Origin of the sequence: Tenacibaculum sp. IB213877 (assembly GCF_034043975.1) — a bacterium.
Lineage (GTDB): Bacteria > Bacteroidota > Bacteroidia > Flavobacteriales > Flavobacteriaceae > Polaribacter.
The window spans coordinates 57672-115342 of the sequence record NZ_JAXCHH010000004.1 but is presented as its reverse complement, the minus strand read 5'-3'; the positions used below and the strand labels follow the sequence as shown (position 1 = coordinate 115342).

The following is a 57671-nucleotide window of genomic DNA, read 5'->3' as shown; positions in this document are numbered from 1 at the left end:
AACTTTAGGATGCTCAAAAAATGTGTATGATTCTGAAGTGTTAATGGGGCAATTAAAAGCCAACGGAAAAAACGTTGTACATGAAGATGAAAATGACGACGGAAATATTGTTGTGATTAATACCTGCGGGTTTATTGGTAAAGCCAAAGAAGAATCAATCGATACTATTTTACACTACGCACAAAAAAAAGAAGCAGGTGAGGTAGATAAGGTTTATGTATCTGGCTGTTTAAGTGAGCGTTATAAACCTGATTTAGAGGCTGAAATTACCAATGTAGATCAATATTTTGGTACGCACGATTTACCGAATTTATTAAAAGTTTTAGAGGCGGATTATAAGCATGAACTCATTGGTGAGCGTTTAACTACAACACCAGATCATTACGCGTATTTAAAAATCGCTGAGGGTTGCGATCGCCCGTGTTCGTTTTGTGCAATTCCGTTAATGCGTGGTAAACACAAATCAACTCCAATTGAAGATTTGGTTACTGAAGCTAAAAAGTTAGCCGAAAAAGGAATTAAAGAAATCATGCTAATTGCGCAAGATTTAACCTATTACGGATTAGATATCTATAAAAAGCGTGCGTTAGCAGATTTATTAAAAGAGTTGGTAAAAGTTGATGGAATTGAGTGGATTCGTTTGCATTATGCGTTCCCAACTGGTTTCCCTATGGATGTATTAGAGGTGATGAAAACCGAACCGAAGGTTTGTAATTATTTAGATATTCCGTTACAGCACATCAATACTGAGATTTTAAAATCGATGAAGCGTGGTACAACGCATGAAAAAACCACTGCGTTAATTCACAAGTTCCGTGAAGCAGTTCCTAATATGGCAATCAGAACTACGTTAATTGTTGGATACCCTGGAGAAACAGAAGAGCAATTTCAAGAGCTAAAAGATTGGGTAGAGGAGATGCGTTTTGAGCGTTTAGGAGCGTTTCAATATTCGCATGAAGAAAATACAGGTGCTTATGTGTTGGAAGATGATGTTCCTGAAGATGTAAAGTTCCGTAGAGTGAATGAAATTATGGAAGTTCAGAGTCAGATTTCTTGGGAATTGAATCAAGAGAAGATTGGAAAGACTTACAAATGTTTATTCGATAGAAAAGATGGAGAATTTTATTATGGAAGAACCGAATTTGATTCACCAGATGTAGATAACGATGTAATTGTTGATGCTCAAGAACATTACATAAAATTGGGTGAGTTTATTGATATTGAAATTTTTGATGCCGGAGATTTTGATTTACACGGTACTCCAGTTGTAAAACAAGAAAGACCTGTTCCGTTAAATCAAAAGAGAAAAATTAACAACTAATAATAAATATAGAATCCTGCTGAAAAAGCAGGATTTTTTTATGCAATTTTGTTTTATGAAAAAAGCCTATTTTAACTGGAGTTCAGGAAAAGATTCTGCATTAGCATTATATAAAATTTTACAAGAAAAAGAGTATAAAGTTGAAAAGTTAATAACCAATATAAACAAAGATTTTCATCGTGTTTCTATGCATGGTTTGCATGAAAGCTTGTTAGTTACTCAAGCTGAAAGTATTGGTATTCCTTTAGAAAAAATTGAATTTCCAGCTAATGTAACTATGGATTTATATAATAAAAAGATGAAAGAAAAAACTTCTGAGTTGAAGGAAAATGGACTTGTAAACGGAGTTTTTGGAGATATTTTTTTAGAAGATTTAAGAAATTATAGAGATACTAAGTTGCAAGAAGTAGGTATTAATGGAGTGTATCCACTTTGGAAACAAGATACCAAACTATTAATGCAAGAGTTTTTACGTTTAGGTTTTAAGGCAATTACGGTATGTGTAAATGCTAAAAAATTAGGAAAAGAGTTTGTTGGAAGAATTATAGATGAAGATTTTTTAAACGAACTTCCTGAAAATGTAGATATATGTGGAGAAAACGGAGAGTTTCATACGTTTTGCTATGATGGACCAATTTTTAAAAATCCTATAAACTTTAAAATTGGCGATATAGTGTTAAAATCATATACATTACATGATGAAGATTCTGATAATTGTTACTCATCTTCTTCTAAAGATAAGATTAAAAATTATGATACTAGTTTTTGGTATTGCGATTTATTAACCTAGTTTTAAATTATTCTATTTTATAAAATATTTTCACCACATAGATACCTGATTATTACACATATTTATATGTTTTTTTTAGAAAAAATAAAAAAGGCATGATATATGTAAGGATATCTATTTTTTTTAAAATAGGCATTAGCTGTTTTATAAATACGCTTTTTATATTTATACTTGTTAAGCCTTAAAAATGACATCCAAACTATTATTAAAATTACTATAATATGAAAAAAGTATTATTCTTTCTAGTTTTTGTTTTATTTACAGTTTTTATCCAAGCGCAGTCGTTAAAAGATTCTGTAAATGTGTTGTATAAAAATTATTTTGAACTTCTGAAAGATGCAAAAAAACTAGATACTATAGTTTTAAAAGTGAATAATTTTGAAGAATTAATGGCTTCTAATAATAAAAAAATTCAGGATTTAACAGATGCTGAATTGTTTGGCTTACAAAAGCAATTAGAACAAAGAAGAAAGAAAATTATAAGTACTACCGAATTTGTATTTGCTGCAAATTCTAGTTTAAATGCAATAAAGCAATTAGATGCTACTAGCGATTATTTAAATCAGATATCAAGTTTAAATAACCCAGACAATACAGATTTAGGTTTTTCATTATCAGAAGAAATAACAACTATTCTTCAGCAAAAAATTATTAAAGGAAACAAAAAAATAAACGGAGTTAAAAGCTCTAAGTTTTTATTATTTGTAGATAATATTATTAAATCACCAATAACTCAGTCAATTACAAATGCTATTCCAGTTGTTAGTTCTATTAAATCTGTAGTAGATTTGGTAATTGGAAATGCATTAAAAGGTAAAGATGTAACCATTAACGATGTAGTAGAGTTTAAAAAATCATTACAAGTGTATTTAAAACACTATGAAGCCTTAGCCAGAGCACAATTAGAATTTGAACAAAACTTAGGTAATTTAGATGTTAGAAAAGAAGGTTTAGTATTATTATTAACACAATACACTACAGAAAGAATTCATACCTTAAACCCGAGTGTAGCAAATATTTCTCAAAAACAAAGTTTAACACAGTTAATAAATTCATTTTATACTAAAGAGAATATTCAACAACAAGTAGATGCAATTATTAGTTTACAACCCAGTAATTACAATCAGCATTTGTTAAATAACAAATTAGCGTATCCTACTTATGCATTGAATCAAGCAAAATTTATTAGAGATGAGGTTGAGGCATTGAGTAAAGAATACGTATCTATTTTTACTGCTTATCAAGTTTCTTTACAAAAAGTGCTAAACGACAGCAAAAGTATTGGAGATGCTACGAAAATAGATAATAAATCACATGAGTTAGAAAGAAAATTAAACGAAGTGAAGACAGCTTTTAATGATAATTTAAACATGTATAAGCTTAACGTAACGTTTAAAAACTTAATGGCTTATTAGTATTAAAATTTTTCAAAAACACCTAAACCAAACAAGGCAAAATCATATTTAACAGGATCGTTTTTATCAAACTCTCGCAGAATTACATCTAATTCCTGAATTGCTTTCCAATCGTTTTGTTTACGTTGTAAAATTGAAAGTTTTCGAGCAACATTACCGGTATGAACATCTAACGGACAGTGCAAATGAGCTGAATAATGTGAATTCCAAATTCCGAAATCTACACCCTTTTTTCCGTTGCGAACCATCCAACGTAAAAACATGTTAATTCGTTTGGAAGCAGAGCCTTTCATAGGGTCAGAAACATGTTTTTGAATTCTTGGTAAATGTGGAATTTCAAAAAATACTTTTTTAAAATTATGAATAGAGGTTTTATAGTTGTCAGAACCGTCTTTTATTCGAAGTAATTCTTCTAATCCACCGTGATTTTGATAAATGTTTTTGAGTGATTGCACAAAGAATTTAAAATCATCAGCATTAAAGGTTCTGTGAACAAATCCGTCAAAATCAGCTAAATCTTCCTCTGTATGATTCAACACAAAATCAAATGGTGAATTTCCTAGTAAATCCATCATTCTTGTAGCGTTGTTGATAATCATTTTACGATTTCCCCAAGCAATGCTTGCGCTTAAAAATGCAGCAATTTCAATATCTTCTTTTTGGGTAAATGAATGCGGAATTTGAATTGGATCACTTTCAATAAAATCTAAATTTTCATAAAAGTCAGCTTTTTCGTCAAGAAAATCCTTCAACTCATTTTTATTCATCTTTCTTCTTGTAGTGTTAACCGTTCTTGAATATCGAAGAAATTATTCAACAATAATTCCGTCCTTCATAGTTAGCGTTCTATCTGCCATTTGCGCCAATTCCTTGTTGTGTGTTACTAACACAAAGGTTTGTCCAAATTCATCACGTAATTTAAAGAATAATTCATGTAAATTTTTAGCAGAAACAGAATCTAAATTACCTGAAGGTTCATCGGCAAAAATAACCGAAGGATTATTTATTAAAGCTCTAGCAACCGCAACTCGTTGTTGTTCACCGCCCGAAAGCTGATTGGGTTTATGATCTTCACGATGTGATAATCCTAAAAATGCTAATAATTCTTTAGCTCTTTTTTCAGTTTCTTGCTTTTTTTTTCCTCCAATAAAAGCAGGAATACATACATTTTCTAATGCTGTAAATTCTGGTAAAAGTTGATGAAATTGAAAAATAAAACCAATATGATTGTTACGAAAGGCACAAACTTCTTTATCAGAAAGGTTTTTAATTGAAATTCCGTCCAAAAGCAAATCGTAATTTTGCTCTTTTTGAGGTTTATCTAATGTTCCTAAAATTTGTAAAAGTGTAGTTTTTCCTGCTCCGGAAGGACCTACGATGGCTATAATTTCTCCTTTTTTAATATGAAGGTTTACGCCTTTTAAAACTTCAACGTCTCCGTAATATTTGTGAATATTCTTAGCAACTATCATAAATCAAATTTCGATACAGCGAATGTATAAAAAAGAAACCAGATTAATTTTCCTTAATCTGATTTCTTGGGTTGGTAGTAGCTATATTTAATTATAATACATTTTTTAATTGATTATAATCTATAAAATAAACCAAACGAACTGAAAAAGTGTGTTGCATTTCTTGTTCAAATAATTTATTTAAGTTGTCTTTAAAATTAATAGTTGCAGGGGCAAAATCAGAGTCAGGGCTAATAGAGTTTCTATAAAAAGCTATTAACTGACTACCTGGAGCAAATTGCCACACATAGTTTAAATCTAAGTTCCAACTGTTAAAGTTCTTGTTGTAATCTCCATTAAAATCAGTATTTTCTAAACTTCCATTTACAGTATTCAATTCAAAAAACTGCTTGTAAGGAACTTTACTCCAATTGTGTCTGAATGATAATGATAATGATGATTTAATGCTGAAGCTATATTTTCCTGTCAGAGAATTATTATAAGTAGTCCAGTCTCGTAAACCAAAAATAATATCATCATTTTCCTCATCTACATAACCATATTCATTGTCTGATTTACTAAAACCAAAACCATAAATAAATGAAAGTTGGTTACTAAATCGATACCTAGGTTTGAAATTAAAACCATAATTTCTTTGATCTATATCATCAACTGTTTGCTTATTAAATGTATGCCAAAAGTCATAATCTACTGCAAACTTTTTTCTGTAATCTGAAGAACCCCAATGGTTTACATTTAACCTCGTAGGTCTTTCAAAATAAACACCACTAGTACTACCTTGTCGTGGTTCAAAATAATCTTTTCTTTTAGATGAAAAATTGATGTTTCCTCCAAAACCAAATCGTTTTTTTGTAGTTCCCCAAAACGAAAGTCCTGTATTTGTACTGGTATAAATACCTGATTTATGTTGAAAATTTATATCATACCACCAATTCATACCAAATTCATTGAATATACTTATGGGTTTTAACTGACGATAACCTACAAAACCATAAATACTTTGTTCATTATTGCTGAATAAAATACCCATATCATTAGGGTTATAATCTTTGTTTTCAAAGTAATAGCCAATTTCTCCACGCCATTTGCCGGCATGCTTACCTATACTTGTATCAAAAGCATATCCAGGTGTAGGATTGTCAAGATCATCACTTATATGAGTAGTTTTGAATGAGCCGTCAATATTATAGGTGCTTTTTTTGTCTTCTACGTGCCAAAGTAATCCTGTTGCATTGGCATCTCTAAAACGACCATTACGAGTTACATTGGTATTGATAAGTGTTAAAGCAGAGTTTTGATTAAACTGCTGATCTAAAACCAGAATATTATAATTGGCAAAAGGTTCTGCTAATACTTTGTAATTGCTTTTAGTTGTAATGGTGTCATTACCTGAAATATTTTTTTCAGTTCTATGTACTATAGCTTCATTTTTATCAGTAATAGCATTAAAAAAACCAATACCCAAACCGTTTTTTGTTCTTCCAGATACTTTTATGGCGTTTAACATTTGAACTTTTTCATACTCAATTTCTTCATTCACTTTTGTACCATTAATGAAGTCTTCATCATCTTGCAAATCTCTATCATCTGAAAATTGATCAATGGGTGAAGCACCAATTCTTCTTGAATAAAATAAATTTCCTTTAGTAAATAACTCTGTACCTTCTGTAAAAAACTGACGTTGTTCTGTAAATTGTTGTTCAAACGGGCCAAGATTTAACACTACATCATCAAAACCTACTTGACTAAAATCGGGAATTAAAGTAGCATCTAATGTAAAGTTTTCTGATAAACCGTATTTTAAATCCATACCTGCACTCCAATCAAATTCGGTTTCACCATCAAAGGTTTTTGTGGTTGTAGATGCATAAGGATATAAATTTAAACGTGTAGGAGGTGAGATGTTTTTAAAATCTTCAATTAAGCCATCGTATTGAGTCCAGCTTCCTTTGGTATTATCAATGAAATTCCAAGTAAATTGAGAGTTTAGGTTTTCTATTTTACGATGAAAATTGAATCCCCAAGATTGTATTTCTCTATTTGCAAATCGTAAGGCTCTATAGGGTATTTTCATTTCAACCGTCCAACCTTTATCAATTACCTTTACATCACTTTGCCAAACAGCACTCCAGTTAAAATCTTCATTCCCGTTAGATACTTTTGAATCGGCTTGATTTCCGGTACTTTGCACTACAAATTCAAAAGGATTTTGTCCGTCATCATTAGGATTGATAGTCACCAAGAAAAAATCGGCTTGCCCGAAATTATCTCGATTAGCAAATTCCATTAAAATTTTATCTGGATTAGGATCAAAAAGCATAGCACTTATGTAAATAGCATTATCATCATAAACTACTTTAACTTCGGTTTTATAATCAGCAGGTTCAGGAGCGCCATTTTCAGGTCTTAATTGAATAAAATTGTTAATTAATGGTGCATTTTTCCATGAAATATCATTTAAGTTACCATCAATTTTAGGAGCTTGTGTGGCACGGGTTGCGAGTACTTTTTTTCTGTTTTGATTAAGCTGTGCAAAAGTGTAATTGCTTAAAAATAAAATAGTAATAAAAAGAAAACCAGTTTTCTGCATGTTTGTTAGTTATTTACGGGGCTAAGATATTTATCTGAAAGTTAGACAAATCTTAAAATCGTGTTAATTATCTTAAAGACTTTTAAAAATTTTATTTGTGACGCTCTTAACATTTTTTTAACGTGTTAGGGATAGAAACATTTGTTTGAGCTCTTTTTTGTGAAAAAAAAGCGAGTGTGAATAGCCCGACTTTCTTATATTTTTTGTGCTTGACAAAAAATATAAGAAAGAAACACCCAAATAATTTATATTTTACGAGTAAAAGCCTTATTTTTTAGTTTGAATTTGTATTTTTGTTCGACTTAAAAAAACATTCTTATCTAATGAACTTACACGAATATCAAGGTAAAGAAATTTTAAGCAGTTTTGGCGTTAGAGTACAACGCGGAATTGTTGCAGATACTCCAGAAAAAGCTGTTGAAGCAGCTAAACAATTAACAGAAGAAACAGGCACAGGTTGGCACGTAATTAAAGCACAAATTCACGCTGGTGGTCGTGGAAAAGGTGGAGGTGTTAAACTTGCTAAAAACATAGATGAGGTAAAATCAATTTCTAATGATATTTTAGGAATGATGTTAATTACACCTCAAACTCCTGCTGAAGGAAAATTAGTAAACCAAGTATTAATTGCTGAAGATGTTTACTATCCTGGTGATAGTGAGCCAAACGAATTTTATATGTCGGTTTTATTAAACCGTGGTACTGGTAGAAACATGATTATGTATTCTACAGAAGGAGGTATGGATATTGAAGCGGTTGCTGAAGAAACTCCGCATTTAATTTTTACTGAAGAAATTGATCCAGGAACAGGATTATTACCTTTTCAAGCGCGTAAAATTGCTTTTAACTTAGGTTTAAGCGGTGCAGCAATGAAAGAAATGGTAAAATTTGTTACTGCTTTATACACTGCGTATGTAAAATCAGATTCTTCATTATTTGAAATTAACCCGGTATTAAAAACATCTGATGATAAGATTTTAGCAGTTGATGCTAAAGTTAGTTTAGATGAAAATGCATTATTCCGTCATAAAGATTATGCAGCAATGCGTGATTTACGTGAGGAAAACCCAATTGAGGTTGAAGCTAAGGCTGCAGGATTAAACTATGTAGATTTAGATGGTAACGTTGGATGTATGGTAAACGGTGCTGGTTTAGCTATGGGTACTATGGATTTAATTAAGCAAGCAGGGGGTGAGCCAGCTAACTTCTTAGATGTTGGTGGTACTGCAGATGCACAACGTGTTGAAACTGCTTTTGGTATTATTTTAAAAGACCCTAATGTAAAAGCTATTTTAGTAAATATTTTTGGAGGTATTGTACGTTGTGACCGTGTGGCACAAGGTATTGTTGATGCTTACAAAAACATGGGAGATAAAATTAATGTGCCAATTATTGCACGTTTACAAGGAACAAACGCTAAAGAAGCAAAAGAATTAATTGATAACAGCGGAATGGAAATTATCTCAGCTACTGAGTTCCAAGAAGCTGCTGATAAAGTACAAGAAGTTTTACAAGCTTAATATGTACAATTAATTCTTAGTTAGATATTAAAAAAACCTCACTGAAAAGTGAGGTTTTTGGTTCATAAAAGTTTTTATTGCTTGAGAATTTTTATAGTCTTACTACCAATAAGGTTTTTAAGTGTTACAAAATACAATCCTTTTTTATTTGGTAGATTAATATTAGTATTTAATAATTTAGAATAATTCTTTTCAGTAATAATCCTTCCTAATAAATCAGAAACAATAATCTTAACATTATTAATTTCATTATTTAATTTAATATTTATTTGTCCGTTTGTTGGGTTAGGGTAAACTACCACTTCATTCTTATTAGAAAAATCTTCAATACCTAACGCATTATTTTGACTCATTTTTTTAATAAAAACATCATAATCACCAGTTGATGTTATATTGGAAGTTCCTGCTCCAGGATCAAAATCTGCAAAACCTCTAAAAGAACCAACAATATAATAGTTATTTGATGAGTCTAAAGCAATAGAATTACCATAATCCATATTACTTCCACCAAAAGAGTTAGCCCATAAAAAATTACCATTTGTATCGAGTTTTTGAACAAAAACATCAATAAAGCCATCCTGATAAGGTGTTAAGTTAAAAATATCTGCTCCAGGATCAAAATCGGCTGTATTATCAAAAAAACCAGTAGTATAAATATTTCCATAATTATCTAAAATCATATTGCTAGGGTACTCTTCACCTATGCCACCAAAAGATTTTGCCCAAATAAAATTTCCACCTGTATCTAGTTTTAAAATAAATACGTCATTCCAGCCCTCTCCAGCAGTTAAGTTATATATATCATCATTTGGATCAAAGTCTACTATGTATTGAAACTGACCAATTACATAAATGTTTCCAGTAGTATCTGTATCTATTGCGTGACCATAATTTAAATGGTTATTATTTCCAAGGGATTTTGTCCAAATGAGATTACCGCTTTCATTAAATTTTATTATAAAAACATCTGTTCCACCTGTAACTTGTGCGTACCCAGTAACAAATATATTGTTTGAATTGTCTACAGCTATTGACATACCCCGATCATACGTATCTCCTCCAAAAGATCTTGCCCAAACAAAATTACCGCTAACATCTAATTTTAAAATAAAAACATTTCCATAGCCATTATCATATAACATGTGCGATTCAGCTCCAGGATTAAAATCTGTATTACTGTAAAAATCTCCTGTGATATATACATTTTCTGTATCATCAACAGCTAAAGAATAAGCATTATTACCAAATGATTTTGCCCATAAAAAATTACCATTGGTGTCTAGTTTAAGAACAAAAGCATCATCTCCTGCTGAGTATACATTAAAAGTTTCAGGTCCTGGATCAAAATCAGCAACTCCAACAAATTGACCAGTTACATAAACGTTCCCTGAATTATCAACTTTTATTGATTTGCTATAATCTTCATTAATACCCCCAACGGATTTTGCCCAAAGAAAATTTCCATCAGAATCTGTTTTTAGTATATAGATATCCTTATTTATATAAGGTTGGGTGGAGGTTAGGTTATAAACTCCTGATCCTGGGTCAAAATCTACAGTGCCTGTATATACCCCTGTTGTGTAGATATTTCCAAAGTTATCTATAGCTATTGAGTAACCTGCATCAAAATCGCTTGCACCTATAGTTTTTACCCATTCAAATGATTGACTAAAAGTAGTTAGGTTGTATAAAAATAGAAAAGCTGTAAGTAAGAGTTTTTGCAAGTTAATTTTCATAAGCACATTTATTTTAATAAAGGGGCAAATATATAAATTAAAATAATTTTGATGATTGCTTAATTACCATATTATTTGATCTACTATTTTTTTGAAATTAACTTAGTTTCAGTGTAATAATTAGAGTCTTTTTTCTTATGGGCTAAATTGAAGATTTTGACTTCTTTTTTGGTTAAAAAATTTTTATCTCTTGAGAAAAAGCAATGTTTAAACTAAAAAGAAGTAGTAGTAATAAGAACAATTTGTTCATGTTTAAGATATATTTTTAATAATAAAAAAAAATAAACTAAATTTTATTTAGAACTGTATTTATTAAAATTATTTAACCATTTTATTTTTTCCTTCTCATAATATTTATAATTGGTAAGTTTAATTTCATCTTTTTTGTAAAGAGGATGCCAAGACATGTAAAACTGACCATCAGGATGTATAATTATTGTTTCAAAAGTAACTAACCCATCAGAAAATGACTTTTTTAATATTTGATTGTAATCTTTTAGAAAAAGAGTTTTATCAAATTTACCAAAACCTTTGTCTATATTATAAAAATAAAGAAAGTTAAAATGATTACCTTTGATATTGTAATATTTTTTTTGCTTAGAGGCAGCTTTTTTTAAACTTTTGCTTTTTACTGAATAAGTTTTATCAGGGTCATTTCGACCTAACACTAAATGTTTTAACCTTTTATTATGTTTGGTGAGTTTAATTGAGCCATTCGGATTTACCTTTGGTAAAGTATCAATATAATGTATCAACCAAACTTTAGTAGTATCTAATTTAAATTTTTGATAATATAATTTGTTTAATTGTGATTTTTTTAAACTTCCTAACTTTCCATAATAATCTAAATAACGTAGTTTAATTATTTTTTTTCCTTCTTTTTCAGCCCATGTACGTGCAAAAAAATGAGAGTTTAGTTTTTCTTTAAATTTTTTATAGGTAATCTTATCAAAATTTTCATTTAAATATATGGTACTTTCTTGTTTTTTTTGAGAAAAGGAAGTAAGGTTTAAAAAGATTAATAAAATTAAAAGTATTGTTTCTTTCATAGTTTATTTTTATTGGTTTACTGAAATTTTTTTAAGAGTGTTTTTGTATTTAGGGTCTAAAAATATATCTATCACCTTATTATCTTTTATTTTAGTTATAACACCACCATTGTTATGAGCTTGTAAGTTAAAGTTACCGTCATAAATAAAAGATTGCGGTATCAATTCACTTTTGCTTAGCTTTTTTAATAATTCTTTGTTTTTATCAAAATAAAATTGAAAAGGCCATTTTCGGTTTTTAATGAGTTTTAGAGCATCTTTTTGATATCTTTTTTCATCTACTGATATAATAATTATTTTAACTCCATAGTTGTCTTGCCATTCTCTATATTGCTTTTTATAAAGCTCAATTTTTTGTATACATGGTTTGCAGTAGGTAGCCCAAAAATCAATAATAATGGGTTTGTTAAAATTATAAAAGGTTGTTGATGACACTCTGTTGCCATTAATATCTTTTAACATCACTTTATGTGGAAAGCTTTTACGACTTTGAGAAAAAGAAACAAAGCTTAAAAAGAGTAATAAAATTAAAAGTATCGTTTTTTTCATATTTAATTTTTTTTATAAAACCTCACTAAAAAGTGAGGTTTTTTGGTCTTAAGATAATTTACTTTATTATAATCCTGATAACCTATCTTTCAGGATTACTTTTTTTAAAACATAATACCCAAAGATTGAATCTGATTCAATTATAAAGATATTCTTGGAGTTTTGTAATAATTTTCTGGCTTTTGATATTTCTAAACCTATAAAATCTTTAGGGTATACTATTAAATTTTTTACTTTTTCTTTTTTTAATATTTTGGGTGGATTATCACCTTTATCATTCTTGTAGTAGAAAACCAATTGGCTGTCTTTACCTGTAGAATCAGGGATAATTAAATTAGTAATGAGTTCACCTTTTTCATTGAAAAAAATTTTTTTTTGAATATAGTTTTTGGTTTCAGGTAAAAAAAATGTTTGATATATTAAGCTGTCATTAGAAATATTATTACCATTTATTTTATTATTAATTAAAATACTTACATCGTATTTGTCTGACTGACTCAATAGATTAATATTTATTAGGATAAAAAATAGTATACTTATTGAAATTTTAGTATTCATTTTATTAATTACAATTGTTATTTAAATTTAATATATTATTTCTAGTTTGCTGTATATATATAAATTGTTGAAAATTAGTATTGTAGCTATTTAGATAATCAGCATATTCATCTGTATTTTCTAAACCTATCCAAGAGACCGCTTTAGAAATTTCTCTTTTCCAATTATTACCAAATAAGCTTTCAGCATTATTTATAAAGGTTTGATTTTCTGCATTCCAATCATGCTCACCATAAATCATATTTTCTAATTCTTGTCTATAAACATTAACATCAAAATTTAAAGTGTTAAATAATTCATGTGTCCATTGTTGTGTTAGTGTCCCATTTTGATTCATAGCACAGATAAGAGCAACAAATCGATCTTCAATTGATAAAGAATTTAAATTAATATCATTATAATTAATCCCATTAATACAAGTGACTGATAACTTAGGGTCTCCATTAGGATAATAGGTTAAATAGCCCGAGTCTTCTAGTGTATCGTAAATATAAGCATGTATTAATTCATGAGATAATGTTACCATTTTAGCTAAGTTAGAACTGTTTTCAATATTACTGCTAATAGTAATAGAAAATTCTCTTAAATTATCTGTATCTCCTTTTGTAATACCCCAATCTCCATTTTGAGGATCACCAACTTTGAATTTTAAGATATTTGAATTTGAACCATCGAAGTTTGTAAGCATTTTCTTATAAAAATTATCATTACTCTTTAATTTATCATGAATACATTTTGTTTTTGTATTTTTATATGTCTCATCAATAATAATTCCATTCTCAAAATCCACTTCACCGTCATTCATCAAAGCTTCAATGGCTAGTTGAGCAAAGTTTTGCGCTTCTTCTGAACAATTATTAGTTTGTACATAATTGTACAATGGCAAAATATTTTCACTTTCTAAAAAATTCTCTGCTTCATTTTTTATCCATGCTTCTTGTTCTGATGTTAAATTTAAACATTTATCTATTTTATGAAATAGTTCTTTTTCAGGAGAAACAACTACAATGGTTGTTGTATCGTTAGAAGAGCTTGAAGAACTACCACTGCCAGAACCACCGCCTCCTCCTTCAGAAGGATCGTTATCATTCGAATTCCCATTGCCTCCTGTTCCTAAAGGATTTCCTCCACCTCCTGTAGAGCAAGAGATATGTTGATACCAACCAGGTGTACTACAGGTTAACAAATCAGCACCAGTACAATAGCCTGCTTCACAATATTTAACCATCATTACCATACATATACTAGTAGTTAGTGGTGTACCATCATCTAATTCATCACTTTGGTCTTTAGAAAAAACACTTAATAAATTATCGTCTTCTAGAACTTCATATATAACTTTTTCATCATTTAAAAAAATCTCTTTACTTAGATTAATATTAATAAGTTCTTCTGCAGATAATTTGTATTTGATTAAAATGGTTTTATACTCGCCATCAGGCTGAAGCGAAAATAAAATGTTTTCTAAATATCCATTATATTCTGTGCGTTCTACTAAAAATGTATATGAATGGTAACCGTCTTGAGATTCTAAATATTTGCCTTGTTCTTTATTAATGGTAAAATTATAGTTTGTTGAACTTGTTTCTTTAGAAGCAGCATTTTTATATTCATTATTAAATAGTTGCATTTTCTTTTGTAAAACAGAATTGTTCACAACTTCATTGTATGAAATAGATCTAATAAAATAAGAAGAATTGTTTACATTTTGTTCGTTATAGCTATTTATAACTTCCTCTTTTTCGCAATTCCATAAGAATAAAGAAATTGTAGATATTAATAGAAGTATTAATAATTTAGCAATTTTAGTTTGGATAATTTTTTTCATGGCAAATTTTTATAGTTTTTCGAGAGCAAACCTACCCAAAAAAATGTGTGGGTACAACTTACAAATACCCTAAATATTGCCTCAGGGTTTACCCTAATCGTCTAATGGAAAACCCTGAGAAGCTTTCTAAGGGTTAACCCTTAAATGAATTTGTTAACTATTTGTATATATGTGTCTTACAGTTTTTCTTTTAAAATTTCAATCTCATCACGTAGTTGGGCAGCAGCCATAAAATCTAAGGCTTTGGCAGCTTCTTCCATTTGTTTACGTTTGTTACGTATACGTTTTTCTATTTCTTGTTTTGGTAAGTATTCTAAATCTTGTTCAGCAGCTTTTTGTGTAGCATTATCGTAATGATAAGACGTAATAGCTGATTTAGACAACGTGTTGTCTATTTTTTTGTTAATCTGCTTTGGTACGATTCCGTGAGCGGTATTGTAATTGATTTGTTTTTCGCGTCTACGATTAGTTTCATCAATGGTCATTTGCATACTGTTAGTGATTTTATCAGCATACATAATCGCTTTTCCATTTACATTACGTGCAGCTCTACCCACAGTTTGCGTTAACGAACGATGTGAACGTAAAAAACCTTCTTTATCAGCATCTAAAATTGCAACCAAGGAAACTTCCGGTAAATCCAACCCTTCACGCAATAAGTTAACACCAATCAAAACATCGAACAAACCTTTTCGGAGGTCTTGCATAATTTCTACACGTTCTAAGGTGTCAACATCAGAATGGATATAGCGACAACGCACCTGAATTCGGGTTAAATATTTAGCCAACTCTTCTGCCATTCGTTTGGTTAAAGTAGTGACTAAAGTTCGTTCGTCTTTTTCAACACGGATTTGAATTTCTTCTATTAAATCATCAATTTGATTTAAACTAGGTCGAACTTCAATTTCTGGATCTAATAATCCTGTTGGACGAATAACTTGTTCAACAAATAAACCTTCGGTTTTTTGTAATTCGTAATCTGCAGGAGTTGCAGAAACATAAATTACTTGGTTTTGTAGTGTTTCAAATTCTTCGAATTTCAACGGACGGTTATCCATGGCGGCAGGTAATCTGAATCCGTATTCTACCAGGTTTTCTTTTCTGCTTCTATCACCACCATACATAGCATGCACTTGCGGAATGGTTACGTGACTTTCATCAATCACCATTAAATAATCATCAGGAAAATAATCTAACAAACAGAACGGTCGAGTTCCGGCTGCTCTTCCGTCTAAATAACGAGAATAGTTTTCAATTCCCGAACAATATCCCAATTCTCGAATCATTTCCAAGTCGAATTCGGTACGTTCCTTTAAGCGTTTTGCTTCTAAATGTTTGCCTATTTCTTTGAAATAGTCGTATTGCTTCATTAAATCTTCCTGAATCTGATGAATAGCATTTTGCAATACATCTGGAGAGGTAACAAATAAATTTGCAGGATAAATGGTTAAACGATCTAGTCTTTCAATTATTTGATTATTTTCAATGTCAAAGGTTTCAATTTCATCAATTTCATCACCAAAGAAATGGACACGGTATCCGCTATCACCATAAGACGGATAAATAGTAACTACATCACCTTTAACTTTAAAAGTTCCGCTTTTAATTTCTACTTCAGTTCTTGCGTATAAACTCGTTACTAATTGATGCAAGAATTTGGTACGGGAAATTTGCTGACCCGTTTCAATAGGAATTACGTTTTTCTTGAATTCTGTTGGATTTCCAATTCCGTATAAACAAGAAACGGATGCTACTACTAAAACGTCTCTTCGTCCTGAAAGTAGGGAGGAAGAGGTGCTAATTCGTAGACGTTCAATTTCATCGTTGATGGATAGATCTTTTTCAATATAGGTTCCAGTTACAGGAATATAAGCTTCAGGTTGATAATAATCATAGTACGAAACAAAATATTCTACAGCATTGTTGGGGAAAAACTGCTTAAACTCTGAGTATAACTGAGCGGCAAGCGTTTTGTTATGTGCTAAAACTAGCGTTGGACGTTGTACTTCAGCAACCACATTGGCCACGGAAAAAGTTTTTCCAGAACCTGTAACACCAAGCAATGTTTGGTATTTTTCACCGGAATTAATTCCGTTTGCAAGTTGACTTATAGCTTGAGGTTGGTCGCCAGTTGGTTTAAAGTCTGATTCTAATTGAAAATCCATAAAACAAAAATACGGATAGCTTTTTTAATTAAAGCTATCCGTATGTTTATTTATAATTTAAACGAAATTACTTCCTCAGCAGGGAGAAGTGCCCTTTTTTATTTTTGATATTTCCGTTGTTATCGATAAGTTGTATGTTAAACCAATAATCGTTAGAAGGTAGTGGTTTTCCGTTGTAGAGTCCGTTCCATCCTTCACTATCAATAGGGAAGCTAGCTAGTGTTTTACCATGTCTATCAAAAATATAAACAGTACTTTGTGGGTAAAAATCGGTATTAGCTCCTTTGATGGTCCAAGTGTCATTATATCCATCATTATTAGGGGTGAAGAACTTAGGGAATTCAATGACTGAGACTTCAATTTGGGCAAGGCCACAACCGTTTTTATCTCGTACTAAAATGGTATATATTCCTCCTTCTAAACCTTCAAAATAGGGTTCGTCTTGGAAGTTTTGTACAATAAAACCTTGTTCGTTTTGAAGTGCAAATTCATAATCTCCTACACCTAAATTATTATCTTCATTATTGATAGAGATGGAGTTGTTGTTAGAATCATCTATAATAGTAATATCCTCTTCTTCAATAGAAGCGATGATAGATTCTTCTACAATAATAGTTCTGGTACGAGTACAGCCAGTAGTTGTATTGGTAGCAGTTATATGATAGTGTCCGCCAACATCCACATTTAATTGCTCTGTTGTACCCAATACTGTAGGATCTGTATCTTTTGTCCAGATGTAATCATACGTTCCGTTAGGATTTTCTACTTGTAAAACTACCGGAGGATTGTTTAAACATACAATTTGTGGAGAGGTTACCTGAAAATCAGGAAGTGGATTGATAATAATGTCAAAAAAAGTATCATCATTTACACATCCTGTATCATTGTAAACTACTCTTATATATATGCGTTGCGGATTGCTGATATTGGTATATGCACTAGTTTCTGTATCAGGAATTACATCTGTATTATTAATAGCTCCATCTTGGGTTAAGTGATAGGTGATGGTAAAATCATCGTGTTGAGCTACGGGGTAATTTGTTAAAATTTCCGTTTCTTTAGTAGTTAAATCGATAGTTTGAATAATACCATTGGTATCATCGCTATCATCATCATTATCACATTCGGATATGTTAGAAATATCAGTAAGTAAGATGTTAGGTTCAGGTTGCACACGGATAAGCAATGAGTTAATTCCATAACGACAACCGGTTACGTTGTTTAAAATACTAATCCATAGTGTTTCTTCTCCTATATTGTCGGTTACCGTAGTGGTAAGAGGGTTGTTGTCATAACTAATTTTATTTACCGGATTCACACCGTCAATAGCATCCTGTTGTGATGTGTGATAGCTAACCTCAAACTGAGCAGGATCTCTACCGTCAAGGATTTCAGCATCTTTTACACTTAAATCGATTTGTTGTTCTAATCCATTACGTGTGTCATTATCAACAGCACCGGTATCACATACTTCAAGAGGCTGAATTGTATTGTTGATAGTAGGTAGTGGATTTATAACAATATCAAACGATAGATGATCGTTAAAACAAGCTGTTGTATTGTTTTCAATTCTTACATATATGGTTTGTGTACTAACATCTCCAACAGTAAAACCTGCAGGAGCAGTATTTCTGAAGTTGGTGTCATTAGTAATAGGGTTGTTGCCCACATTTGCATCAGTTGAAGAAGTGTAAAAAGTAATGGTATAGTCTGCAGGGTTTTGAGTTCCTAAGATACCTGAGTTTTGTGTTGTTAAATCGATACCGACATTTTCTCCATCAGTATAACTTCCACTATCAAAATCATCACAGAGGGTAATGTTGTTAACAGGATTAGCTTCGGGAACGGGTTGCGCTAAGATATAGAGTTGACCAATACCTGTACAATCATTGTTTACTGTATTTATAATTTTAATGTAAATAGGTTGTTGTGTTGTAGCAGGAACATTCGTATTTCTGTAATTTGCTAAATCGGTTATTTGATTGATAACCGCATCTCTATCGGCTATAGTTTCAAAGAAAAGTATGTCTAGATCTTGTTGGATAGTCACAGGAAAAAGTGCTTTTACTTCATTTTCAGCATCGCTGATGTCAAAATAAGAAATACCATCGGTATCGTTATTATTAGCAGTATCATTTCCGTCAGTATCTAAGAAGTCGTCACATACTTGAAAAAGCCTGTCGTAAGCTACATCACCTGCATAGGAAACAGTAATATCTAGCTGAGAAATACGATAACATCCTTGTGAAGTAATGGTTCTTATCCATACGCTATCTCCGTCAGAAACATTGTAGGAATAGGTGTTGGTAATAGCATTGGTGTCAGCAATTGCATCTGCTTGTGTTGGATAGTAGATGAAAGTTTCGTTGGTATAATCGGCTGAAATATTGATTTCTGCTTGTGTTAAATTGACGTTTGTATTTAAATCGGCATCTGTATCACACTGAGTAAGTTGTGCAGGGTCATTGGTAATAACTGGTAGCGGATTTACAATTAAATTGAATGGTTCAAAGGTAGTACCGTTTTCAGAAACAGCACTACAATTGGGATTATCTACATTCTCCACACGTACAAAAATGGTTTGCTGGTTTGCTGTGGTATTACGGTAAGGGTTGTTTTTATCAATTACATCTGTAAGAGCATCGGTTTGCGCTCCAGTAAGTGTTGTGTGGTAGGAAACAGAATATTGAGTAGGAGATAGGCTTCCTAGTACTTCAATATCTTTAGTAGACAAAATAAAATTATTGAAAAATCCATCAGTATCTCCTCCATTAGCAGTATCATCACATTCAGCATAGTCGGTTGGTTGAGAGGGTTGAGGATATCCTGTAACTACTAAATTAAACTGTGTGGTATCATAGCAAGCATCGGGAGCATCAATATTATGGATACGAGCAAAAATGGTTTGTGAGCTGAATGCTGAGGGATTTGTATATGGATTAGGTAATGCGTTAGCCGTAACGTTATTATCTGCATCTGCTTGAGTTAAGAAATACAATACTTCAAATTGAGCAGAATCTTGAGTGCCTAATACTTGAGGAGTAACATCTGCTTGTAAATCAAAAATGTTGAAGCCGTCTCCATCAGTGTCGCAAAAACTAATATCACTCGGTAAGCCAGCAGTTGCTGGCTGATAAACACCAATATTAAAAGTTCCTTCAAGTTTTGTTTGGTTACCACAATCATCCGTTAAAGTGACTGTAAGTAAATAAGCTCCATTGTTGCTTGTGTCTAAGTTATTTAGAGTTAAGTTGGAAGTATTTGAAATTGCCGTTATGGTTGATCCATTGTCAAAAGTCCACTCATAGTTAATATTACTACCAGTTACAGTTTCAGGTGAAATGTTTATAGATTCTCCGATGCAATATTGAAGGTCTTGATTGTTAATTACTTCATTAGTAGCTAAATCGACTATTTGTATAGGAAGTAATAGAGAAGATATAAACGGGGGCAACCCTTGTGTTGATAGTTTCCCTTGAAGATCAACTGCTTTTTTTGTAAAAATAACATCCGCAGCATTAGCATTTGGATTTTCAATAACATCTAAAAATTCCGAATCACCAGAAGGATCATCATACGCAAGAGGTATAGTAGCATATATTTTACTATCTGGACCTAACTGTAAAGCACCTCTAAAACCTGGGATTTGTTGATGTATTAAAAATTTGCTAGCAGTAATATTTGTTTGATTTAAATCAAATTGAAAAAGTCTGTAAGTAGTAGGAGGATCAAACATTGTTTGCCTGAATCCTTCAACAGTAGAAATATATAATTTTTTTGAATCTACAGAAAACTCAACTCCATATGGCTCTCCATCGCCAAAGCTGGTAAGATTTATTACTCTATTTCCAACTTCCCCAGTAGTTGAACTAAAATCATATAACAATGATGTGGAAGATTGATTAGCAACAGCAAGCCTTGTTCCATCAGGAGATAATTTTAAATATCCTCTTCTAGTTATAAACTCATTAACTGTGGAAATAATAGGATTTAAACTCACACCAGAGGCATCAATTTTAAAGGCATAGAATTGATTTTGTACAGCGGAAACAACCCAATAGGTATTACATTCACTACCTCTTACTGCAGCAACTTTTTCTGTCCAATCACTTTCTCTTCCATTAGATAAATTTTTAAAAAAAACACCATCTCCATCTTCATCAATTAATTCGCCTAATCCTCCGTTTAAGCTTATATCAATAGTGTATAGATTTAAACCATTACTAATACCATCTGATCCTGGGCCATCATCTACGGTAAATAAGTAATATATATTTGCTGACCCAGGTCTAGGAATAATCATCCCAGACTGAGTACTTGAAGGGTGTCCTTTTAAATCGTTGGCTAAATTCCCATTAGAATATCTCATTACTGTATGATTTCTATCCCATACAGTTATTCCATCAGAATAAAATAATAGGTTTCCATTTTCATCAGAGAAAGAAGAACACCCTTCTAAAGTGTTTAATTGGCTGTTTGATAATGAAGTAGGTGTGCCTGAGTTAAAATCTATTCCTGCATTTCTACCAAAGTACCATACATTAGCTTGCTTTTGTGAAAAAGCTAAAAAAGTTGAAAAAAGTAGTGTTAAAAGAGTAAGTTTTTTCATGAAATTTTTGATTGACGAAATCAAAATTAATGAAAACTTCCTACAAATCTCTCTTTTTTAACAAAGCATATGATGAATAGATAAATATAAATGTCCAAAAAAGTACTACAATAATATTCAATATACTAACCGAATAATCTTTCACTACAGTTTCTCCTATCTGTTTCGCTACCGATTGTACAGCTCCTAAACGAGAAAAAGGTTCTTTAATTAAATTTTGCATTGCTTCTAGAGGAAAAAATTGCATGATAGCATCAACTTTTTCACTTACAATAGATTCTGAATTTCTAAAACTCCAGTACAAATATCCTTTTATAAGACTCTCAACAACCAACCAAACTATCATTCCCGCTACAGCAAAAGCAGATCTTTTGATAAGGATTCCCAGAAATAATCCGAAAGAAAAGAAACCTACCAGTTTTATGAAAAAGGCAAATAAGTATTCTAATTCTGAAAAGATGATGCCTATTTCATTAAAATCAGAATAAATTAATCCTAAAATTAAAGAAATGACAAATACAAAAATGGTTGAAACTCCTGCAAAAACAACAACTGTATAGAATTTAGATAAAATAAACTCTTTTTTGCTTAATCCATCTATCAGATTTTGTTTTAAGGTTTTGTAACTGTATTCGTTAGCCATCATAGAAACAATAACTAGCAATAAAAAGAATTTTAGTATAGCTGCTATATATGTGTTAAAGTGCCATACATATGGAAAGTTGAAGATGCCTTGTTCGGCCAAATGAAATTTAACCGGACCAATATCAAACCTAATAGCTGCAATAAGCGCTATAGATGCTAATAATCCAAAATAGATGATGGATAAAATTTTACTAGCGCGGTTATGTTTTAATTTATGAAATTCTATATCTAAAAGACGTAACATGTTGTTGTTTTTTTTGAAAGGTTAGTTTTTGTGGTTGGTTAGCTCTAAAAATTGTTGTTCAAGACTTAACTTTCTTTGAACTAAATGAGATACAGGAACCCCATTTTCAAACAAGTAAGCGTTAATGGTAGAGGCAAGAACTTCATTTTCTAATCTAGCTATAACCAGCTCATCATCAACATTTACAGCAGCTACATCATGATGGTTTTTTAGAATATTGACTAATTTTTCTTGATCTCCATCGGTTTTAACCTCAATGACACCGTTTGAGGCAATCATATTATCTACACGACCATCATATAACTTAATACCATTTCTAATTACGACTACGTGACTACATACCTTTTCTACTTCATCTAACAAATGAGATGCTAACAAAATGGTAGTTCCGTTTTTGGCTATTTTTCTGATGATTTCTCTAATTTCATGAATTCCCTGAGGATCTAATCCGTTAGTAGGTTCGTCTAAAATTAATATTTCTGGGTCATTTAACAGGGCAGAAGCAATGGCTAAGCGTTGTTTCATACCTAAAGAATAGGTTCTGAATTTGCTGTCTTTTCGGTCAAAAAGATTTACAATCTTTAATTTTTCTTCAATTTTATCATAATCAACACCTTTAATTTTACAAATTAATTCAAGGTTTTGAACTGCTGACATATATGGATAAAAATTTGGTCGCTCTATAATGGCACCTACTTTTTTCAAGGCTTCATGAGTAGATAATGTTCCGTCAAACCAAGAAAAACTACCGGAAGTTCTGTTTACAACATTTAAAATGATGCCAAGGGTTGTAGATTTACCACTACCATTTGGACCTAAAATACCGTAAACATTTCCTTTTTTAATATCAAAAGACAGGTTATTAACCGCGTGAACTCGACCGTATTTTTTGTCGAGATTTTTAATTGAAAGTATTGTTTCCAAAGATAAACTTGTTTAGTCGATTTTCTATACGACGAACAAGATACCAAATTGTTACTTAATTTTTAAGAAGTTAATCTTAGAAGTTATCAAAATCAAAATCGTCTAAACGCTCAAAATCATCGAATTCGTCTTTAAACTCGTCGTCAAACTCATCATCAAAATCCTCAAATAAATTTTTATTTTCAAACTCTTTTTCGGGAGCTTCCTCTGGGACTTCTCCAAAAGATAAAATAGTTTTTGGTTCAGTTATTTCTTCATCTGATTGTTCAATAACTTCAACATAAAACGTCCACATATTTAAAAAATCATAGACATAAATTAACTTGTCGTTTTGGTTTGGTAACGTTTCATTCAACATGCTAGTAGCCATTGAAAGTCCTTCTCCAGCTTCCGCCATATTAAACAACGGAATCTCCTCACCTTGGTTCCATTCACTATCAGCAAGATAAAAAGAAGCCATTTCTTGTCCGTCAAAACCAAAAGCTTTGGCAATTGTATAATGTAATTGTTCTAATGATTGTTTTTCATCAACCAGAACAGTTCTAATTACATCTTCTTGAGTGTCTAAAATTACACGGACTTTGTACATTTTTATTCGTTTTATGTAAACGCAAAAATACGTATTTTTACCATTCAAACTACGTACTTCATGGACAAAGAAACCATCTTAAAAAAGTTTAACGGATACAATAAAAATACCTTAATGGAAACTCTTGAAATTGAGTTTGTTGATGTGGGGGAGGATTATTTAACTGCAAAAATGCCAGTGAATTCTAGAGTATATCAACCTTACGGAATTTTACATGGAGGCGCAACTGCTGCCTTGGCAGAAACCGTGGGTAGTTCTGCGTCCGCTTTTTTTACAGATACGTCTAAAAAAGTAATTAAAGGCATTGAATTAAGTATCAATCATATTAAAAGCAAAAAAGAAGGAGAAGTGTTTGCTACAGCAAGAGTGATTCACAAAGGGAGAACTACACATTTATGGGAGGTGAAAATTGTTGATGAGGAAGATAATTTGATTTCTATCTGTAAGTTAACCAACATTATTTTAGATAAAAAATAATGCGTCTTTTTAAAAAGATTTTCAAAATTGTATTGCTTGTTCTTTTTGTTGTAGCAATTGGATTGTATATAGTTTTTGTTCGTTTTTCTCGACCAAAATCGGATAGAATTATTTTAGATTCTTATAAAGAAAGTACTATAAAACCATCTTTAACACACGAAAAATTTAGAGGGTTTGAGTATAGAAAAATAAAAATTCAAAAGAATGATTCATTGCCAACAATCCTGTTTATTCATGGAGCTATAGGTTCGTTACATGATTTTTCTAAATACATGAAAGATAGCTTACTGCAAACCAAGGCAAATATGGTAGCTTATGACAGAATAGGGTATGGGTATAAAGATGAAAACTCGGTTCAAGAAAGTATTGCTTTTGAACGTGATATGGTGATAAACATTATGGCTGAAATTCCTTCAGATAAAGTGATTTTAGTTGGATATTCTTACGGAGGCCCCATCGCTTTAGCAGTAAATAAAAAGGTACAACAAGTTATTTTATTAGCTCCTGCTGTTTATAGTGATTTTGAATTTATACCATGGACAATCAATCTTTACAAATGGGGTTTTTCAAGAGGGTTGTTGCCAGATGTTTGGAAAGAAGCTTCAAAAGAAAAATTATCGCACAAACAAAATTTGGCTCATTTTGAGCATTCATGGCAACAGAATCCTAATAATATTATAAGTGTTCATGGTACTTCTGACTGGATTGTGCCTTTTGAAAATTCAGAAAGACTACAAAATATTTTTCCGAAAGAACAATTCAAATTAGTAGACATAGAAGATGTAGGTCACGAATTGGTTTGGACAGAATTTGATTTAATCAAACAACAAATTTTAAATTATTTAGATTGAATATATTACAACAAATAAAAACAAGTTTACACCATAACTTACCGTTTGTAGTGTATAAAAAAGCTAATGAAAATATTATTTCGGCTTTTTTACAGCATAGTGATCAATTATTTACTACTAAAGATTATGCTGAAAGCGGATTTGTCTTTGCACCTTTTAACTCAAATGAGCCTTCGGTTTTAATTCCTAGAAAAGAATCTGAATTTTTACAAGAAGAAATTGATTTTAGTGTAGCGATTGGAGAAAAGAAAAATTATTCTTTAGAGGATACTTCAAAAGAGGATACTTCGAAACAAAATCATGTTGATTTAGTAAAAAGAGGAATTAACGAAATTAATAAAGGAACCTTTAAAAAAGTGGTTTTATCAAGAAAGGAAGAGATAGTTCTTCATCAAATGGATGTAATTGAAATCTTTAAAAAACTAGTCAATGTTTATCCGAAAGCTTTTGTGTACTTATGGTTTCACCCCAAAGTAGGTTTGTGGTTAGGAGCTACCCCAGAGACATTGGTTAAAATTTCTGAAAATGAATTTGAAACGATGTCGCTAGCAGGTACTCAAGTAGACAAAGGAGAAGAAAACGTTTTATGGGGAGCAAAAGAACTGGAAGAGCAGCAAATGGTTACAGATTATTTGTTGGAAAAACTTCAGCCTATTTGTAAAACAGTAGAAGCAAATGAGGTGGAAACAGTAAAAGCAGGAAGTTTACTGCATCTAAAAACAATTGTTAAAGGTGTTTTTTCTAAAGATAAATCAGAATTAATAAAAACGTTACATCCAACTCCTGCAGTATGTGGTTATCCGAAAGAAGAAGCACAAAACTTCATTTTAAACAATGAAAATTATTCTCGAGAGTTTTATACTGGTTTTTTAGGAGAACTAAACTTTAAAAGAGAAGAAGAAGTTAAGTTTTCTAACTTATTTGTCAACTTGCGTTGCATGCAAATCCAACAAAACATTGCTCAGATTTATATTGGAGGTGGGATAACAAAAGATAGTATTCCAGAAAAAGAATGGGAGGAAACCAAGGCGAAAAGCCTAACAATGAAAAATGTATTGTAAAGGAAAATCACCTTTAATTTTAGGGTAAAATGTTTGTTTTTAAACTTTTATGTGTTTTGTATTGTTTTTATGTGTAACTTTAAACAAGCTTAAAAATTAATGCTTATAGAAAATAATTACTAATACAAAATTTATTGCTATGTTATTTAATCAAAGTAAAAGAAAGAGTATAGCTTATGATGATAAGCTAAACAGTAGAGTAGGTAGAGTTTTTTCAGCCCTAAAAACAGAGAGTTTTTTGGGAGAAAAAAAAGATAATTTGCAAATTAAAAACTGTTTAGAATAGTTTTAATAAAAAAACCACCAACATAAAATATATGATTAGTGGTTTTTGTGTGTAAATTGAATTTGAATTAAAATTTTTGGTAAAAGGAAACTAAGGTAAGTTTCTTTTACATATTTAATTAAATGTCTTCAAAAGAAACGTCTGTGAAGCTTCCTGTAGAGCTAGCTTCTAACGTTTCTTCTTTTTTGTAATCTTTTTGGTGACGTTCACTAATTACTTCACTACCTTTTTCGTTAACAATAAAGCTTGTGGCTTTATCTAACATTTCTCTAAAATCTGTAAAATCTTCTTTGTAAAGATAAATTTTATGTTTTTGGTAATGGAATGAACCATCATCATGTGTAAATTTTTTACTTTCTGTAATAGTTAAGTAGTAGTCATCTGCTTTAGTAGATCTTACATCAAAAAAGTAAGTTCTTCTTCCTGCTCTTAAAACTTGTGAAAAGATTTCTTCTTGTTCAACTCTCTCGCTCATAATTCTAATCTTAAAAACTTATTGGTTATGTTAAATTCTTTGAAACAAATCTAACAAAATATTTTACTTGGCAATGCTAATCCTTAAATTTCTTTTTCTAAAAGTTGTTGTTCATATAGCTCTTTATAATAACCTTTTTGTGTTATTAGTTGATTATGAGTTCCTTGCTGAATTATTTTTCCGTCATCTAAAACAATGATTTTATTTGCATTTTTTGCGGATGAAACTCGATGACTGATAATAAATGTGGTTTTATTTTTAGAAATACGTTCTAAGTTTGACAAGATTTTTTCTTCGGTTTCAGTATCCACAGCAGATAAACAATCATCAAAAATTAAAATTTTAGGATCTTTTATAATGGCTCTGGCTATAGAGGTTCTTTGTTTTTGACCACCAGATAAGGTTACGCCTCGTTCTCCTAAAACTGTTTGATAGCCATTTTTAAACTCAATAATATTATCATGAATTACTGCATTTTTTGCAGCTTCTATAATTTCTTCTTCGCTAGCATCTTCTTTTCCAAACTTAATGTTATTTTCAATAGTATCTGAAAATAAAAAAGGATCTTGTGGAACAAAGCCTATTTGGTTTCTAATATCGTCTAAATTGCACTCTTTAATAGGTGTGTTGTCAATTAAAATAACACCTTCAGTAGCATCATATAAACGAGATACTAAATTTACTATAGATGATTTTCCACTTCCGGTTTTCCCTAAAATAGCAATGGTTTCCCCTTTTTCAACGGAAAAGCTAATATTTTTTAAAGCAGTAATATCAGTATCATCATATATTAATGATACATTTTTAAATTCTATATTTCCTTCAATATCTGTATTTGTTGAAACATGGTTTTGTACATCGGGCACCTGTTCTAAAAACTCATTAATACGTTGCTGAGAAGCTTCTGCTTGCTGAACAATAGAGGTTACCCAACCAACAATGGCAACAGGCCATGTTAAAATGTTTACATATAAAATGAATTCAGCTATCACACCAATTCTTATTTCACCAGCTATATATTGTTTACCACCAATATATAGTACTAAAACATTACTAATACCAATAAGTAGGATCATTAATGGAAAAAATAAAGCTTGTACTTTAGATAGGTCGATGTTTTTTTCTTTTGTTTCATCTGCAAGTTCATCAAAACTATCAATAACTGTATTTTCAATTGCGTATGATTTTACCACATTAATTCCCGAGAAGAACTCTTGATTATAAGTGGTTAGTTTTGAAAGGTACTGCTGTACAATAGAAGTTCTTTTATTAATTTGTTTACTTAATAAAAAGATGGATATTGATAAAACTGGAAACGGTATTAATGTATACATAGTTAATGTTGGGTCAGCTTTATACATTTGAGTAAAACCGATAATAAAAGACACTACCATGTTTAAAGAGTACATAATTGCGGGGCCGAAATACATTCGTACCTTAGAAACATCTTCAGAAATTCTGTTCATCAAATCTCCTGTCCTGTTTTTTTTGTAGAAATTAAGAGACAACCGTTGGTATTGTTGATAAATTTCATTTTTAAGATCAAATTCAACCAATCTTGAAACTACAATAATGGTCTGTCTCATTAAAAAAGTAAAAAAGCCAGCTAAAAGAGTAACTGCAATAATTAAAAGAATATTTTGAAGTAGTTCTTGTTTTACTATAGATATATCAGTCTTATTTCCTGTTACATAATCTTCAACAACATTTAAAGAGTTTTTGATGATTTCAGGTATTTTTAAAGATAGGATTTTAGATAGTAGAGTAATAACTATACCTACCAATAGTCTCCACTTATATTTTAAATAATATTTATTAAGGTACTTTAATGCTTTCAAATTTATAAGATGAATTAATGGTTATTAACTTAGGTCTTTGAGTATTAATTTTATAACAAACAGTTTTCATTTGTTAAAAATATTACAATTCAGAAGTCTTTTTTTGTTTATCATTTGCGAATTTCATATTTTTGCGCATGAAAATTTGAGGAAAAACAAATTTATCCTTTAAAAAACAGACAATATATGACATCAGAAATTATTGATACTAAAGACCTTAAAAACGATCCTGTTTTCGGGCAACTATCTTTTGACGGTCACGAACAAATCGTTTTTTGCAATGACGAAGATACAGGTTTAAAAGCAATTATTGGTATTCATAACACAACTTTAGGTCCGGCTTTAGGAGGTACTAGAATGTGGCAATATAAAAGTGAGTGGGATGCTTTAAATGATGTGTTACGTTTATCTCGTGGAATGACTTATAAATCAGCAGTAACTGGTTTAAATTTAGGAGGAGGTAAAGCCGTAATTATTGGTGATGCTAAGACTCAAAAAAATGATGCATTAATGCGTAAATTTGGTGAGTTTGTTAATTCATTAAGTGGAAAATACATTACAGCAGAAGATGTAGGTATGGAAACTCGCGATATGGATATTATTCGAGAAGTAACTCCACATGTAACTGGTGTTTCGGAAGCTATTGGAGGATCAGGAAATCCATCTCCTGTAACTGCTTACGGTGTTTATATGGGTATGAAAGCTGCTGCTAAATACAAGTTTGGAACAGATAATTTAGCAGGTAAGAAAGTATTAGTGCAAGGTGTTGGTCATGTAGGAGAAACTTTAGTTAAACATATCACTGATGAAGGAGCACAAGTTATTTTGAATGATATAAATGAGGCGCGTTTAGAAGAATTAAGCAAAAAATACAATGCTAATGTAGTGTTAGGAAATGATATTTTTGGTTTAGACATTGATATTTATGCACCATGTGCGTTAGGAGCAACTGTAAATGATGCAACTATCAATCAATTAAAAGCGCAAGTAATTGCCGGAGCAGCAAACAACCAGTTGGCAGATGAGGTTAAGCATGGTAAAATGTTAAAAGAAAAAGGAATTGCTTATGCTCCTGATTTCTTAATTAATGCAGGAGGAATTATTAATGTTTACGCAGAGTTAGAAGGCTATAATAAAGAAGAAAGCTTACGTAAAACAGAAAATATTTACAATACAACATTAGAGATATTCGAATTATCAGAAAAAGAGAATATCACTACGCATCAAGCGGCATTCAACATTGCTCAAGCAAGAATTGATGCACGTAAAAAAGAAAAAAATAGCTAGACCAAAAACAATAAAAGTTATATTTTTGCAGAGCGTTAGAAATTAATCTATCGCTCTTTTTTTTAAAGTTCTTTAAAGATGATTAACAGAAGACATATTCGTGTTAAAGTAATGCAATCTGTATATGCTATGCAGCAATCGCATAACGATGATTTAGTAAAAGAAGAAAAATTCTTGAAGCATAGTATTCAAAAAATGTTTGATTTGTATGTGATTAATTTGCAGTTAATTACAGAAATGCAAAAATTAGCTAAGAAAAAAATCGAACTTTCCAAAAAGAAAATTCTAGCTACTAAAGAAGACTTACAACCCAATACTAAATTTATAGACAACAGACTAATTAAATTATTAGTTGAAAGTGTTAGTTTAGAGGGGTATGTAGAATTAAATAAACTAGACAATTGGTACTTAGACGACGAATATGTGAAAATTTTGTTAGAAGATTTACAGCAAAGTGATTTGTATCAATCGTATATGAATTCTAGCGAAGATAATTTTAATGCTGATAAAACTTTTGTAGTAGATTTCTTTAAAGAAATTATTGCGCCAAATGAAAAATTAGCAGACTATTATGAAGATAAAATGATTTCTTGGGTAGATGATATACCTTTTGTAAACACATGGGTGGTTAAATCATTAAACAAACAAAGCCCTAAGAAACCTTTTATTTTAGGTTCGTTATATAAAGATGAAGAGGATAAAGAGTTCGTGTCAAATCTTTTTAAGAAAACAATGCTTCACCATCATAAATATGAAGATGATATAAAAGATAAAACCCCTAACTGGGAAACTGATAGAATAGCTGATATTGACATGATCTTAATTAAAATGGCAATCACCGAATTTTTACATTTTTCATCTATTCCAAGCAAAGTGACTATTAATGAGTATATTGAGCTTGCCAAAGATTATTCAACAGAAAAAAGTGGATATTTTATTAATGGAATTTTAGATAAAATATCTAAAGATTTTTCTGAATCAAAAAAAATGGTCAAGATTGGTAGAGGATTAATATAAGTAATATTTAACATTAATTTTTTTTAAAATAATTACTTTTAACCCAAATAAATTATAATAAAAATGAAAAAAGCATTTATAGTATTATCATTGGTAATTTTAACAGGAGTGTTAGTATCTTGTGGAAATAGCAATGCATCATCAAAAGTAAAAAAAGAAAATGTTGAAAGAGCAGAAAAGAGAGATAGTGATATAAGTAAAGGAGCGCCTGCAATTACTTTTGATAAGGAAGTATTTGATTTTGGAACCGTTAATGAAGGAGATGTTGTTGAAACTACTTTTAAAGTTACTAATACAGGTAAATCCAACTTAGTAATTACCAATGCTAAAGCTACATGTGGTTGTACGGTACCTACGTGGCCTAAAGAAGCTATTGAGCCAGGAGAAACAGCTGATATACAAGTTAAGTTTAATACTAGCGGAAAATCTAACAAACAAAGCAAAACAATAACTTTAGATACTAATACAGATAAAGCAACTGTTTTCTTAAAAATTAAAGGAATTGTAATTCCTAAAAATAAAACATCACAGAAAAAATTAAAAAAAGAATTTAAAAACTTTGTAGAGAGATAATTTATGTTACAAACTATTCTATTACAAGCAGATTCAGGAGGTTTACTAAGTATGCTACCATTTGTAGCAATGTTAGGTGTGCTGTATTTTTTTATGATTCGCCCACAAATTAGTCGCCAAAAAAAAGAAAAACAATTTCAATCAGAAATTAAAAAAGGAGCTAAAATTGTAACTACTAGTGGTATTCACGGAACAATTTCTGAAATTAACGATACAAACGCTACAGTTACTATTGAAACAGGTGCAGGAAAAATCAAGTTTGAAAAATCAGCAATTTCTATGGAGCTTACTAGAAGACATAATGAAAAGAAATAATTGATACGACAACATAATAATATAAAGTGAGCTTTTTGCTCACTTTTTTCTTTTTAACTAGATTGCAATAAAAATTTAATTTGGAAAAACAACTAAATATACCTAAGGTTTTTTTTAGCTTTTTAGCAGCGTCATTTTTAATGTGGCTGTTAATTAATTTATCTAAACAATACACAACTGCAATTACTTACCAAGTGCAATATGATGCATTAGCACAAAACAAAATATTACAGCAAGAGCCATTAAAAGAAATAGAATTGTTGATAAAAGGAAGTGGATTTGAATTATTATCTGAAAATTTTTCAAGAAGAAAAGTATTATTAAAAGCAGATAAGCTAAAAACTAAAAACAAAACTGATTACTTTTTTTTGCCAATTAATCAAAAAAAAGCCATACAAAAACAATTAAGATCAGGCTTGGTTCTAGAAGGAGTTTTAAAAGATACTATCTACCTAAAGCTTGGTAGTCTAGAGTCAAAAAAAGTGCCAGTAAAACCTAATGTTAACATTCATTATCAATTAGGATATGATTTGGCAAAGCCTTTAGAAACTAATCCTAAAACAGTAACTATTTCTGGACCAGAGTTGCAACTTGAAAAGATAGAATATGTAACCACCAATTTGTTAGAAATAGAAGATGTCTCTGAAGATGTAGAAAAAGAATTAACATTAATTTTGCCTAATACTTCAGATAAGATAAAAATGAGCCATAGTAAAGTAATGCTTAAGGTACAAGTAGATAAATTTACAGAAGGCGAAGTTGAAATTCCTATTCAAGTAGTAAATCAACCTTATGGAGTAGAATTTAATACTTTTCCTAAAAAAGTAAAGGTAATTTTTAAAGTGGGATTGAAAGATTTTAATAAAATTACCGAAGACTCTTTTAAAATAGTTTGTGATTATAAATTAGCTAAATCAAAAGAATTAAATTATATGGTACCTAGACTTATGGCAAAACCTGATATAATTTCAACAGTAAGAATTGTTCCAGATAAAATAGACTTTTTAATATATAAGTAAATGATAGTTGGTTTAACAGGTGGTATTGGCAGTGGTAAATCTACAGTGGCTAACATGTTTGCTAAGTTTAGTAATATTGCTATATATTTTGCAGATGATGAAGCTAAAAAGTTAATGAATACTTCTATAGAGATAAAAAAGAAATTAATAGCAGAATTCTCTGAAGAAGTTTATGAAAATGGTAAATTAAATCGTTCTTTTTTAGCGAGCATAGTTTTTAAAAATAAAGAAAAATTAGCCATTTTAAATGCTATTGTACATCCAGTGGTTCATGTTCATTTTCAAAGTTTTATCAAAGAAAACGCTAGTAAAGACTATATTTTGTACGAAAATGCCATTTTGTTTGAAAATGGAAGTAACCTTCTTTGTGATAAAATAATAACAGTTACAGCACCTAAAAACATTAAAATTCAAAGAGTAATAAAAAGAGATCATACCACAGAAGCAGAGGTTAATAATAGAATGAATAACCAATGGTTAGATATTAAAAAAATATTACAATCACATTATGTTATTGAAAATATAAATTTACAGGATACTGAGGATCAAGTGTTAAAAATCCATAATAAATTAACAAAAAAATACGTATAAGATAGTGTTTTCATAACTTAAATCTTAAAATTTTCTTAAAAATGAAGTATCTTTGTTAATCTAAGTTAAAAGCGTTTTCCCCTAAATTTTATTGATTTATTTTTGATTAATGGGTAAAAGAATATTTATTCTTATTGTGGTGTTGATGAGTATTTCTCTAATCGGGATTATAGCAGTTCAAGTATATTGGATAAATGAATCGATTAAGAATAAACAACAGCAATTTGAAAGTAATGTAAAAATTGCCTTAGCGCAAACATCAGAAAGGATTAAAGAAAGAGAGTACAATGAGTTTGTACAATCCCATGAAAAGTTCTTTGAAAGTTATAAATACAGAACCTCAGCCGAAATAAAGAATTATTTATTTCAGCAAATTGATACCACCAGTAAGCGTAAATTTACCTTTGGAGCAACTATTTTAGAAGAAAATTTTAAAATTCCTGTTGATTTTGTAAATAATGATTCTACAGTAATTAAAAGGTTTTCAGGTAAAGAAGATATCTTTTTTTCGCAAGTAATAAGTTCAGATGATAATGATTTTTCAGCTTTTACAGATGAAAGTAGCTTTACTACTTTTAAAACATATCCAAGATGGAATAGACAACAAATGGAAGATATGTTTAGAGAAAGTAAACGCTTTACACCAATTCATCAAAGGTTATCATCTAGAGAATTAAACAATACATTAAAAGATGAGTTAGCAAAAAGAAATATTCGTCAGAATTTTAAGTTTGGAGTATATGAAGGAGGACTTGCAACACCTATAAAATCAGGATATTTTAAAATGAATCCTAATAACGATTATCAATATCCGTTATTAGAAGATAGCGAAGGAAATAGTAAGTACAAGCTACATGTTTCATTCCCCGATGAACGAAAAAACCTAGTTTCAGGAATTTTACAAATTCTTTTATTATCACTATTGTTTATCGGTATTATTATAGCTGCCTTTTCAACATCATTATATCAATTGGTTCGACAAAAGAAAATTTCAGAAATTAAAACGGATTTTATCAATAATATGACACATGAGTTTAAAACGCCAATTGCAACCATCAATTTAGCGTTAGATGCCATAAAAAATCCAAAAATTATAAAAGATGAAGATAAAGTATTACGTTATGTACAAATGATTCGTGATGAAAACAAACGAATGCACGGTCAGGTAGAAAACGTATTACGTATATCAAGATTAGAGAAAAATCAAATAGAAATAAGTAAAGAAGCTATTGATATGCACGATGTAATTGAAGAAGCAACCGAGCATGTACATTTATTAGTTTCTGATAAAAAAGGAAAAATAAAAACACATTTTGAAGCAATTTCTACAGAGGTTTTAGGTAATAGCTTTCACCTCACCAATGTTGTAGTTAATATATTAGAAAACGCTATAAAATACTCAGAAGGAGCACCTAAAATAGATGTGTTTACAGAAAGTACCAATAAATATTTTATCTTTAAAATAAAAGATGAAGGAGTTGGAATGAGTAAAAATGCTCAAAAATATGTGTTTGATAAATTTTACAGGGAGCATAAAGGAAATATTCATAATGTAAAAGGCCATGGATTAGGATTAGCCTATGTAAAAGAAATCATAGATAATCATCATGGTACAGTTTATGTTGAAAGTGAAAAAGGAAAAGGAAGCACATTTACAGTTAAACTACCACTAATATAAAAACAAAGGGTATGATGGGAAGCAAGAAAATACTACTAGTTGAAGACGATCCAAATTTTGGAACAGTGCTAAAAGATTATTTAGCATTAAATGATTATAATGTTACACATGCTAAAGACGGAATTGAAGGTCTTATTATGTTTAAAAATGCCGATTATGATTTATGCATTTTAGATGTAATGATGCCAAGAAAAGACGGATTTTCATTAGCAGAAGACATTAGAACAACAAATAAACAAGTGCCCATAATCTTTTTAACAGCAAAAACAATGAAGGAAGACGTGTTAAAAGGATATCAAGTTGGAGCAGATGATTATTTAAACAAACCATTTGATTCTGAAGTACTATTGCATAAAATTAAAGCAATTTTGCAACGTAAAGAAACTGAAAAATCAATAGATGAAGATCAGTTTGAGTTTGCAATTGGTAAATTCAACTTTAACTCTAAATTACGTCATTTATCGTATAACGGAGAAGAGCCAATCAAGTTATCTCCTAAAGAAAGTAAATTACTACGCATGCTGGCAGTACATAAAAACGATTTGATGCCCAGAGAGTTAGCGTTAACCAAGATATGGAGAGATGATAATTATTTCACATCAAGAAGTATGGACGTTTATATAGCCAAGTTACGTAAGTACTTAAAACTAGATGAAGGAGTTGAAATACTAAACATACATGGTGAAGGTTTTAGGTTGATTGAAAACTAAAACTTCAAATAACTAAATAACATATAACTTTCGGTTTGTTTTACAAATCGAAAGTTTTTATTTTTATACAAACCTAAAAATATCTATATCATGGCTCAATTCATTAAAATTTACGAAGAAAACCCTAACCCTAAAGAAATAGATAAAGTTGTAAAAGTTTTACAAGAAGGAGGTTTAATTATTTACCCTACAGATACTGTTTATGGTTTAGGGTGTGATATTACCAATACAAAAGCTATGGAAAAAGTAGCCAAAATAAAAGGAATAAAACTTGAAAAGGCAAATTTTTCATTTGTTTGTAATGATTTAAGTCATTTGTCTGATTATGTAAAACAAATAGATACGCCTACTTATAAAATATTAAACAGAGCTTTACCTGGACCTTATACTTTTATTTTGCCAGGAAGTAATTCATTACCTAAAACATTTAAAAAGAAAAAAACAGTTGGTATTCGTGTGCCTGATAATAATATAGCTAGAGCAATAGTAGCTAAATTAGGAAACCCAATTGTATCAACCTCTATTAGAGATGAAGATGAAGTAATAGAGTATACTACAGATCCTGAATTGATTTTTGAAAAATGGCAAAATATTGTAGATCTTGTGATTGATGGAGGGTATGGAGATAACCACGCATCTACCGTAATTGACCTAACTACAGATGAACCAGAAGTAATTAGAGAAGGAAAAGGGAGTGTGGATGTTATTTAATTTAATCCAAAAATTTCCAAATGACAGCGGTCCTATTTATCAAGAAACTATACAAGGACGTATTCCGGTAGAACCTTTTAACACATTTAGTAACTTAATTTTTATTCTGATTTTATTTTACTTCGGGAAAAAAATATATGAGAACCCAAAACAACATCCGTTCTTTTTATTTGCTATTCCGGTAATTTTTATCAGTTGGATTGGAGGTACTATGTTTCATGGAACGAGAAGTCATGAGTTTTGGCTAGTGTTAGATTGGTTACCAATTATGATTGTTTGTTTAGGAGCAATTGTTTACTTCATCATTAAAATAAAAAAGAAATGGTGGCAAAGAGTTCTGATGTTTTCAATCTTACTATTCCTATCTATTTTTCCTAGACGAATTCCTTTACCAGAAGGATTTAGAATTTCTTTTGGTTATGTAATTACAGCACTTACGGTTTTAACTCCGTTTATTTGGTATGCCTATAAAACAAAACGGAAAAACATACAATTAATTGTATATGGTATTTTTTTCTTCGGATTAGCAGTTACCTTCAGAACATTAGATAATAAAGTAATTCTTTTAGCTATGGGAACACATTGGCTGTGGCATACCTTTGGAGGAATAGCGGTGTTCTTTTTGCTTAATTATATTTATAAAGATAGAGAAGAGGTTTTATCGTAAATTTTCAAACTTTCTTCTACCTAAAATAAAGTATTGCCAAACTACTGATTTGTGTATGAAATAGTTGGTTTTACGTTGTAGTTTTCTTCGCTTACCAATAAATTTTCTTAGGTTTTGATAAAAACTTGCATGCGCTTTTAAAATGGATAAGGTATGTACAGGACGCAATTCTATCAAAAATTTCATTCCTGCTACACCATCTAAAATTAAACGAGAAACAACTATCTGAATTAAGTATCTTCTAGGTACATTCTTCAAAATAGTAAACAAACTATTTCTAAAGTTCAAATACGTTTTTTGCGGATTGCTTTCTTGCAAAGTAGCTCCACCTACATGATATACGGTAGATTCTCCTACATATTTAATATGAAAACCTTCGTTTTGCGCTCGCCAGCACAAATCAATTTCCTCTTGATGTGCAAAATAATCTTCATCAAAACCATTTAATTGATGAAAAACAGCACTTCGGATAAAAAAACAAGCCCCAGAAGCCCAAAAAATATCAGCTACATCATTAAATTGTCCGTTATCAGTTTCTAAATGATTAAAAACTCGTCCGCGACAATAAGGATATCCTAAAAAATCAACAAATCCACCTCCGGCACCAGCATATTCAAATTTCGATTTGTCATTAAAATCTAATAATTTAGGTTGGACAATAGCCGTATTTGAATTGTTTTTAAAGATGTTCAAAACAGGAGGTAACCAATTTTTGGTAACTTCAATATCTGAATTTATCAAGCAATATATATCCGCTTCAATATGTTGCAAAGCATCGTTATAACCTTTGGCATAACCACCATTTACTTCGTTTACAACAATTTTTACTGTAGGGAAATTAGCTTTTACAAATGCGATAGAATCATCGGTAGAAGCATTGTCGGCAACATACACATCTGCCAAATCGGAACTAAATTCAACAATAGAAGGTAAAAACTGCTCTAAAAGCTGTTTTCCATTCCAATTTAATATGACAATTGCTGTTTTCAAGTGCGCAAACTTACGGTATTAATATGACTTAAAAAGGTAAAGAATTACTAAATTTTGTAAGGCGGAATATCCTGTAAAAAAACATAGGTTTCATTTTCAGTATCTAACTGACAGAAATAGTGTTGTAAACCATTGGTCACAATTAAAAAGTCAGCATTTAACTGTAAATTATAACGAGCAATTTGATCAAAAGTGTCTTGAGAAATTTGAATGTGCGGAGCTTTACACTCTACCACAATATGCGGAATTCCTTGTGAAGAAAAGATCAAGATATCGCTACGTTTTTTTAAGTTGTTGATAGTTAATTGTTTTTCAATGCCAATTAAGGAAGTAGGGTATTTTTTTTCTTGTACTAAAAATTGCACAAAATGCTGTCGAACCCATTCTTCAGGAGTTAAAACCACATATTTTTTTCGTAATTCGTCAAAAATAAGCGTATGTTTTTCGTTACTTTTGAGCTTGAAAGGATACGATGGAAGATTGAGTTGTTGCATTGTGTAAAAATAACTAATTTTCTGTTCTGTCATTCCTGCAAAAGCAGGAATATCATCAATTGAAATCACTAAAATACTCCCTCTTTTTTTGCAGAGGATTGAGCATAGGCTTATGAACGACGTAATTAACATTGTAAACGATATAAAAGCAGGTAACGTAAAACCCATTTATTTTTTAATGGGAGAAGAACCGTATTACATTGATAAAATATCTGATTATATTGAAAACAATGTATTAGATGAGGCTGATAAAGGCTTTAACCAAGTGGTTATGTATGGTCGTGATGTTTCGATAGATGAAATTGTAGGGTCAGCAAAACGTTTCCCTATGATGGCAGAACATCAGGTGATTATTGTAAAGGAAGCACAGGATTTAAGTAGGAACATAGAAAAATTGGAGAGTTATGCTAAAAATCCGCAACCTTCTACCATATTGGTGGTGAATTATAAGTATAAAACCCTTGATAAACGTAAAAAACTATACAAAACAGTTGCTAAAAACGGACTTATTTTCGAGAGTAAAAAACTCTATGATAATCAAGTTCCTGATTGGATTAGACGTGTATTAGGTGGAAGAAAATACAATATTGAACCCAAAGCGGCGCAAATGTTGGTGGAGTTTTTGGGTACTGATCTAAGCAAAATCAGTAATGAGCTTGATAAGTTAACTAGCATACTTCCGAAGGAAACCATTATCACTCCAACACATATTGAAGAAAATATTGGTATTTCTAAAGATTTTAACAATTTTGAGTTACGAAAAGCAGTAGGTGAGAGAGATGTGATAAAAGCCAACCGAATTATCAATTACTTTGCTCAAAACCCGAAAGGGAACCCAATTGTAATGACCATTTCATTACTCAATAGCCTTTTTACTCAACTACTAATGTTTCATGGTTTGAAAGACAAATCAAAAGGTTCAGTTGCTAAAAATTTAGGAATAAATCCGTATTTTGTAGATGATTATGTTACGGCAGCTCGAAACTACCCGATGCGAAAAGTTTCACAGGTAATTGCCTTATTGCGTGATGCTGATGTGAAAAGTAAAGGAGTAGGAGCTAACCAAACGAATCATGATATTTTAAAAGAATTACTATTTAAAATACTACATTGATAAGCTATGGTTGAAGGTTTAGATAAAATATTGAATGTAAAACAAATTCGTGAGGCCGATAAACATACCATTCAAAGTCTAAACATTCCGTCAGTCGAACTTATGGAAAAAGCAGCAAATGCATTTGTAGCTGCTTTTTTAGCTCAAGTATCTATCGATAAAAAAATAGCGGTAGTTTGTGGAGTAGGTAATAATGGAGGCGATGGTTTTGCTGTTGCCAGATTATTACAAGCTCATGGTTACAAAGTAGAAGCCTTTTTAGTTCAGTATCGAAAAGAACTATCTGCTGATTGTCAGATTAATTTTGATAAGTTCCAAACGAGTTCTACAATTACCCATACTTCTGACATTCCAAATTTTAATGAATTTGATGTTGTTATTGATGCTGTTTTTGGCTCAGGGTTGTCAAAACCTATCAAAGGAATTGCTGCTGAGGTAATTGACGCTATTAATTATTCTACTACACAAGTGTTTGCAATTGATATTCCTTCAGGAATGAATTGTGATGAGTTGTCAGACTCAGAACATATCATACAATCAGATGTTACCATTACTTTTCAACGACCTAAATTGTCTTTTTTCTTTCCAGAGAGTGGAAAATATCTTAAAAAATGGCAAGTAGTTTCTATTGGCTTAGATGAAGTTTTTATTCAAGAACAATACTCTAATGCTTTTGTGTTAAATCATAAAGTTGAAGATTTAGTGCAAGCTCGTGAGCGGATTTCACACAAAGGAACCTATGGTCATGCGTTAGTAATTGCAGGTTCTCATGGTAGTATGGGAGCAGCAGTGTTAAGTACGAAGGCATGTTTGAGGAGTGGTACTGGTTTGGTAACTAGTTATATACCGGAATGCGGATATGAAATTATGCAAATTTCTGTACCTGAAGCAATGTGTATGACCGATGAACATGAGTTTACCGTTACTGAATTACCAGATATTTCAAAATTCAATGTGGTAGGTATTGGTCCTGGATTAGGAAACACTTTAGCTACGTATAAAGTAGTCAAAGAACTGTTTAAAAAATTTGATAAACCAGTGGTTATTGATGCTGATGCTATTAATATTTTGGCTAATAATATGACGTTGGCAAAGGAAATACCCGAAAATTCTATATTAACTCCTCACATCAAAGAGTTTGATCGATTGGTTGGAGCAAGTGAAAACACATTACAACGTATAGAAAAACTAGTAGAATTTGCTCAAGAATATCATTGTATTATGGTGTTAAAAGATGCCTATACATGTATTGCTTCGCCCAAAGGAGAATTATTTTTCAATACTAGTGGTAATTCGGGTATGGCAACAGGAGGAAGTGGTGATGTATTGACGGGGATTATTACAGGTTTGTTAGCACAGGGCTATGAGCCTTTGCATGCAGCTATTATTGGAGTGTATCATCATGGGGTTGCAGGTGATGTGGCTGCTAGTAAAAAAGGCTATCATGAACTGATAGCCTCTGATATTATTGAGAACTTTAAAATTTAACTATGAATTTGGTATAGGTCTTCTAAAGTTTTTATGTTGGGTAGCCGTAAAATAATCTCTGAATACTCTATTGATTTCTTCATCTACTTTACAAGCTTTAATTCCGATGTAAGGGTAAATTTTGATTATAAATTCTGATAATTTTTCTATAATTTCTTCTCCTGAATGATGGACTTTTTGTTTAAAAGTACTCGAGAAATTGGCATTATTAGTAAGAATTTTCTCTGTATCAGAAGCAAAATTATAGACCTCTTTGGTTTTCTCTTGAATGTATGATAAAAGTTCCTGTTGAATAGGTAGGTTAATTGACTTTAAGCTCAGCTCTGCATAATGTTTAGCCATTCCTAAATAATTCACGAGTAAGGTAAGGTCAGCAAAAATTTCAAAAGGAATTTGATCTAAAACACCATTTGTATAAAATTTATCATAGCTAAAAGAACGCTCTTCAGAAACTAATTGGTTTCTTACTTCAAAACTATCAGATGCAGTATCCATCATGCCCATAGAATTCCAATTGTTTATAAAATGTACCTGAGAGGCTTCCAATAAAAAGGATTTAAAAACCGGACTTCCATCAGAATTAATTAATGGAGTACCATTTTCAATAAGTTGAGCATTTAAGGTAATATGAGTCAATTCTGGTGCTCCTGTTGCGTAATGCCAAGTTCCGTTGATAAGGTAATTGTCATCTGTTTTGGTTGCTGTACCCGTAATCATTCCGCTTCCACCAAGACAAACATTAAGAGTGAAAAAAACTTCCTTAGCTACATTTTCCTTTAAGTTTCTTGAAAAGAAATTAGCGCCACTACATAAAGTTACAAACCATCCTAAGCTACCATCAATTTCTGCAAGTTGTTGTAAAAGTTTAAGGCCATGGATTAGTGAATAATCTAATCCGTTGTATTTCTTCGGAACCCAAATTTGTAACCATTTTTGTTGATGAATAATTTGTAAGATTTCCTGATCAAAATAATCAGATTTACCGATTTTGCTTTTTAAGTTTTGAGATATTGAGGGAGGTATCATATAAATAGTTGCATAAAAAAACTCGCACTAAAAGGCGAGTTTTTATTATTTGTTCATTCTTTGATTATTCAGCTTTATCAACCACTAAACGAGCTTCTCTATTAGCAACTTCCCAAGCCGTATGGAATACCAAACGTGCACGATTTTCTAACAACTCGTAGTTGATTTTGTCAGGAGTATCGGTTGGTTGATGGTAATCGGCATGCGTTCCGTTAAAATAGAAGATAATCGGAATGTTATGTTTTGCAAAGTTGTAATGGTCAGAACGGTAGTAAAAACGGTTCGGATCATTTTCATCATTATATTTATAATCTAAGTTAATATTCATGTACTTTTTATTCACTTCTTCCGATATATTATGTAACTCTGTACTTAACTTGTCAGATCCAATTAAATATACATAGTTCGGGTCTTCTTTATGGCGGTCGTCAATTCTACCTACCATATCAATATTTAAGTCGGTTACCGTATTTGCTAATGGGAAAATCGGATTTTCAGTATAGTATTTTGATCCTAATAATCCTTTTTCTTCACCTGTTACATGTAAAAATAAAATTGAACGTTTAGGTCCTTTACCAGCATCTGCTGCTTTTTTAAAAGCTTCAGCAATTTCTAAAATAGTCACAGTTCCAGAACCATCATCATCAGCACCGTTATATATTTTTCCATCTTTAACTCCTTCGTGATCTAAATGTGCAGAAATTACTACAATTTCATCTGGTTTTTCTGTTCCTTTGATATAGGCCACTACGTTTTCAGAATCTTTTAATTGCATTCCTCTACGGTTATTGCTTAAGTATTCTGAAGGAACTTCTTGAAAGTAATCATCACCACCTAACGGGGAAGCAATGCCTTGACTGATGTAAAAATTCTTTAAATATTCAACTGCCTTTTTTTGTCCTGGTTCTCCGGTATTTCTACCTTCAAATTCATCAGAAGCATAAATAAATAAGTGCTTTCCTAAATCTTTAGCGGTAATGGTTTTAGCATATTTTGCAGAATAATCTACATTTTTATTAGCTGTTTCTTTGCCAGCTCCACATGAGGTTAAAGTCAAAGCACAAGCGGCATAAATTAATTTTTTCATGTAAATAAAGGTTTCGTTTGATTGTATTTGTTTTCAAATGTAACGAAATGTTACTATCCTTCAAATTTAATTTTTGTTAATGATGAATTGTTGTAAATTTTTGTTAAAACTGATCAAGTCTTTCGGGAAGAGTGATGAAAATGCATTTTGCTCAATCAATTTTTCTGCATTGCCATTATACACTTGTTCGTCTGATAGTAAGATGAACTCATCAGCTAATTGAAGCGCTAAATTCACTTCATGAGTAGAAATAATGATTGTTTTTTGAGTGGTTTCTACTAAATTCTTTAGTAAACTAAATACTTTGAATGTATGATGAATGTCTAAGTGCGCAGTAGGTTCATCTAAAATAATGATTTCCGTATCCTGCGCCAAAGCTCTGGCAATAAGTACCCGTTGTAACTGTCCGTCACTCAACTCATAAAACCTACGGTCTTTAATATGAGAAACTTCAGTCAATTCAATTGCCCAGGTAATTTTTTCAATATCGGTTGGTGTAAGCGTATCAATCCAGTTGGTGTAAGGTTGTCTGCCTAAAGCAACCAATTCAAAAACGGTTAACTGACTTGTAGGTAAACGTTCGGTTAACACTAAACTCAAAGAAGTAGCCAATTCGTGTTGCGAATAATTAGTTAAATTTTTCTGATGGATAAAAATATCGCCTTTTAACGGTTTTTGAACTTTACTTAACGTACGTAACAAGGTAGATTTACCAATTCCGTTTTTACCTAACAATGTTACCAATTTCCCTTTTTCAATAGAAATATTGATGTTAGAAGCAATTATATTTTGCTCCTTTTTATCAGTATAACCTACGGATAGATTTTCGGTTTTTAAAACGATATTTTTAGTGTGCGGTTTAATTATTTAATTATTTAATTGTTGAACTTTGCTACTTTGCTACACATATATTTTTTTCTTTCTTACCAATAACCAAATCACAACGGGAGCACCAAATAATGAAGTAATCGCATTAATAGGTAAGGTAAACTCACTTGTGGGTAACTGGGCAATACTATCGCAAATTAATAAAACTACCGCACCTAACATAGCGGTGGCAGGAACTAAAGTTTTATGATTTGAGGTTGTAAAAACCATTTTTGCAATGTGAGGTACTGCCAACCCTACAAAAGCAATCGGTCCCACAAAAGCAGTGGTAATCCCTGTTAAAATACTGGTAATTACTAAGATGATATTTCTACTTTGTTTGATGTTGATTCCTAAACTCTTAGCGTAATTTTCACCTAACAAAAAGCTATTCAACGGTTTTATGATAAAAAAAGTAGCCGCTAACCCGATAAGTGATGCGATTCCGAATACAAACAATTCACCCCAGCTAAGGTTACCAAGGCTACCAAAACTCCAAAATACATATTGTTTGATTTGTTCTGAGCTACTGAAGTAAGAAAGTACACTAATAATTGCTGAGGTTAACGAACCAAACATCAGCCCAATAATTAAAATAGACATGGTATTTCTTACTTTATTAGCGGTGATAATAACTGCGGATAATACCAAAAAAGAACCTAAAATGGCAGCACCTGCCAATGCCCAATGAGCAATTCCAATAGAAGCGAAAAATCCGCCTAAAAAACCAGAGCCTAATAATAACAAAGCCACTCCAAGACTTGCTCCGGAAGAAATTCCCAATACAAAAGGACCTGCTAACGGATTTCTAAACAAAGTTTGCATTAACAATCCGCTTACCGAAAGTGATGCCCCCACCAAAACGGCTGTAAGTGCTTTGGGTAATCGGTAATTGATAACAATTGTCTCCCAGCTCTCTTTGGAAACAGTATTGCCAAACAAACTATTTATAATTTCTTTTAGAGGAATATGAACCGAACCCAAACTAATATTTATTAACAAACAAATCACCAGTAGTACTGCTAATAGAATGAAGTGTTTGGTATGTGAGGTTTGTGTTTTTTGCATATTTTTATTTATTGCTTATCCAATCTGTCATTCCCGTGTAGACGGGAATCTCATAATAAAAGATACCTCTCTATTCAGGTATGACAATTCTAATAATATTCCTTTAAAAATTCCACTAATTTTTGAATGGCTAATCCGCGGTGACTGATTTTGTTTTTTTCTTCGGATGTCATTTCAGCAAAAGATTTGTCATAACCTTCTGGTTGAAAAATAGGATCGTACCCAAAACCTTTTTCTCCTTTTTTCTCGGTTAATATTTGCCCTTTACAAATCCCTTCAAACAAAAACTGGTTACTGTCTAAATTCAAACAAATAGCAGTTCTAAATTGCGCTTTTCTATTGTCTTTTCCGTTTAATTCAGTTAATAATTTTTGCATGTTGTTTTCTGAATTTGAAGGCTCTCCTGCATAACGGGCAGAATACACTCCCGGAGCATTATTTAAGGCTTCAACTTCCAACCCGGTATCATCAGCAAAACAATTATAGCCAAATTTTTCTTTGATATAATTGGCTTTTAGCTGTGCATTACCTTCTAAGGTTGTAGCGGTTTCTTCAATTTCATCAAAACAATTGATGTCTTTTAATGACAATAGTTCAATTGAAGCGGGAAGCATTTTTTGTACTTCAGCCAATTTGTTAAGGTTGTTGGTTGCAAAAACGAGTTTCATAGTCAGGGTTGCAAAGTTTTTTGAGTAGCAAAGTTACAAAGTTTTTATTCCTCTCCTCCAGGGAGGCTAGGAAAGGATTTTATTCATGATGATACGGTTCATTTTTTAAAATGGTAAAGCCGCGATAGATTTGCTCAATAATGAATAAGCGAATCATTTGATGTGAAAAGGTCATTTTTGACAGTGAGAGTTTCCCTTGTGCTTTTTGGTAAACAGCATCTGAAAATCCGTAGGGTCCACCAATCACCAATACTAGTTGTTTGATGCCGGAATTCATCTTTTTCTGCAAATACTCTGAAAATTCTAAGGAAGTAAATTGCTTTCCTTTGTCATCTAACAACACCAATTGATCGGTAGGCTGTAGCTTCGCTAAAATCAGTTCGCCTTCCTTTTCTTTTTGCTGATCTTCCGATAGGTTTTTAGCATTTTTTATATCCGGAATTACTTCTAATTCAAACTTTATGTAGTGTTTTAAACGGTTTTGATAAACTTCCATCAACTTTATCAAGTTTTTATCATCCGTTTTTCCGATGGCCAATAATTTGATTTTCATAAATCAAAATTACGAATTGAGAATTAAGAATGATCAATTCATCAATTAAAAAATAAGGAAGGTTATTAGTTCATCATTTCTAATTCGTAATTCCTAATTAAAATACTATTTTTACATTAAATTCAAAGAAAAATGATATCAGAAGAACAATTCAATAAAGAGCTCGATTTAATAATTACCAACGCTATTCGTGAAGATGTAGGAGAAGGAGATCACACATCGTTATCGTGTATTCCTGCTGATGCTAAGGGGAAAGCGAAGTTGTTGGTAAAAGATGAAGGGATTATAGCCGGAGTGGAATTTGCAAAAATGGTCTTTAAGTATGTAGATGCCGATTTAGAGGTAGAAACATTCATTAACGACGGAGAAAAAGTAAAATACGGAGATATTGTTTTTTATGTTACAGGTCGCTCACAATCTATTTTACAAGCTGAACGGTTGGTGTTAAATGCTATGCAACGTATGAGCGCTATTGCTACCAAAACTCGCTTTTTTGTGGATTTGTTAGAAGGTACGGATACCAAAGTACTAGATACCCGTAAAACCACACCGGGAATTCGTGCGTTAGAAAAATGGGCAGTGAAGATTGGAGGAGGTGTTAATCATCGTTTTGCACTGTACGATATGGTGATGATCAAAGACAATCATATCGATTTTGCAGGCGGAATAACCCAAGCAATTAACAAAACCAAAAAATATTTAGCGGACAAAGGTTTGGATATTAAAATCATTGTAGAAGCTCGTAATTTGGAAGAGATTGAAGAAATTCTTGACAACGGAGGAGTTTACCGAATTTTGATTGATAACTTTAATTATGAAGATACCCGTAAAGCGGTGGAATTGATTGGCGATAAATGCTTAACGGAAAGTTCGGGAGGAATCAACGAAAAAACCATCAGAAATTATGCAGAATGTGGCGTTGATTTTATTTCTTCAGGAGCGTTAACACACTCGGTTTATAATATGGATTTGAGTTTAAAAGCGGTGGATTAATTTTTTAAAAGGTTCAAAGTAACAAAGTGTTAAAGTGACAAAGTAGTAAGGTTTAAGTACGATGTTTTAACTGTGTGACTTTACCACTATGTATCTAATAATAAAATAGAAAATGAGTGATTTTTTTGACAGCGTAACCTATTCAAAAATTGATTTTACGCAACAAAAAATCCAAAAAGGAGAATATGACAGTTGTACTTTTAAACAGTGTAACTTTGAAGGAATCCACGCTTCTAACATTCAGTTTATAGAATGTGAGTTTATTGATTGCAATTTTAGCAATGCTATTGTAAACAATACAGCTTTTAAAGAAGTAGAGTTTTTGAATTGTAAGTTAGTAGGAGTGAAGTTTTATGAATGTGACCCTTTTTTGTTGAACATGAGTTTTGAGAATTGTCAGTTGAGTTTCTCATCATTTTATCAATTGAAAATTCCGCATACAAAATTTATAGATTGTAATTTAGATGAAGTTGATTTTACCGAAGCTGATATATCAAATTCACAATTTAAAAACTGTGATTTAAAAGGAGCAATTTTTGAGCAAACCAATTTAGAAAAAGTAGATTTTGCTACTGCTTTTCATCTTACTATCGATCCTGATAATAATAAATTAAAAGGAGCTGTTTTTTCGAAAGAAAATGTGATGGGGTTGTTGAGTAAGTATCGAATAGTGATTAAATAATTGATTTTTTGTAATAAGGTATAAAGTTACAAAGTTACAAAGTTACAAAGTTGCAAAGCGGCAGAGTGGAAAGTGACAAAGGATCAAAGTAGCAAAGTGAAAAAGAAAATATGATTAAAACTTTTAGAGACTTATTGGTGTGGCAAAAGGCTATGTTTTTTGTGACTGAAGTTTATAAAATAACTAAAAAATTTCCTCAAGAAGAAAATTTTGGGTTGACCTCACAAATAAGAAGAAGTGCAATTTCAATACCAAGTAATATAGCTGAAGGTTTTGGTCGTGAAGGAATAGGAGATTATTTGAGATTTTTAAATATAGGTATGGCTTCATTATTTGAATTACAAACACAACTAGAAATTTCATGCAATCTCGAGTATATTTCTAAACCAAAGTTTGAAGAGCTATACGAGTCTACAAGAGAAATTGAACGGATGTTATCAAGTCTTATAAGAAAGATAAAAGAAAAACGATAAAATAACTTTGTACCTTAGCATCTTAGAACCTTTGTCACTTTGCTACTCAGAACCTTAGTGTCTTTGCAACTAACAAACTATGACCAAACAAATAGAAGACAAATTAGAAAAGATACCCGTCATAAACTGGCTGGTTCAATTCGGAAAAAAAATTAAAATTCCAGGGCTAGAAGGAATGTCTTTATATGATTTGCTTGAAATGTATGTCATTGGAATTGTAAAAGGAGCTTTAACCACGCGTGCAGGCGGAATTGCCTTTAGCTTTTTTATGGCAATCTTTCCTTTTTTACTATTTATTTTAAGTTTACTACCTTATATACCCATAGAAGGATTTCAAGAAGGATTGTTTTCTTTAATTAGTGAGGTTTTACCACCCAAAACATTTGATGCTGTTGATGGTGTAATTAAAGATATTTTAAACAATCAATATGGTAGTTTACTATCCTTCGGTTTTTTAGCTTCTATTTTTTTAATGACCAATGGGGTCAATGCTATTTTTGGAGGATTTGAATATTCGTATCATGTAGATGAATTCCGAAGTGTAATTAGATCCTATTTCGTATCATTAGGAGTGTCACTGCTCATGGCTTTTTTCTTAATTGTAACTGTTACATTAATTATAATTTATCAGGTAGCCCTTACCAAAATTGGTTGGTTAGATGCAAGCGGACTCGATTTGTTTTATTGGGGAAGAAGTTTTTTATTCTTACTAATGATTTTTACCATAGTGTCTATTCTTTTTAGATACGGAACCAAGCAAGGAAAAGAAGTAAAGTTCTTTTCTCCCGGAGCTATTTTAACCACAGTTGTTTCTTTATGTAGTTTTTATTTGTTTGGTATTTACGTGATTAAATTCTCTAAGTACAATCAGTTGTACGGCTCAATTGGTACCTTACTTATTTTAATGGTGTTTATATGGTTGAATGCTATTATTCTGTTGTTAGGGTTTGAATTGAACGCATCTTTATACCGATTAAAACGTAGAAATAAAACTTCATAATCCGCAAAGAAATTCAGATATTTGCACCCAATTTTGTCATTCCTGCGAAGGCAGGAATCTCAAGATGAATTATTCAGAAATTTAACAAAAAATTCCTGCCTTCGTAGGAATGACACTAAATAAAAAAAATGAAACCAAGCATCCCAAAAGGAACAAGAGATTTTTCATCCACAGAAGTAGCCAGAAGAAATTATATTTTCAATACCATTAAGCATGCTTTTGAGTTATTCGGATTTCAACCTATTGAAACACCGAGTTTTGAAAATTCTGAAACCTTAATGGGAAAGTATGGGGAAGAAGGAGATCGGTTAATTTTTAAGATTTTAAATTCTGGTGATTACTTAAAGAAAGTAGATGATGCTTTATTATCTGAAAAGAACAGTACCAAAGTAACCTCAAAAATCTCCGAAAAAGCACTTCGTTACGATTTAACTGTACCATTTGCACGTTATGTGGTGCAACACCAAAACGAAATAACCTTTCCGTTTAAGCGTTATCAAATCCAACCGGTTTGGAGAGCAGATAGACCACAAAAAGGGCGTTTTAGAGAGTTTTTTCAATGCGATGCTGATGTGGTAGGAAGCAACTCGTTATGGCAAGAAGTAGAGTTTGTACAGTTATATGATACCGTTTTTAGTAAGTTAGGCTTACAGGGTACGACTATCAAAATCAATAACCGTAAAATTTTATCAGGAATTGCTGAAGTTATCGGTGCAAAAGATAAGTTGATTGATTTTACGGTAGCGTTAGATAAGTTAGATAAGATTGGTAAAGAAGGCGTGGTAAAAGAAATGCTAGAAAAAGGTATTTCAGAAACTGCGATTGAAAAGGTAGATCCGTTATTCAATTTTACCGGTTCAAACATCGATAAGTTGAATGCCTTAGCAGACATGTTGGTTTCTTCAGAAGAAGGAATGAAAGGAGTAGAGGAGTTACGTTTTGTAGTAGATTCAGTAGCTGAATTAGGGTTGACATCAGCTTCGTTAGAATTGGATGTAACCTTAGCACGTGGGTTGAATTACTACACCGGAGCTATTTACGAAGTAGCGGCACCAAAAGGTGTAAAAATGGGTTCGATTGGTGGTGGAGGTCGTTATGACGATTTAACGGGAATTTTCGGTTTGAAAGATGTTTCTGGAGTAGGAATTTCTTTCGGATTAGACCGTATTTATTTGGTAATGGAAGAGTTGAACCTGTTTGAAGCAGTGGAGTTACCAAAACCAAAAGTGTTGTTTTTGAATTTTGACGAAAGCGAAAATATACACAAAGTAAAGGCTATTGTAGCATTGCGCAATGCCGGAGTGAAATCAGAATTATATCCAGATACTGCACAGAGCAATAATCAACAGAAAAAACAATGGAAATATGTTGATAAACGCGCCATTGAATATGTGGTTTCAGGTATGGAAAATGGGCAATTTATAATTAAAAATATGCAAAGTGGAGAGCAACAATCAGTATCAATAAATGAATTGATTGATTTTGTAAGCTAACTTGTTAGATTATCGTATCTTTGCAAATCAATTTAAGAAAATAATGTTCGAGATTAATAACAATATGAAAGACGAAAGAATTGACGAAATAGGAGAGAACCACGTGGGTACTTCTGCAAAAACCCCTTTACGTGCAGATGCTTTTGATATTTCGGACAAAGAAAAAATTGAAAGAATCCAGGAAAGTGTAAAAGATATTCTTGAAACTTTAGGAATGGATTTAAATGATGATAGTTTACAGGGTACACCAAAGCGTGTAGCTAAGGCTTTTGTAAATGAGATCTTTATGGGGTTAAACCCGGCTAACATGCCAAAACCGTCAACGTTTGATAATAATTATAAGTACGGTGAAATGTTGGTTGAAAAGAATATCGTGGTATATTCCACGTGTGAGCATCATTTATTACCAATTGTTGGTCGCGCACATGTGGCTTACATTTCAAACGGAAAAGTAATCGGTTTATCTAAAATGAACCGTATTGTTGAGTATTTTGCAAAAAGACCTCAAGTGCAAGAGCGTTTAACCATGCAAGTGGTACAAGCATTACAAGAAGCATTAGGTACGCAAGACGTAGCGTGTGTTATTGATGCAAAACACTTATGTGTAAATTCTCGTGGAGTAAAAGATATTGAAAGCTCAACAGTAACAGCTGAGTTTGGTGGTAAATTCAAAGAGAAGGATACCAAACGTGAGTTTTTAGACTATATTAAAATGGATACTGATTTTGAATAGTGTTCACTGAAATTATAACAAAAAAGCTCGTCATTTGACGAGCTTTTTTGTTATTTGTTTTTCACCAGTCTTAAACGATTGTAACCGTAAAACATAAATACAAAAGCAAATAAACTTTTTACCAGTATAAAAACCAATCTACTCTCGGTTTGCCAAGAGAAAATGATTTTATATACCTGTTTATTGGCTAACACTTGTGTTGCAGTATCTACCAAAATAATGAGGCCAAAGGCAATATATAAATAAGGTATAATTTTTCTCATATTAATGATTTAACGGTATTCTAATTTTGTATTTTTTTCTACTAGCATTGTTTAGTTTGGTTTCACGTAACCATGCATTTTCAAGCTTTAACTCTTTATAAGTCACTCCGTATTTATTTGCAAAATTAGCGATGTTGGTAATGGGTGTATCTACTTCTACTTCATAAGAGTGAATGGGTTCGTAAAGATCTTCCTGCTCAAATAAGAAACCATATTTTTCAGGGTTAGACATAATTTCTTTTAGGGCTAAAATTCTGAAAACATAACGAGATGTTTCATCATTTAAATACAAATCATAATAATTTTCAACGTTTTGTTCTCTCATTCGTTGACTAATTCTTGCGTTTCCTGCGTTATAGGCAGCGGCAGCCAAAGTCCACGATCCTAAACGATTTTTAGAAGCTCTTAGGTATTTAGCAGCCATAGCCGTAGCTTTTTCTAAATTATAACGTTCGTCAACATTTTTATTTACTTCTAATCCGTATTCACGAGCTGTACCTTTTAAAAAATGCCAAAAACCTGCGGCACCTGCTCCAGATTTATTATTCATTAATCCGCTTTCTGCTACACATAAATATTTGAAATCATCTGGAAGATCATGTAAACGTAGCAAAGGTTCAATAATTGGAAAGTATTTATTGGCGCGTTTTATTAATAACAATCCGTTAGATTGCCAATAGGTATTTACTAATATTTCTCTGTCTAAACGCTCACGAATATTAGCTTTGTTTAAAGGGACGGGTTCACCTGCAAAATCAATATATTTAGGTAACTTAATGGCTTTGATCTCATACAAATCACTTACATTTTTTTTAGTTGTAATTCTTTGATTTTGCCTATTGGTATCTTTTAAAGAACTATTGTAAGAGCTGGTTTGAGATTGATTAAAATTACTTTTAGGCATTTGTGCTGCATTCATTAAAAAGAAAGCAAAAGCAACAAATGTTATGATGGTTAAAAAACGTATAGGCTTTTTCATAATTGATTAAATTTTGATAAGAAGCTACTCAATGATACTGCATTCTTTTTCTAATATTTTTGAAATGGTTTTAGCCTTATTCAAAATCATGATATGTGTACCATTATCAACTTCAATAGAGTTTTTTATATGTTTTATAGGAAATATTTCATCCTTATTACCGTGTATATGCAATACATAATCTAATTCTTCTTGTTGTTGCCAATGTAAAACAGAATGTATTGCCCAGTTCAAATAATCTGTATCATTTACAGATAAGTACAACTTGTACAAATGAGTTCTTTTTTTCAAAAAACTACCCAAAAACCAGTATTGATAATTTTCTATGTTTTGTACAATACTTGTAGGAAACAGTTTATATGCTTTGGTTTTTTGTGCAATTTTTAAACGTTTAGGTAATTCTTTTCTACTTTTAATACTAGATATAATAATTACTCTTTTAAAATTAATGATTTTACTCATTTCTTGCACCATCACACCACCAAACGAAACACCTACTAAAATAGGATTGTCATGTGTAATTTGCTCACACATGCGTTGTGCATAATTGTCAATAGGTTCAGTAACACTTAAGGGAGGTAACCACTCTAAAAAATGCATTTCAAAAGCAGTTGCCGGTAATTGAATGCGCTCAAATATCTTCGTATTGGCAGCTAAACCGGGTACGAAATATACATGAGCTTTTTCCATTTATTCAAAAAATTTATTTTCTAGTAAAATATCTTGAACATACTCATTCACAGCTATTAATTCAGTAGGAACTTCATCTGTCCACAATCTAATTTTAATTTGTTTTCCTTTGTATGTTATATATGTACTAGGTAGATCTGTAATTTTAGGATTATCATATACATCTTTAAATGAAGAGAAATCTTTTATAGTAAGCTTTTCTTTTAATGTTGTAAATTGCTCTTCAGACAATTGAATTTCTCTAATTCCTTTTTCTATTACATACTCTTTTCCGTTGTAGGTAAGTTTACCATCACTATTTATAGTTACTTCATACACAGGGCAATCTCCAAAACAAGGAGTTTTTTTGATAGAGAATAAAGGGCTTTTTGCTCTTTCTATAGCTTTTTGAGCAGTCATAATTCCGTTCAATTCTACTGATTTGAATTCTTCTGACTGTTGCAGTCTTTCTAACCAAAAATCTCTTTTCTCTGCCGGAACTTTGATCAATGCTATCTTAGTATTTTCTGTATCAAAAATTAACTTTTCCCATTGTAAACCACTATTGGTAATTAAAGCTTTGGCAGCCTCTACATTTTTAGGATTATTTAATACAACAATCAGCTCATCTTTTACCGCTTTAGGAGCTTCTTTTTCTTCTGTTTTAGTTTCTTCTTTATCAGAAGTGTTTTTAGGTGTACCACAACTTAGTACTAATAAAAATAGGGATAGGTAGATAAATTTCATTTTTGTTATTTTATGCATAAAGGGCAATTTTAGTGCCAATTTACGCAATAACTTTTGCATCTACAAAATCAAAACGTACTAATCCGTCTTCGTCAATTTTTGTTAAGGTTACTTCATGAAGCGTATTTACCAACTCCGGATTCCACGGTGCTTTTACTTTTACATAATTTTCTGTAAAACCGTGAATATAGCCTTCTTTGTTTTCACTTTCAAACAATACGGTTAAGGTATTTCCTATCTGACTTTCATAAAACGCTCTTCGTTTTTTTACCGATAAACCACGTAACATTTTACTACGCTTTGCACGTTTGTTTTTAGGTACCACACCATCCATATCAACAGCTTCGGTATTTGGTCTTTCTGAATAGGTAAACACGTGTAAATATGAAATATCTAATTCAGATAAGTAGTTGTAGGTCTCTAAGAACAATTCATCCGTTTCACCAGGAAAACCAACAATTACATCTACACCAATACATGCATTTGGCATTACTTCTTTGATCTTTGCAACTCTGTCGGTATATACTTTACGTAAGTAACGACGCTTCATTTTCTTTAACAATTCATCGCTACCCGATTGTAACGGAATATGAAAATGCGGCACAAAAGTATCGGAGTTCGAAACAAAATCTATTGTTTCATCTTTTAATAAGTTCGGTTCAATAGATGAAATACGTAAACGGTGAATTCCTTCTACTGTATCTAATGCCTGAACCAATTCTAAAAACGTATGTTCGTGGCGCTTGTTACCAAATTCACCTTTTCCGTAGTCACCAATATTTACACCTGTCAACACGATTTCTTTAATTCCTTTTTCAGAGATCTCTTTGGCGTTTTTTAATACATTCTCTAACGTATCACTACGAGAAATTCCACGTGCTAACGGAATGGTACAATACGTACATTTATAATCACAACCGTCTTGCACTTTTAAAAATGCACGGGTTCTATCGCCAATAGAGTATGAGCCTACATAAAAATCAGCCTCTTCAATTTCGCACGAATGCACTTCACCAATATCGTTTTTGGTCAAGTCGTTAATATAGCTGGTTACATTAAACTTTTCGGTTGCACCCAAAACCAAATCTACACCATCCACTGCGGCTAATTCTTCAGGTTTTAATTGCGCATAACAACCTACACCAATAATAAAAGCCTCTTCGTTTTGTTTTAAAGCAGATTTTACAATGGTTTTAAAACGCTTATCGGCATTATCGGTTACCGAGCACGTGTTAATTACATATACATCTGCCTTTTCTTCAAACTCTACACGCTCAAAACCCTCGTTAACAAAGTTACGAGCAATGGTTGATGTTTCTGAAAAATTAAGTTTACACCCAAGTGTGTAAAAAGCTACTTTTTTATCTGCATTCATCTTTTCTCTATCCTTAATAAAAAATAAAAGCTTTGGATAAGTCTTTATTTTTTTAGAAGTTCGTATAGTTTATCTCAAACCGCATTTGAGGGTGCAAAAGTACAACTAAAAGATGATTTTTGAAACAGAAAGATTACGGATTAGAAAATTGAAACTTTCTGATATTGAGGGTTTTTATGAATTGGAAAGTAATCCGAAGGTATTGCAATATGCTACAGGTGAAGCAAAATCATTTGAAGGGTGTAAAACCAACTTACAAGAAGTCATTGAAAAGTACGATAAACCCAACAACGATTTTTGGATCTACGCTGCAATAAGAAAGCAAGACAATGCTTTTGTAGGTACGGTGGCTTTTGTAAAAGAAGGTGTTGATGATGAAATTGGTTACCGACTTGTTGAGCGCTTTTGGGGCAATGGCTACGGATATGAGGTTTGTAAAGGAATGATTACCTATGCAAAACAATTAGAAATGCCAAAGCTGATAGGAAATGTGGTAGATGAAAATATAGCGTCAGCTAAAATATTAGTAAAGTTAGGGTTTACGCCAATTGAACATTTTGTAAGTGAAGATATTAAACTACCAGAAACTAAATACGAACTTATTTTATGATTTTTAAGAGAGAAGAGAAAAGAGAAAAGAGAAGAGAGAAGAAGCTTGTTAGATTGAATGAAATGAAATCAAAAGCTATCTTGGTTCTTGGTTCTTGTCTCTTGGTTCTCAATCTAACTTCCTGCGGAAAGAAAAAATCACAGTTTACAGATGCTGAAGTATTTCGTTATAACGAACACTCAAACATTACGTCGTTAGATCCTGCTTTTGCCAAAGACCAGCGTAATATTTGGGCGGTGAACCAATTGTATAACGGATTGGTACAACTGGATGACAGCTTACATGTGCAACCCGGTATTGCCAAAAGTTGGACGATCTCTGAAGATGGAAAAACCTACACGTTCCATTTACGTAACAATGTGCAGTTTCATAAACACTCAATTTTTGGGGCAGATTCCACCCGAAACGTAACCGCACACGATTTTACCTATTCGTTTAACCGATTGTTAGATGAAAAAGTAGCCTCACCTGGTGGTTGGGTATTACAAAATGTAGATACGTACACCGCTGAAAATGATTCGGTATTTACCATTAACTTAAAACAACCGTTTCCGCCATTTTTAGGTTTGTTGGCTATGAAATACTGTTCGGTAGTACCGAAAGAAGCAGTAGAAACTTTTGGTAATGAGTTTAGAGCAAATCCCATTGGTACAGGGCCTTTTCAACATAAATTGTGGGTAGAAAATACCAAGTTGGTATTGCGTAAAAATCCGTTGTATTTTGAAATCGATGCTATCGG

Annotated in this window: 56 protein-coding genes (2 of these 56 cut by a window edge); 28 read left to right on the top strand and 28 right to left on the bottom strand. The window is 31.5% G+C overall.

Annotated elements, in window-relative coordinates; all coding sequences use genetic code 11:
- The 3 genes from rimO to SLH33_RS03845 all read left to right on the top strand — a co-directional run.
- Nucleotides 1-1321 carry the 3' portion of a 30S ribosomal protein S12 methylthiotransferase RimO gene (rimO, locus tag SLH33_RS03855; RefSeq protein ID WP_320417757.1) on the top strand. The gene continues 41 nt to the left of window position 1, outside the view, so the window shows 1321 of its 1362 coding nt (coding positions 42-1362); its start codon lies beyond the left edge, outside the window; the stop codon is at nt 1319-1321.
- A 55-nt stretch (nt 1322-1376) separates the two neighbouring features.
- Nucleotides 1377-2111, top strand: a complete 735-nt coding sequence (locus tag SLH33_RS03850; RefSeq protein WP_320417756.1) for a diphthine--ammonia ligase — start codon at nt 1377-1379, stop codon at nt 2109-2111.
- Nucleotides 2112-2332: 221 nt separating this feature from the next.
- Nucleotides 2333-3526 carry a hypothetical protein gene (locus SLH33_RS03845; protein WP_320417755.1) on the top strand — a complete coding sequence of 398 codons (1194 nt, stop codon included), beginning with the start codon at nt 2333-2335 and terminating at the stop codon, nt 3524-3526.
- A 2-nt stretch (nt 3527-3528) separates the two neighbouring features.
- Here the strand turns inward: SLH33_RS03845 and SLH33_RS03840 are convergent, their stop codons facing one another.
- The 3 genes from SLH33_RS03840 to SLH33_RS03830 all read right to left on the bottom strand — a co-directional run bounded on the left by SLH33_RS03840 (nt 3529) and on the right by SLH33_RS03830 (nt 7588).
- On the bottom strand, nt 3529-4293 hold the full coding sequence (locus SLH33_RS03840; RefSeq protein ID WP_320417754.1) for a TIGR02757 family protein: 765 nt from the start codon (nt 4291-4293) through the stop codon (nt 3529-3531).
- A gap of 42 nt (nt 4294-4335) precedes the next feature.
- Nucleotides 4336-4998, bottom strand: coding sequence for an ABC transporter ATP-binding protein (locus SLH33_RS03835; protein ID WP_320417753.1), 663 nt, complete (start codon nt 4996-4998; stop codon nt 4336-4338).
- Nucleotides 4999-5089: 91 nt separating this feature from the next.
- A complete protein-coding gene (locus SLH33_RS03830; RefSeq protein WP_320417752.1) occupies nt 5090-7588 on the bottom strand; it encodes a DUF5916 domain-containing protein in 2499 nt (832 codons plus the stop codon).
- 323 nt (nt 7589-7911) lie between these two features.
- Between SLH33_RS03830 and sucC the strand changes: the two genes are divergently transcribed.
- A complete protein-coding gene (sucC, locus tag SLH33_RS03825) occupies nt 7912-9108 on the top strand; it encodes an ADP-forming succinate--CoA ligase subunit beta (RefSeq protein ID WP_320417751.1) in 1197 nt (398 codons plus the stop codon).
- 74 nt (nt 9109-9182) lie between these two features.
- Here the strand turns inward: sucC and SLH33_RS03820 are convergent, their stop codons facing one another.
- From SLH33_RS03820 to SLH33_RS03775, 10 genes are all read right to left on the bottom strand, one after another.
- Complete coding sequence (locus tag SLH33_RS03820) at nt 9183-10844, bottom strand: SBBP repeat-containing protein (protein ID WP_320417750.1); 1662 nt, start codon at nt 10842-10844, stop codon at nt 9183-9185.
- Between the two features lie 293 nt (nt 10845-11137).
- On the bottom strand, nt 11138-11893 hold the full coding sequence (locus SLH33_RS03815; RefSeq protein ID WP_320417749.1) for a hypothetical protein: 756 nt from the start codon (nt 11891-11893) through the stop codon (nt 11138-11140).
- Nucleotides 11894-11902: 9 nt separating this feature from the next.
- A complete protein-coding gene (locus SLH33_RS03810; protein WP_320417748.1) occupies nt 11903-12442 on the bottom strand; it encodes a TlpA disulfide reductase family protein in 540 nt (179 codons plus the stop codon).
- A gap of 66 nt (nt 12443-12508) precedes the next feature.
- On the bottom strand, nt 12509-13000 hold the full coding sequence (locus tag SLH33_RS03805) for a hypothetical protein (RefSeq protein ID WP_320417747.1): 492 nt from the start codon (nt 12998-13000) through the stop codon (nt 12509-12511).
- A gap of 4 nt (nt 13001-13004) precedes the next feature.
- Nucleotides 13005-14828: a hypothetical protein gene (locus SLH33_RS03800; protein WP_320417746.1), complete on the bottom strand. Its 1824-nt coding sequence runs from the start codon at nt 14826-14828 to the stop codon at nt 13005-13007.
- Between the two features lie 176 nt (nt 14829-15004).
- Nucleotides 15005-16993 carry an excinuclease ABC subunit UvrB gene (uvrB, locus tag SLH33_RS03795; RefSeq protein WP_320417745.1) on the bottom strand — a complete coding sequence of 663 codons (1989 nt, stop codon included), beginning with the start codon at nt 16991-16993 and terminating at the stop codon, nt 15005-15007.
- Between the two features lie 67 nt (nt 16994-17060).
- Complete coding sequence (locus SLH33_RS03790; protein WP_320417744.1) at nt 17061-21602, bottom strand: T9SS type B sorting domain-containing protein; 4542 nt, start codon at nt 21600-21602, stop codon at nt 17061-17063.
- 40 nt (nt 21603-21642) lie between these two features.
- Nucleotides 21643-22491 (bottom strand): ABC transporter permease, encoded by an 849-nt coding sequence (locus tag SLH33_RS03785; RefSeq protein WP_320417743.1) that lies wholly within the window; start codon nt 22489-22491, stop codon nt 21643-21645.
- Between the two features lie 21 nt (nt 22492-22512).
- A complete protein-coding gene (locus tag SLH33_RS03780) occupies nt 22513-23415 on the bottom strand; it encodes an ABC transporter ATP-binding protein (RefSeq protein WP_320417742.1) in 903 nt (300 codons plus the stop codon).
- A gap of 76 nt (nt 23416-23491) precedes the next feature.
- A complete protein-coding gene (locus tag SLH33_RS03775; protein ID WP_320417741.1) occupies nt 23492-24004 on the bottom strand; it encodes an IS1096 element passenger TnpR family protein in 513 nt (170 codons plus the stop codon).
- Between the two features lie 60 nt (nt 24005-24064).
- On the opposite strand from SLH33_RS03775, the gene SLH33_RS03770 reads away from it, so the two are divergent.
- The 4 genes from SLH33_RS03770 to SLH33_RS03755 all read left to right on the top strand — a co-directional run bounded on the left by SLH33_RS03770 (nt 24065) and on the right by SLH33_RS03755 (nt 26679).
- On the top strand, nt 24065-24481 hold the full coding sequence (locus SLH33_RS03770) for a PaaI family thioesterase (RefSeq protein WP_320417740.1): 417 nt from the start codon (nt 24065-24067) through the stop codon (nt 24479-24481).
- The gene (locus SLH33_RS03765; RefSeq protein WP_320417739.1) at nt 24481-25332 is read left to right on the top strand and encodes an alpha/beta fold hydrolase; all 852 of its coding nucleotides are present in this window, start codon (nt 24481-24483) and stop codon (nt 25330-25332) included. Before SLH33_RS03770 ends, SLH33_RS03765 begins: the two co-directional genes overlap by 1 nt.
- Nucleotides 25329-26393: a chorismate-binding protein gene (locus SLH33_RS03760; protein WP_320417738.1), complete on the top strand. Its 1065-nt coding sequence runs from the start codon at nt 25329-25331 to the stop codon at nt 26391-26393. Before SLH33_RS03765 ends, SLH33_RS03760 begins: the two co-directional genes overlap by 4 nt.
- Nucleotides 26394-26532: 139 nt before the next feature.
- Nucleotides 26533-26679 (top strand): hypothetical protein, encoded by a 147-nt coding sequence (locus SLH33_RS03755; RefSeq protein WP_320417737.1) that lies wholly within the window; start codon nt 26533-26535, stop codon nt 26677-26679.
- 118 nt (nt 26680-26797) lie between these two features.
- On the opposite strand, the gene SLH33_RS03750 is transcribed toward SLH33_RS03755, so the two are convergent.
- Together SLH33_RS03750 and SLH33_RS03745 are read right to left on the bottom strand one after the other, a co-directional pair.
- Nucleotides 26798-27154 (bottom strand): PUR family DNA/RNA-binding protein, encoded by a 357-nt coding sequence (locus tag SLH33_RS03750; RefSeq protein ID WP_320417736.1) that lies wholly within the window; start codon nt 27152-27154, stop codon nt 26798-26800.
- Between the two features lie 83 nt (nt 27155-27237).
- The gene (locus SLH33_RS03745) at nt 27238-28992 is read right to left on the bottom strand and encodes an ABC transporter ATP-binding protein (RefSeq protein WP_320417735.1); all 1755 of its coding nucleotides are present in this window, start codon (nt 28990-28992) and stop codon (nt 27238-27240) included.
- Between the two features lie 186 nt (nt 28993-29178).
- Between SLH33_RS03745 and SLH33_RS03740 the strand changes: the two genes are divergently transcribed.
- The 10 genes from SLH33_RS03740 (at nt 29179) to SLH33_RS03695 (ending at nt 37560) form a co-directional block, all read left to right on the top strand.
- Nucleotides 29179-30279, top strand: a complete 1101-nt coding sequence (locus SLH33_RS03740; RefSeq protein WP_320417734.1) for a Glu/Leu/Phe/Val dehydrogenase — start codon at nt 29179-29181, stop codon at nt 30277-30279.
- A gap of 78 nt (nt 30280-30357) precedes the next feature.
- Nucleotides 30358-31296, top strand: coding sequence for a transcription antitermination factor NusB (nusB, locus tag SLH33_RS03735; protein WP_320417733.1), 939 nt, complete (start codon nt 30358-30360; stop codon nt 31294-31296).
- Between the two features lie 63 nt (nt 31297-31359).
- Entirely contained in the window at nt 31360-31869 is a 510-nt protein-coding gene (locus SLH33_RS03730) for a DUF1573 domain-containing protein (RefSeq protein ID WP_320417732.1), read from the top strand.
- Between the two features lie 3 nt (nt 31870-31872).
- On the top strand, nt 31873-32184 hold the full coding sequence (gene yajC, locus SLH33_RS03725; protein WP_320417731.1) for a preprotein translocase subunit YajC: 312 nt from the start codon (nt 31873-31875) through the stop codon (nt 32182-32184).
- An 80-nt stretch (nt 32185-32264) separates the two neighbouring features.
- Nucleotides 32265-33203, top strand: coding sequence for a YbbR-like domain-containing protein (locus SLH33_RS03720; RefSeq protein WP_320417730.1), 939 nt, complete (start codon nt 32265-32267; stop codon nt 33201-33203).
- Nucleotides 33204-33794, top strand: a complete 591-nt coding sequence (gene coaE / locus SLH33_RS03715; protein WP_320417729.1) for a dephospho-CoA kinase — start codon at nt 33204-33206, stop codon at nt 33792-33794.
- A gap of 109 nt (nt 33795-33903) precedes the next feature.
- The gene (locus tag SLH33_RS03710; RefSeq protein WP_320417728.1) at nt 33904-35472 is read left to right on the top strand and encodes a HAMP domain-containing sensor histidine kinase; all 1569 of its coding nucleotides are present in this window, start codon (nt 33904-33906) and stop codon (nt 35470-35472) included.
- A gap of 14 nt (nt 35473-35486) precedes the next feature.
- Nucleotides 35487-36182 (top strand): response regulator transcription factor, encoded by a 696-nt coding sequence (locus SLH33_RS03705; protein ID WP_320418149.1) that lies wholly within the window; start codon nt 35487-35489, stop codon nt 36180-36182.
- A gap of 90 nt (nt 36183-36272) precedes the next feature.
- On the top strand, nt 36273-36893 hold the full coding sequence (locus tag SLH33_RS03700; RefSeq protein ID WP_320417727.1) for an L-threonylcarbamoyladenylate synthase: 621 nt from the start codon (nt 36273-36275) through the stop codon (nt 36891-36893).
- The gene (locus SLH33_RS03695; protein WP_320417726.1) at nt 36883-37560 is read left to right on the top strand and encodes a ceramidase domain-containing protein; all 678 of its coding nucleotides are present in this window, start codon (nt 36883-36885) and stop codon (nt 37558-37560) included. Before SLH33_RS03700 ends, SLH33_RS03695 begins: the two co-directional genes overlap by 11 nt.
- On the opposite strand, the gene SLH33_RS03690 is transcribed toward SLH33_RS03695, so the two are convergent.
- Nucleotides 37552-38550, bottom strand: a complete 999-nt coding sequence (locus SLH33_RS03690) for a glycosyltransferase family 2 protein (RefSeq protein WP_320417725.1) — start codon at nt 38548-38550, stop codon at nt 37552-37554. The genes SLH33_RS03695 and SLH33_RS03690 overlap by 9 nt on opposite strands.
- Before the next feature lie 47 nt (nt 38551-38597).
- Nucleotides 38598-39044: a type I restriction enzyme HsdR N-terminal domain-containing protein gene (locus SLH33_RS03685; protein WP_320418148.1), complete on the bottom strand. Its 447-nt coding sequence runs from the start codon at nt 39042-39044 to the stop codon at nt 38598-38600.
- Between the two features lie 112 nt (nt 39045-39156).
- On the opposite strand from SLH33_RS03685, the gene holA reads away from it, so the two are divergent.
- Complete coding sequence (gene holA, locus SLH33_RS03680; protein WP_320417724.1) at nt 39157-40158, top strand: DNA polymerase III subunit delta; 1002 nt, start codon at nt 39157-39159, stop codon at nt 40156-40158.
- A 6-nt stretch (nt 40159-40164) separates the two neighbouring features.
- On the top strand, nt 40165-41646 hold the full coding sequence (locus SLH33_RS03675; protein WP_320417723.1) for an NAD(P)H-hydrate dehydratase: 1482 nt from the start codon (nt 40165-40167) through the stop codon (nt 41644-41646).
- Here SLH33_RS03675 and SLH33_RS03670 read toward each other — a convergent pair whose 3' ends face one another.
- The 6 genes from SLH33_RS03670 to rlmH form a co-directional block, all read right to left on the bottom strand.
- Nucleotides 41647-42672 carry a hypothetical protein gene (locus SLH33_RS03670; RefSeq protein ID WP_320417722.1) on the bottom strand — a complete coding sequence of 342 codons (1026 nt, stop codon included), beginning with the start codon at nt 42670-42672 and terminating at the stop codon, nt 41647-41649.
- 64 nt (nt 42673-42736) lie between these two features.
- Nucleotides 42737-43759 carry a M28 family metallopeptidase gene (locus SLH33_RS03665; protein WP_320417721.1) on the bottom strand — a complete coding sequence of 341 codons (1023 nt, stop codon included), beginning with the start codon at nt 43757-43759 and terminating at the stop codon, nt 42737-42739.
- A gap of 66 nt (nt 43760-43825) precedes the next feature.
- On the bottom strand, nt 43826-44524 hold the full coding sequence (locus SLH33_RS03660; protein WP_320418147.1) for an ABC transporter ATP-binding protein: 699 nt from the start codon (nt 44522-44524) through the stop codon (nt 43826-43828).
- A 135-nt stretch (nt 44525-44659) separates the two neighbouring features.
- A complete protein-coding gene (locus SLH33_RS03655; protein ID WP_320417720.1) occupies nt 44660-45694 on the bottom strand; it encodes an iron ABC transporter permease in 1035 nt (344 codons plus the stop codon).
- 89 nt (nt 45695-45783) lie between these two features.
- Entirely contained in the window at nt 45784-46362 is a 579-nt protein-coding gene (locus SLH33_RS03650; RefSeq protein WP_320417719.1) for a non-canonical purine NTP diphosphatase, read from the bottom strand.
- 79 nt (nt 46363-46441) lie between these two features.
- Nucleotides 46442-46915 (bottom strand): 23S rRNA (pseudouridine(1915)-N(3))-methyltransferase RlmH, encoded by a 474-nt coding sequence (gene rlmH, locus SLH33_RS03645; RefSeq protein ID WP_320417718.1) that lies wholly within the window; start codon nt 46913-46915, stop codon nt 46442-46444.
- A gap of 132 nt (nt 46916-47047) precedes the next feature.
- On the opposite strand from rlmH, the gene nadC reads away from it, so the two are divergent.
- The 6 genes from nadC to folE all read left to right on the top strand — a co-directional run bounded on the left by nadC (nt 47048) and on the right by folE (nt 52289).
- Nucleotides 47048-47908, top strand: coding sequence for a carboxylating nicotinate-nucleotide diphosphorylase (gene nadC, locus SLH33_RS03640; protein ID WP_320417717.1), 861 nt, complete (start codon nt 47048-47050; stop codon nt 47906-47908).
- A 112-nt stretch (nt 47909-48020) separates the two neighbouring features.
- On the top strand, nt 48021-48590 hold the full coding sequence (locus SLH33_RS03635; protein WP_320417716.1) for a pentapeptide repeat-containing protein: 570 nt from the start codon (nt 48021-48023) through the stop codon (nt 48588-48590).
- A gap of 110 nt (nt 48591-48700) precedes the next feature.
- A complete protein-coding gene (locus SLH33_RS03630; RefSeq protein WP_320417715.1) occupies nt 48701-49063 on the top strand; it encodes a four helix bundle protein in 363 nt (120 codons plus the stop codon).
- Nucleotides 49064-49142: 79 nt separating this feature from the next.
- Nucleotides 49143-50063 (top strand): YihY/virulence factor BrkB family protein, encoded by a 921-nt coding sequence (locus tag SLH33_RS03625; protein WP_320417714.1) that lies wholly within the window; start codon nt 49143-49145, stop codon nt 50061-50063.
- 128 nt (nt 50064-50191) lie between these two features.
- On the top strand, nt 50192-51556 hold the full coding sequence (gene hisS, locus SLH33_RS03620; protein WP_320417713.1) for a histidine--tRNA ligase: 1365 nt from the start codon (nt 50192-50194) through the stop codon (nt 51554-51556).
- A 64-nt stretch (nt 51557-51620) separates the two neighbouring features.
- Nucleotides 51621-52289: a GTP cyclohydrolase I FolE gene (gene folE, locus SLH33_RS03615; protein WP_320417712.1), complete on the top strand. Its 669-nt coding sequence runs from the start codon at nt 51621-51623 to the stop codon at nt 52287-52289.
- Between the two features lie 50 nt (nt 52290-52339).
- On the opposite strand, the gene SLH33_RS03610 is transcribed toward folE, so the two are convergent.
- From SLH33_RS03610 to mtaB, 5 genes are read right to left on the bottom strand one after another with little or no spacing between them, the layout of a single operon-like run.
- Complete coding sequence (locus tag SLH33_RS03610) at nt 52340-52552, bottom strand: hypothetical protein (protein WP_320417711.1); 213 nt, start codon at nt 52550-52552, stop codon at nt 52340-52342.
- Between the two features lies 1 nt (nt 52553).
- Entirely contained in the window at nt 52554-53531 is a 978-nt protein-coding gene (locus SLH33_RS03605) for a lytic transglycosylase domain-containing protein (protein ID WP_320417710.1), read from the bottom strand.
- Nucleotides 53532-53555: 24 nt separating this feature from the next.
- Complete coding sequence (locus SLH33_RS03600) at nt 53556-54221, bottom strand: alpha/beta hydrolase (protein WP_320417709.1); 666 nt, start codon at nt 54219-54221, stop codon at nt 53556-53558.
- Nucleotides 54222-54947, bottom strand: coding sequence for a DUF6438 domain-containing protein (locus SLH33_RS03595; protein ID WP_320417708.1), 726 nt, complete (start codon nt 54945-54947; stop codon nt 54222-54224). It abuts the gene before it with no gap.
- 40 nt (nt 54948-54987) lie between these two features.
- Entirely contained in the window at nt 54988-56322 is a 1335-nt protein-coding gene (gene mtaB, locus SLH33_RS03590; RefSeq protein ID WP_320417707.1) for a tRNA (N(6)-L-threonylcarbamoyladenosine(37)-C(2))-methylthiotransferase MtaB, read from the bottom strand.
- Nucleotides 56323-56434: 112 nt separating this feature from the next.
- On the opposite strand from mtaB, the gene SLH33_RS03585 reads away from it, so the two are divergent.
- Together SLH33_RS03585 and SLH33_RS03580 are read left to right on the top strand one after the other, a co-directional pair.
- Nucleotides 56435-56932 (top strand): GNAT family N-acetyltransferase, encoded by a 498-nt coding sequence (locus SLH33_RS03585; RefSeq protein ID WP_320417706.1) that lies wholly within the window; start codon nt 56435-56437, stop codon nt 56930-56932.
- 62 nt (nt 56933-56994) lie between these two features.
- A protein-coding gene (locus SLH33_RS03580) for an ABC transporter substrate-binding protein (RefSeq protein WP_320418146.1) crosses the window boundary here: on the top strand, nt 56995-57671 show its 5' portion. 934 nt of this gene lie beyond the right edge of the window; only the first 677 of its 1611 coding nucleotides appear in the window; it begins with the start codon at nt 56995-56997; its stop codon lies off the right edge, out of view.

Coding starts and splice junctions, on each gene's coding strand:
- SLH33_RS03635 (WP_320417716.1), top strand. CDS start 48,021: ATGAGTGATTTTTTTGACAGCGTAACCTATTCAAAAATTGATTTTACG.
- SLH33_RS03585 (WP_320417706.1), top strand. CDS start 56,435: ATGATTTTTGAAACAGAAAGATTACGGATTAGAAAATTGAAACTTTCT.
- yajC (WP_320417731.1), top strand. CDS start 31,873: ATGTTACAAACTATTCTATTACAAGCAGATTCAGGAGGTTTACTAAGT.
- SLH33_RS03830 (WP_320417752.1), bottom strand. CDS start 7,588: ATGCAGAAAACTGGTTTTCTTTTTATTACTATTTTATTTTTAAGCAAT.
- SLH33_RS03625 (WP_320417714.1), top strand. CDS start 49,143: ATGACCAAACAAATAGAAGACAAATTAGAAAAGATACCCGTCATAAAC.
- SLH33_RS03605 (WP_320417710.1), bottom strand. CDS start 53,531: ATGAAAAAGCCTATACGTTTTTTAACCATCATAACATTTGTTGCTTTT.
- SLH33_RS03705 (WP_320418149.1), top strand. CDS start 35,487: ATGGGAAGCAAGAAAATACTACTAGTTGAAGACGATCCAAATTTTGGA.
- SLH33_RS03730 (WP_320417732.1), top strand. CDS start 31,360: ATGAAAAAAGCATTTATAGTATTATCATTGGTAATTTTAACAGGAGTG.
- SLH33_RS03765 (WP_320417739.1), top strand. CDS start 24,481: ATGCGTCTTTTTAAAAAGATTTTCAAAATTGTATTGCTTGTTCTTTTT.
- SLH33_RS03790 (WP_320417744.1), bottom strand. CDS start 21,602: ATGAAAAAACTTACTCTTTTAACACTACTTTTTTCAACTTTTTTAGCT.
- folE (WP_320417712.1), top strand. CDS start 51,621: ATGAAAGACGAAAGAATTGACGAAATAGGAGAGAACCACGTGGGTACT.
- SLH33_RS03600 (WP_320417709.1), bottom strand. CDS start 54,221: ATGGAAAAAGCTCATGTATATTTCGTACCCGGTTTAGCTGCCAATACG.
- SLH33_RS03650 (WP_320417719.1), bottom strand. CDS start 46,362: ATGAAACTCGTTTTTGCAACCAACAACCTTAACAAATTGGCTGAAGTA.
- hisS (WP_320417713.1), top strand. CDS start 50,192: ATGAAACCAAGCATCCCAAAAGGAACAAGAGATTTTTCATCCACAGAA.
- SLH33_RS03800 (WP_320417746.1), bottom strand. CDS start 14,828: ATGAAAAAAATTATCCAAACTAAAATTGCTAAATTATTAATACTTCTA.
- SLH33_RS03740 (WP_320417734.1), top strand. CDS start 29,179: ATGACATCAGAAATTATTGATACTAAAGACCTTAAAAACGATCCTGTT.
- SLH33_RS03670 (WP_320417722.1), bottom strand. CDS start 42,672: ATGATACCTCCCTCAATATCTCAAAACTTAAAAAGCAAAATCGGTAAA.
- SLH33_RS03810 (WP_320417748.1), bottom strand. CDS start 12,442: ATGAAAAAAACGATACTTTTAATTTTATTACTCTTTTTAAGCTTTGTT.
- SLH33_RS03685 (WP_320418148.1), bottom strand. CDS start 39,044: ATGCAACAACTCAATCTTCCATCGTATCCTTTCAAGCTCAAAAGTAAC.
- SLH33_RS03845 (WP_320417755.1), top strand. CDS start 2,333: ATGAAAAAAGTATTATTCTTTCTAGTTTTTGTTTTATTTACAGTTTTT.
- holA (WP_320417724.1), top strand. CDS start 39,157: ATGAACGACGTAATTAACATTGTAAACGATATAAAAGCAGGTAACGTA.
- nadC (WP_320417717.1), top strand. CDS start 47,048: ATGATATCAGAAGAACAATTCAATAAAGAGCTCGATTTAATAATTACC.
- nusB (WP_320417733.1), top strand. CDS start 30,358: ATGATTAACAGAAGACATATTCGTGTTAAAGTAATGCAATCTGTATAT.
- rlmH (WP_320417718.1), bottom strand. CDS start 46,915: ATGAAAATCAAATTATTGGCCATCGGAAAAACGGATGATAAAAACTTG.
- SLH33_RS03665 (WP_320417721.1), bottom strand. CDS start 43,759: ATGAAAAAATTAATTTATGCCGCTTGTGCTTTGACTTTAACCTCATGT.
- coaE (WP_320417729.1), top strand. CDS start 33,204: ATGATAGTTGGTTTAACAGGTGGTATTGGCAGTGGTAAATCTACAGTG.
- SLH33_RS03700 (WP_320417727.1), top strand. CDS start 36,273: ATGGCTCAATTCATTAAAATTTACGAAGAAAACCCTAACCCTAAAGAA.
- SLH33_RS03675 (WP_320417723.1), top strand. CDS start 40,165: ATGGTTGAAGGTTTAGATAAAATATTGAATGTAAAACAAATTCGTGAG.
- SLH33_RS03750 (WP_320417736.1), bottom strand. CDS start 27,154: ATGAGCGAGAGAGTTGAACAAGAAGAAATCTTTTCACAAGTTTTAAGA.
- SLH33_RS03835 (WP_320417753.1), bottom strand. CDS start 4,998: ATGATAGTTGCTAAGAATATTCACAAATATTACGGAGACGTTGAAGTT.
- SLH33_RS03785 (WP_320417743.1), bottom strand. CDS start 22,491: ATGTTACGTCTTTTAGATATAGAATTTCATAAATTAAAACATAACCGC.
- SLH33_RS03755 (WP_320417737.1), top strand. CDS start 26,533: ATGTTATTTAATCAAAGTAAAAGAAAGAGTATAGCTTATGATGATAAG.
- uvrB (WP_320417745.1), bottom strand. CDS start 16,993: ATGGATTTTCAATTAGAATCAGACTTTAAACCAACTGGCGACCAACCT.
- SLH33_RS03840 (WP_320417754.1), bottom strand. CDS start 4,293: ATGAATAAAAATGAGTTGAAGGATTTTCTTGACGAAAAAGCTGACTTT.
- SLH33_RS03630 (WP_320417715.1), top strand. CDS start 48,701: ATGATTAAAACTTTTAGAGACTTATTGGTGTGGCAAAAGGCTATGTTT.
- SLH33_RS03820 (WP_320417750.1), bottom strand. CDS start 10,844: ATGAAAATTAACTTGCAAAAACTCTTACTTACAGCTTTTCTATTTTTA.
- SLH33_RS03710 (WP_320417728.1), top strand. CDS start 33,904: ATGGGTAAAAGAATATTTATTCTTATTGTGGTGTTGATGAGTATTTCT.
- sucC (WP_320417751.1), top strand. CDS start 7,912: ATGAACTTACACGAATATCAAGGTAAAGAAATTTTAAGCAGTTTTGGC.
- SLH33_RS03655 (WP_320417720.1), bottom strand. CDS start 45,694: ATGCAAAAAACACAAACCTCACATACCAAACACTTCATTCTATTAGCA.
- SLH33_RS03775 (WP_320417741.1), bottom strand. CDS start 24,004: ATGTACAAAGTCCGTGTAATTTTAGACACTCAAGAAGATGTAATTAGA.
- SLH33_RS03610 (WP_320417711.1), bottom strand. CDS start 52,552: ATGAGAAAAATTATACCTTATTTATATATTGCCTTTGGCCTCATTATT.
- SLH33_RS03595 (WP_320417708.1), bottom strand. CDS start 54,947: ATGAAATTTATCTACCTATCCCTATTTTTATTAGTACTAAGTTGTGGT.
- mtaB (WP_320417707.1), bottom strand. CDS start 56,322: ATGAATGCAGATAAAAAAGTAGCTTTTTACACACTTGGGTGTAAACTT.
- SLH33_RS03770 (WP_320417740.1), top strand. CDS start 24,065: ATGGACAAAGAAACCATCTTAAAAAAGTTTAACGGATACAATAAAAAT.
- SLH33_RS03695 (WP_320417726.1), top strand. CDS start 36,883: ATGTTATTTAATTTAATCCAAAAATTTCCAAATGACAGCGGTCCTATT.
- SLH33_RS03815 (WP_320417749.1), bottom strand. CDS start 11,893: ATGAAAGAAACAATACTTTTAATTTTATTAATCTTTTTAAACCTTACT.
- SLH33_RS03850 (WP_320417756.1), top strand. CDS start 1,377: ATGAAAAAAGCCTATTTTAACTGGAGTTCAGGAAAAGATTCTGCATTA.
- SLH33_RS03805 (WP_320417747.1), bottom strand. CDS start 13,000: ATGAATACTAAAATTTCAATAAGTATACTATTTTTTATCCTAATAAAT.